A 52762-nucleotide genomic window follows, 5' to 3' on the forward strand; every position below is an offset into this window, starting at 1 on the left:
CAACGGCGGCATCGCCAACGTCCACGTCGTCGTCGCCGTGGTCGACCCCGAGCTCGGCTCCAAGGGGCACGCCTCGTTCATCGTGCCGCCGAACACCCCGGGCCTCTCCCAGGGACAGAAGTTCAAGAAGCACGGCATCCGTGCCTCGCACACCGCCGAGGTCGTCCTGGAGGACGTCCGGGTCCCCGGCCACTGCCTGCTCGGCGGAAAGGACAAGCTCGACCAGCGCCTGGCACGGGCCCGTGAGCGGGCCGCGTCCGGTGGCGAGCGGGTGAAGAACGCGGCGATGGCCACCTTCGAGGCGTCCCGTCCCGCGGTCGGCGCCATGGCCGTCGGCACCGCCCGCGCGGCGTACGAGGTCGCGCTGGACTATGCCAGGACCCGCACCCAGTTCGGCCGGCCGATCATCGACAACCAGGGCGTCGCCTTCCAGCTCGCCGACATGCGTACACAGATCGACGCGGCCCGGCTGCTGGTCTGGCGCGCCTCCTGGATGGCGACCACCGGCAAGGCGTTCACCTCGGCGGAGGGTTCCATGTCCAAGCTCTTCGCGAGCGAGACCGCGAAGAAGGTCACCGCCCAGGCCGTTCAGATCCTCGGGGGCAACGGCTTCACGCGTGAGTACCCGGTGGAGCGGATGCACCGGGACGCGGCGATCTACACGATCTTCGAGGGAACGAGCGAGATCCAGCGCCTGGTGATCGCCCGCACCCTCTCGGGCATGCAGATCCGCTAGGGCGTTTCCGCGGGGCCGGGCCGAGCACCGGGCACGCCCGGGCTGTGCGTACCCGGCATCGGATGGACCGTACGACGGGGCCGTCCGAAGGGCGCGGCCGGCCCCGTCGTGGAGCCGGTCAGCCGGGCAGCTGGGCCTCGATGGCCGCAATGAGCTCCGGGGCCTCCGGCTCGGTGCCCGGACGCAGCCGCGCGACCGGCTCACCCGCGGGCGAGATCAGGAACTTCTCGAAGTTCCACTGGACGTCGCCGGCCTCGCCGGCCTCGTCCGCGACTCCGGTCAGCCGGGCATACAGCGGGTGGCGGCTCTCGCCGTTCACCTCGGTCTTCTCCAGCAGCGGGAACGTCACGCCGTATGTCGTCGAGCAGAAGGTCTCGATCTCCTCCGCACTGCCCGGCTCCTGGCCCGCGAACTGGTTGCACGGCACGCCGAGCACAGTGAAGCCGCGGTCCGCGTATTCCTTCTGGAGCCGTTCCAGACCCGCGTACTGCGGGGTCAGCCCGCACTGCGACGCGACGTTCACCAACAGGACCGCCCTGCCTCGGTAGTCGGCCAGGGAGGTGGGCTCCCCGGCGAGGGTGCGCAGCGGGATGTCGTACAGCGTCATGAGGTTCTCCTTGGGAGGGGGACTTCCACAGCCATTGTCACGTCCGCGAGTTGACCGGAGCGTCCCCGTTCCGACCGGACGGCCTCCCGGTGGTGACGGAGCGTCGGTTTCAGGACATCGGTGGGGTGCAGGCGCAGTCCGGGATCGACCCGCACGGGGTCCGGCCCGTCGAACGGCAGAGCTGCTCGGCGGGACCGCCGCTCCCGGTGTCCGGTACCAGCAGCCCGACCCCGCGGTGGCGGACCGCTTGCCGGTGCCCGACCGGGACCCTGGGTACGCACGGATGTGCGGACCATCAACTTGGCCACTTCCGCACGGTGACCCGTGCCCGGTGGCGGAGCCCGGGCCGGATGAGCGGGTCCGCACGGTGTGCCGGAACTCCGCGTGCGGCCCGGTCCGTGGCGGCGAGACCGGGCGGACGGCCGGACCTGGTCGTTCTGCCGCACGGACCTCGGCATGCCACGCTGGTCCAGGGAGGTCCGGCGGGCCCGCTCGGGTCCACCGGGTTGCTCAACTGGATCAGGAGGTCGGCATGGCACATGCGACCAGTGGGCCGAGCGCGGAGCGTGACACCACCCCGAGCTCGCGGCATCCCTTCCGGTACGGCTGGATCGCCTTCGCGGCGGTCCTGATGATCTTCGGCGGAGCGATGGCGATCTTCGAAGGGATCGCCGCGATCGCCAAGGGTGACGTGTTCGTTGCGACGCGCAATTACCTCTTCCAGTTCAGCCTCACCGGCTGGGGCTGGATCCACCTCATCCTGGGCATCGTCATCGTCCTCGCCGGCTGTGCGCTGTTCACCGGGGCCGTATGGGCCCGTGTGATCGGCATCCTGCTCGCCGGACTGGGTGCACTGGCCCACTTCCTGTGGCTGCCCTTCTATCCGTTCTGGTCCCTCGTGCTCATCGCCATCAACATCTTCATCATGTGGGCGCTGTGCACGAGTCCGACGGAGGGGGAGAAGGTCTGAGGGGGCCTGTCCGTCACCCCTGGTCCGGTCGCGAGCCGGCACCCGACGCCCCGTCGGGTGCCGGAGGCGCGGCCGCGGGCGACGGAGCGAGCCGGAGCGTGAGCACGTAGGAGACCACGACCGAGACGATCACCAGCGGCATGACGGTGAGACCCTCGGACCCCAACAGCAGGGTGGCCAGCAGCACCGAGGTCATCGGAAGCTTCAGAATCGCCACACACATGGCACCGACGCCCATCGCGAAGCCCGCTGTCAGGCCCACCCCCGGCAGATGGGAGAGTGCGATCCCGCCCGCCGCGCCCACGAACATCGCGGGAAATACGGGGCCGCCCCGGAAACTGCTCAGGGACGCGCCGTAGGCCAGTGCCTTGCACAGGGCGAGCAACAGGAGCGCGGCGACCGAGTAGCCCGCGCTGCCGGAGAGCAGCGGGCCGAGCGCGCTCTGCCCGGAGTACAGCACCCCGGCGGCATCCCGGCCCGTGACCTGCGCGTACCCGAACGCCACCAGCCCGACGGCCACCCCGATGACGAGGGTGGCCGTCACCGTCCGCCGCTCGACCCGGTCCCGGAGGAACAGGGCGAGCCGCTGAACACCCGTACCGGCGAGGGCCGCCGCGAGCCCCAGCACGATCGCCCAGCCGAACTGCGCGAGGTCCGGTTGTTCGGCGCGGGGCACATCGTGCAGGGCCAGTGAGTACGTGCCCAGACCGGTCCAGGAGCCGAGACCTGTGAAGATGAGGGCCCCGACCCCGGCGGCGAGCAGGCCCGGCAGCAGCACCACTCCCAGCGTCATGCCGGCCAGCCCCGAGGCCTCCATCAGGAGAAAAGCACCCAGGAGCGGTGACCCCAGCAGGGCGCTGATGGCGGCGAAACTGCCCGCCGCGCCCACCATGGCACTCGCCTTGGCGCTGATGCCGGGCTTGACCAGCCGCACCGCGCACACCGCCAGACCACCACCGAGCGCGATGAGCGGCGCCTCCGGACCGAGCACCGCCCCGAGGCCCAGCGAGATGATTGCCGCGCAAACGATGCCGGGCAGCTCCGATGCCGCGGGCGCCCCCGTGTTCATATGACCGTCGGCGGGCCGGTGGCCGCCCTTCCCGGGGAGGTGGCGGACGGTCAGCCCGACCAGCAGTCCGGCCACCGCGAGCAACGGCACCGGCCACCAGGAGGGCGTTCCGGTGAAGCCCAGCGCCCTGGGCAGCTCGTCGTACGTCAGCGACTGGAGTGCGTGGACGAGGGCGAGGAAGCCGAACGCCAGCGCCGAGACCGGGATCCCGAGAATCGCCGCCACCAGGAGCAGCATGGCGTAGGAGCGGGTGCGGATCAGTGCGAGGGGGTCCGGTGACGCCGCGGTCGGTGCTGCGGCGGGCCTGGCCGGCATGATCGTTGTCTCCTCGGCGTCGGAACCCATGGGGAACACGCTGTGCCGCACGCGTCCACAAGGAGTTAGCACAGAGTGCGGAAACGGCCTCGACGCACCCGCGGTGTACCGGTGGTGATCTCTCTACGGCCATTCGCTTGGACCAGTGCGGCAGCCGGGGGAGGTGTCCCGGTGCGGGCTGGGCCGGTCCCGCACCGAAAAGCCGAAGAGAGAGGGCCTCGCCCGGTTGTGCCACGGCGTGGGCCCTCGCTGCTCTCCCGCGGGGCCGCCGGAGCGACCGCAGTCCGCCCCATGGCGCAAGAGGGTCCCGGTCCTCCCACGTCCGGGACCGAGATGCGTCGCGAGCCACCCGCTGATGCAATGGCCGAAGCCGTGGGCTCCGGCGGAACCGGGGCGGTCGAGATGCTGAGGAGCTGACGTGAGCGGCGAGAAGGACGAGATGGGACCGATCGACTACCTGGTGGTCGAATTCCCGGCGGGAAGCCGGATGACGGGAGAGGGACTGCCGCTGCTGGTCGACCTGGTCGACCGGGGCATCATCCGGATCCTGGACCTGATGTTCATCAGGAAGAACCAGGACGGCACGGTCCAGGGGGTGGAACTCTCCGAGCTCGTCGAGGACGGCGCAGAGACCCTGACCGTGTTCGAAGGGGCATCCTCGGGTCTGTTCGGCCAGGAGGACGTCGACGAGGCCGGCGCGGTCCTCGAACCCGGCAGCGCCGCCGGAATCCTCCTCTACGAGAACGTGTGGGCGGGACCGTTCGCGGCGGCGCTGCGCCGCTCCGGGGGCCGGCTCGTCGCCAACGGGCGTATCCCGATCCAGGAGGTTCTGGCCAGGCTCGACGCGGCCGACTCCAGGGTCTGAGCCGTCCTCGACCCCTCGGGCCGGGCGGCCCCGCGGAGCCTCGCCCGGGCCGGCTGTCCCGCAGAGCCAGTCAAAGGAGATGCACCATGCCAGGCCTTCTTCGCGGCGTCGCCCGTACAGCGGTGATCGCCGGAACCGCCACCTCGGTCTCCAACCGGGTCTCCCGGCGGCAGGCGGGCCGCTGGGCGCGGCAGGACGCCGTGCAGTCGCAGTCGCAGCAACCGCGGGCGACGGCCCAGGCCCGGACCACCCCCGAGCCGCTCCGACTCACCCAGGAGGACGAGATGAGCCAGAAGATCGCCCAGTTGAAGGAGCTCGGTGACCTCAGGAGCCAAGGGCTGCTCAGCGACAGCGAGTTCGCGGCGCAGAAGGCCAGGATCCTCGCCCCCTGAACCGGGAGGCGCGCACGTGCCGCCGGCCCCGCGTCCGGCCGTGGGATGCGGAGCGGACGGGCGGCTTGAGAGGATCGGGTCCGTGGACTCAACCGAACCCAACCCCGGCCCCGGCAACGCGCTCCTGCCCGAGGACGGCCCGGCCGGACGCACCGCCCGCCGACGACTGGTGCGCTGCCGCCTGTGCGGCCGCCCGCTCACCGGTACGGAGTCCCGCCGCACCGGCCTCGGCCCCGCCTGCGACGCCAAACTGCACCCGGCGCCGCCGGACATCCGCACCCGCCGCCACGAGGTCGAGCAGGACCCCCTCCCCGGCATCTGAGCCGGGACACGGCTACTGACCCAGGCGGCGGAACAGCCCCTCCTGGACCACGGACACCAGCAGATTCCCCGCGCGGTCGTAGATCCGGCCGCGCGCCAGTCCCCGTCCGCCCGTCGCGATCGGCGACTCCTGGTCGTAGAGGAACCACTCGTCCGCCCGGAACGGCCGGTGGAACCACATCGCGTGGTCCAGCGACGCCATGTCGAATCCGCGCGGACCCCACAGCGGTTCCACCGGGATGCGGACCGCGTCGAGCAGCGTCATGTCACTGGCGTACGTCAGGGCGCACGTGTGCACCAGCGGGTCGTCGCCCAGCGGGCCGACCGCCCGCATCCAGACCGCGCTGCGCGGCTCCGCGCCCTTGGCCTCCTCCTGCGTCCAGCGCAGCCGGTCCACGTACCGGATGTCGAAGGGCTGGCGACGGGCCATGCGCTCCAGCGCCTCCGGGAGCACCCCGAGGTGCTCGCGCACCTCGTCGGCGACGGTCGGCAGCTCCTCGGGGTCGGGAACCTCACGGGCCGGCGGCAGCTGGTGCTCGAAGCCCGCCTCCTCCGGCCGGTGGAAGGACGCCGTCAGACTGAAGATGGTCCGGCCCTGCTGGACGGCCGTGACCCTCCGGGTGGTGAACGACCGGCCGTCGCGGATGCGCTCGACGTCGTAGACGATCGGCACACCCGGGCGCCCCGGACGCAGGAAGTAGGCGTGCAGCGAATGGACCGGCCGTTCCCCGTCGGTGGTGCGGCCGGCAGCCACGAGGGCCTGCCCGGCGACCTGCCCGCCGAAGACCCGCTGAAGGGACTCGTGGGGGCTGCGCCCACGGAAGATGTTGACCTCGATCCGCTCCAGGTCGAGCAGGTCGACCAGGCGCTCGGCGGGATTCGTCATACGGTTCGTCTCCACTCTCGCAATGGCGCCGCCGCCACCACGGTTGCTTTCTTACAGCTGACCGACGGAGACGACGCGGACGACAGCCCGGCCCTCCTCGTCGGAGGCGGCCAGATCGACCTCGGCGCTGATGCCCCAGTCGTGATCGCCGTTCGGGTCGGCGAAGGTCTGCCGGACCCGCCACAGGCCGTGGGCGGCGTCCTCGTCGATCTTCAGCAGCTTCGGCCCGCGGGCGTCCGGACCGGTCCCCAGGTCGTCGTACTCGTCCCAGTAGGCGTCCATCGCGTCGCCCCACGCGTCCTCGTCCCAGCCCGCGTCGCCGTCCAGGTCGCCGAGCTCGCGGACCTTGTCCAGCGCGGCCAGCTCGACCCGGCGGAACATCGCGTTGCGCACCAGCACCCGGAAGGCGCGGGCGTTGGCCGTGACCGGCTTCACCTCGTCGGCCCGCTCCTGTGCCTCCTCGGCGGTCTCCACCTCCGGGTTGGCGAGCTGCTCCCACTCGTCGAGGAGGCTGGAGTCCACCTGCCGGACCATCTCGCCGAGCCAGGCGATCAGATCCTGGAGGTCCTCGGACTTGAGGTCGTCCGGGATCGTGTGTTCAAGGGCCTTGTACGCGCTCGCGAGATAGCGCAGCACGATCCCCTCGGTACGGGCCAGCTCGTAGGTGGAGGTGAACTCCGTGAACGTCATGGCGCGTTCGTACATGTCACGGATCACGGACTTCGGCGACACCGGGTGGTCGCCCACCCACGGGTGGCTCCTGCGATAGACGTCATAGGCGTGCCACAGCAGTTCGCTCAGCGGCTTGGGATACGTGACGTCCTGGAGCAGCTCCATCCGCTCCTCGTACTCGACGCCGTCCGCCTTCATCTGCCCGACCGCTTCCCCGCGCGCCTTGTTCTGCTGGGCGGCGAGGATCTGCCGAGGATCGTCCAGCGTCGACTCGACGACGGAGACCATGTCGAGCGCGTACGAGGGCGATTCGGGGTCCAGCAGGTCGAACGCGGCCAGCGCGAAGGTGGACAGCGGCTGATTGAGGGCGAAGTCCTGCTGGAGATCGACGGTGAGCCGGACGATACGGCCTTCCGCGTCCGGCTCGTCGAGCTGTTCCACGACACCGCCGTCCAGCAGCGAGCGGTAGATCGCGATGGCGCGGCGGATGTGGCGAAGCTGCGCCCTGCGCGGTTCGTGGTTGTCCTCCAGCAGCTGCCGCATCGCCTCGAAGGCATTGCCGGGCCGTGCGATCACCGAGAGCAGCATGGTGTGCGTGACCCGGAAGCGCGAGGTCAGCGGCTCCGGATCGGACTGGATCAGCTTGTCGAAGGTGGTCTCCGACCAGGCGACAAAGCCCTCGGGGGCCTTCTTGCGGACCACCTTGCGCTTCTTCTTCGGGTCGTCGCCCGCCTTCTTGACGGCCTTCTCGTTCTCGATGACGTGCTCGGGCGCCTGCGCCACGACGAAGCCCGCCGTGTCGAAACCGGCCCGGCCCGCGCGGCCGGCGATCTGGTGGAACTCACGGGCGCGCAGCGTGCGGACGCGGGTCCCGTCGTACTTGGTGAGCGCGGTGAACAGCACGGTGCGAATAGGCACGTTGACGCCGACACCGAGGGTGTCCGTGCCGCAGATCACCTTCAGCAGACCGGCCTGGGCGAGCTTCTCCACCAGGCGTCGGTACTTCGGCAGCATGCCCGCGTGGTGCACCCCGATGCCGTGCCGCACATAACGGGAGAGGTTCTGGCCGAACTTGGTGGTGAAGCGGAAGTTGCCGATCAGGTCGGCGATCTTCTCCTTCTCCTCCTTGGTGCACATGTTGATGCTCATCAGCGACTGCGCCCGCTCGACGGCCGCGGCCTGGGTGAAGTGCACGATGTAGACCGGCGACTGCCTGGTGTCCAGCAGCTCGGTCAGCGTCTCGGTGATCGGGGTCAGCCGGTACTCGTAGCTGAGCGGCACCGGCCGGGTCGCGGAGCGGATCACGGACGTGGGCCGGCCGGTGCGGCGGGTCAGGTCCTCCTCGAACATCCTGACGTCACCGAGCGTGGCCGACATCAGGACGAACTGGGCCTGCGGGAGCTCCAGCAGCGGGATCTGCCAGGCCCAGCCGCGATCCGGCTCGGCATAGAAATGGAACTCGTCCATCACGACCTGGCCGATGTCGGCGTACTTCCCGTCACGCAGCGCGATGGAGGCCAGCACCTCGGCGGTGCAGCAGATCACCGGGGCGTCGGCATTGACGGAGGCGTCGCCGGTGAGCATGCCGACGTTCTCCGTACCGAACAGCTTGCACAGGTCGAAGAACTTCTCCGAGACCAGCGCCTTGATCGGCGCGGTGTAGAAGGTGACCTTGTCCTGTGCCAGGGCGGTGAAGTGCGCACCTGCCGCGACCAGACTCTTTCCGGAACCGGTCGGTGTGGAAAGGATCACGTTCGCGCCGGAGACCACCTCGATCAGCGCCTCCTCCTGAGCCGGGTAGAGGGTGATGCCCCGCGTCTCGGTCCAGGACGAGAAAGCCTCGAAAAGGGCGTCGGGGTCGTCGGTCGGGGGCAGCTGATCGATAAGGGTCACGCCCCCCATCTTGCCTGTCCTCCACCCGTATGCGGGAACCGGACGGCCGCATGAAGATCACGGACGATACGCTGCCCTCTCAACTCGGCCGTGCCGCACCGGCAATGGCAGCAGGACAAATTTGGGGGCGGAAAGAACCATGATGGGACCGGCACACTCTCTGTCCGGGGCGGCGGCCTGGCTGGGGGTGGGGGCGGCGACGGCCGCCGCCGGCCACGCGATGCCGTGGCCCGTCCTCGTCGTCGGTGCGCTGATCACCGCCGGCGCCGCGCTCGCCCCTGATCTCGACCACAAGTCCGCGACCATCTCGCGTGCCTTCGGACCGGTCTCCCGGGGACTCTGCGAGATCGTCGACAAGCTCTCGCACAGCGTCTACAAGGCGACCCGGGGCTCCCGCGACCCGCGCCGCAACGGTGGTCACCGCACCCTGACGCACACCTGGCTGTGGGCGGTCCTGGTCGGTGCCGGGGCCTCCGCCACCGCGCTCGTCGGCGGCCGGTGGGGCGTCCTGGCGATTCTCTTCGTCCATCTGGTGCTCGCCGTGGAAGGGCTGCTGTGGCGCGCCGCCCGGATGTCCAGCGACGTCCTGGTGTGGCTGCTCGGCGCGACCAGTGCCTGGATACTGGCCGGTGTTCTGGACAAGCCGGGGAACGGCTCGGACTGGCTGTTCACCGCGCCCGGTCAGGAGTACCTGTGGCTGGGGTTGCCGATCGTCCTCGGCGCCCTCGTCCACGACATCGGCGACGCGCTGACCGTCTCCGGTTGCCCGATCCTGTGGCCCATCCCGGTGGGACGCAAGCGCTGGTACCCGATCGGTCCGCCGAAGGGCATGCGCTTCAGGGCCGGGAGCTGGGTCGAGCTGAAGGTGCTGATGCCGGCCTTCATGGTGCTCGGGGGAGTGGGCGGGGCCGCCGCGCTGAACGTCATCTGACCACCTGCCGCCGACCCCGTTCCGGATCCGGTCGCGGGCCGCTGTGGCCCGGCGGCCGGATCATGGGGACCGGCCGGCACCGGACCCCTCACACGATCAGGAGGGCCGCGCCGCGAAGCCCGGAGACGGTGGTCCCGGTGACCTCGGGCCGGTCGATCGAGCCGGGGGTCCGTCGAGGCATGGAACCCGCACAGGAGGAATGCCTGCCTGCTCAGCCGTGCCAGGACCGCCACAGCGCCGCATAGGCGCCGTCCGCCGCCACCAGGTCGTCATGGCTGCCCAGTTCACTGATCCGGCCGTTCTCCACCACCGCAATCACATCCGCGTCGTGCGCGGTGTGCAGCCGGTGGGCGATCGCCACGACCGTACGGCCGTCCAGGACCCGGGCCAGCGAACGCTCCAGATGCCGGGCGGCCCGTGGGTCCAGCAAGGACGTCGCCTCGTCCAGCACCAAGGTGTGCGGATCGGCCAGGACCAGCCGGGCCAGGGCGATCTGCTGCGCCTGGGCCGGAGTCAGGGCCAGACCACCGGAGCCGACCTCGCAGTCCAGTCCGTTGTCCAGCGCCCTCGCCCAGCCCTCCGCGTCGACAGCAGCGAGCGACGCCCACAGCTCGTCGTCCCCGGCCCCGGCGCGGGCCAGCAGCAGGTTGTCCCGCAGCGAGCCGACGAACACATGGTGCTCCTGATTGACCAGCGCCACATGCGTACGTACATCCTCCGCCTTCATCCGCGACAACTCCGCTCCGCCGAGGGTGACTTCACCCGTGCGCGGGGCATGGATCCCGGCCAGCAGGCGGCCCAGCGTGGACTTGCCGGCCCCGGACGGGCCGACCAGCGCGAGGCGGGTACCCGGTGCGACGTCCAACGACACCCGGTGCAGGACGTCGAGCCCGGCCCGGTAGCCGAAGCGCACCTCGTCCGCCCGGACGTCACGGCCGTCCGGGACGACCTCCGCGTCGCCCGCGTCCGGCTCGATGTCGCGCACACCGACCAGCCGGGCCAGCGACACCTGCGCCACCTGCAACTCGTCGTACCAGCGCAGGATCAGCCCGATCGGATCGACGATCATCTGCGCCAGCAGTGCCCCCGTCGTCAACTGCCCGACGGTCAGCCAGCCTTCGATGACGAACCAGCCGCCGAGCATCAGCACCGCACCGAGGACCGTCACGTAGGTGACATTGATGACGGGGAACAGCACGGAACGCAGGAAGAGTGTGTAGCGTTCCCACGCAGTCCACTCCCGGATCCGCCGGTCCGACAGCGCCACCCGGCGTGCACCGAGCCGGTGCGCCTCCACGGTCCGTCCGGCGTCCACGGTCTCCGCGAGCACCGCGGCTACCGCCGCGTATCCGGCGGCCTCCGAACGGTACGCGGACGGCGCCCGCCTGAAGTACCAGCGGCAGCCGAGGACGAGCACGGGCAGGGCGATCAGGACCGAGAGCGCCAGCGGCGGAGCCGTCACCGTGAGGGCGGTCAGGAGCAGTCCTGCCCACACCACGCCGATCGCGAGCTGCGGCACCGCCTCGCGCATCGCATTGGCCAGGCGGTCGATGTCGGTTGTGATCCTGGAGAGCAGATCGCCCGTCCCGGCCCGTTCCAGCACACCCGGCGGCAGCCCGACCGACCGCACGAGAAAGTCCTCGCGCAGATCGGCCAGCATCTCCTCGCCGAGCATCGCACTGCGCAGACGCATCATCCGGGTGAAGACGGTCTGTACGACCAGCGCGAGCGCGAACACTGCGGCGGTGCGCCCCAGATGCAGATCTGCGACGCCCTCGGAAAGGTCCTGGACCAGACCGCCCAGCAGGTACGGCCCGGCGATCGAGGCGATCACCGCGACGGCGTTGAACGCGATCAGGGCGGCGAACGGCCTGCGGTGGCGCCGCAACAGTGTCCGTACGTAGCGCCGTACGGTGCCGGGGCTGCCGACCGGCAGGGTCGTGACCGACTGCGGTGCGGCCGGGTCATACACCGGTTCTGCGACGCCGATCATGCCTGTTCCTCGATTCCCTCGGCCGTTCCGGCCCTGTCGGTCGTGTCCTGAGAGGCCGCGACCGCGATCCCGTCCTCCGTCTCCCGGGTCACGACCGCCCGGTAGCGGGGATTCGTGTGCAGGAGTTCCCGGTGTGCACCGACCGCCACGACGGTCCCGCGGTGCACCAGCGCCACCCGGTCCGCGAGGTCGAGCAGCAGGGGCGAGGAGGCGAACACCACGGTCGTGCGTCCCTGGCGCAGTGCCCTGATCCCGGCGGCGACCCGGGACTCCGTGTGCGAGTCGACGGCGGAGGTCGGCTCGTCGAGAACCAGCACCTCCGGGTCGGTCACCAACGAGCGGGCCAGCGCGAGCCGCTGACGCTGACCGCCCGAGAGCGACCGGCCCCGTTCGGTGATGCGGGTGGCCATCGGGTCGCCGTCCGTGGCGACGGACGCCTGCGCCAGCGACTCCAGCACGTCGTCGCAGTGCGCGGCGGACAGTGCGTCCTCGGCGGAGACACGGCCGGACGACGGAACACCGAGCAGCTCGCGCAGCGTTCCGGAGAGCAGCACCGGGTCCTTGTCCTGGACCAGTACGGCGGTCCGCGCCGACTCCAGCGGGAGTTCGTCCAGCGGCACGCCGCCGAGCAGGACGGACGGCATCGTTCGTGACGCCGTGGTGCCGGGCGCGGAAGCGTCCGGGCCGGTCGCCTGCGCGGACTGTGCCCCGTCCGCTTCGCTCTGCCCGTCCACGTCCGGCTGGGCGTGTCCGCCGAGCCGCTCGGCGAGCCTGCCCGCTGCGTCCGGATCGCCGCAGACCACCGCGGTGAACAGACTGGCCGGGGCCATCAGCCCGGTGGCCGGGTCGTACAGGTCGCCCGACGCGGCGGCGTCGACGGTCGACGGCTGAGCCGCCCGGTGCAGCGACAGCACCCGGACCGCGCGTTTGGCGGAGGGCCGCGAGAAGGAGTACGCCATCGCGATCTCCTCCACGCTGCGCAGCGGGTAGAGCATCAGCGACACCGCGCTGTACACCGTCACCAGCCGGCCGACCTCGATCCGTCCGTCACGGGCCAGCATCGCTCCGTACACGACCAACGCGATGAGCAGAACGCCCGGCAGCAGCACCTGGATCGCGGAGATCAGCGACCACATCCGGGCGCTGTGCACGGCGGCCCCGCGGACCTCCTGCGAGGCGCGGCGGTAGCGGTCGAGGAACAGCTCCTCGCCGCCGATCCCGCGCAGCACCCGGAGCCCGGCCACGGTGTCCGAGGCCAGCTCGGTGGCCTTGCCCGCCTTTTCGCGCTGGAGATCGGCGCGTCGGGTCGCCCGGGGGAGGAGCGGCAGCACAGCCAGCGCCAGCAGCGGCATGAAGAGCGTCACCAGGATGCCGAGCGACGGCTGATAGACGATCAGCCCCGCACAGATCAGTACCAGGGCGGCAGCGGCGGCGGCGAAGCGGGAGAGCGCCTCGACGAACCAGCCGATCTTCTCGACGTCGCCGGTGGACACCGCGACCACCTCGCCCGCGGCCACCCGGCGGGTCAGCGCGGCGCCGAGCTCGGCGGTCTTGCGGGCCAGGAGCTGCTGGACCCGCGCGGCGGCAGTGATCCAGTTGGTGACGGCGGTCCGGTGGAGCATGGTGTCGCCCAGCGCCATCAGGACCCCCAGGGCGGCGATCAGGCCGCCTGCCCAGGCGAGCCGGCTGCCGGAGCGGTCGACGACCGCCTGCACCGCCAGCCCGACGGCAAAGGGCAGTCCGGCCAGGGAACACTGGTGCAGCAGACCCCAGGAGAGGGACTTGAGCTGGCCGCGGATCTGGTTGCGGCCGAGCCAGAAGAGGAAGCGTGGGCCTGACCGGACATCGGGATCGCCGGGATCCGAGTAGGGGAGATCGCGAATCTGCATGACGTCCCATGGTTCGGTGGTTCGGTTTGTCGGGTGACTGACTCAAACCGTCCAAGGTTCGCCCGGGACGCCCGGCGGAGCAATCGGTTTTCTGAAGGAAAGGCCCGTATCGCGCCATGGTCGCGATGCGCGGGGAGGACGATCCTGCACAGCAAAGCCGGGTGGGCTCGGTCATGACCGAGCCCACCCGGCTTGTGAGGACATCGGCGGGAACGTCGGCGGACCCCGCGAAGTCCTGGCACCGGAGCGCCGAGGTGATCAGCTCACGTCTGCGCCCGGCCGCGTGGCCCGCTCCAGCTCCAGGAGCACCGAGTAGTACGACTGCCCCGTGGCCCGGTCCATACCGATCTCGCACATCCGGTTGGCCGAGAGGTATGCGTCGTACTCCCGCGCGTTCACCTCGGCGGCCTCCTTCGCCGTCGCGGAGGCGGTCAGTTCCTTGTGGAGCATGCCGCGGTCGCCCGCGAAGGCGCAGCATCCGGCGTCGTCGGGGATCACGACCTCCTCCGCGCAGGCCTCCGCGACAGCGCGCAACTGGTCCACGTCGTCCAGGTGCTGCATGGAGCACGTCGGATGCAGGACCGCGGAATCGATCTTGCGGAACACCGTCAGCTCGGGGAGCAGTTCGTCGGCCGCCCAGACCAGGGAGTCGACGATGGTCAGCTCCCGGTGCAACTCCCGGTTCTCGTCGGTGAGATACGGCACCACTTCATCGGCGATGCCCAGCGTGCACGACGAGGCGTCGACGACCAGCGGCAGCTTCCCGCCCGCCGTCCAGCCCCAGGCGGCCTCCACGATGCGATTGGCCATCACGGTGTTGCCCTCCTCGTACCCCTTGGAGTGCCAGATCGTCCCGCAGCAGGTCCCCGCGACGTCGTCCGGGATCCACACCGGCTTTCCGGCCCGGGCGGAGACGGCGACGACGGCCTGCTGGAGCGAGGGGCCGTGATGGCCCTCGGGGCCGCCGAAGATGCGGTTCACACAGGCGGGGTAGTAGACGGCGCTCGCCCCGGCGCGGGTGGTGTGGGGCAGCTTCCGGGCGGCGGCGCCGGGAATCTCGGGCAGCCACTCCGGCATCAGATCGGGACGCACGGCCTTGCGGGCGAGGCCGGTGATGGTCTCCAGCGGTCCGTCGCCGAGTCGGTCGCCGATCCGGCCGGCCGCGGCGACTGCGAGCCGTGCCGCCGCCTCCACCGCCTTGAAGTTCTTCGCGGTGAGCGCCGCGATCCGCTCCTCGCGCGGGGAGTGGCGCTGGTGACGGAAGTCCTTCATCAGGGCGCCGGTGTCGATCCCGACCGGGCAGGCCAGCTTGCACGTCGAGTCGCCCGCGCAGGTGTCGACGGCGTCGTAGCCGTACGCGTCCAGCAGCTGCGCCTCCACCGGTGACCCGCCCTGCTGCCGCATCATTTCCCGGCGCAGCACGATGCGCTGGCGGGGTGAGGTGGTCAGGTCGTGGCTGGGGCAGGTGGGTTCGCAGAAGCCGCACTCGATACAGGGGTCGGCGATCGACTCGACCCCGGGAATGGTCTTCAGCCCGCGCAGGTGGGCCTTGGGGTCGCGGTCGAGGACGATGCGGGGGGCGAGGACCGCGTCGGGGTCGATGATCTGCTTCGTGCGCCACATCAACTCGGTCGCCTTCGGGCCCCACTCCAGCTCCAGGAAGGGGGCGATGTTGCGCCCGGTGGCGTGCTCCGCCTTCAGGGAGCCGTCGAAACGCTCCACGGTCAGACGGCAGAAGTCGTCCATGAACGCCGCATAGCGGTCGACGTCGGACGGCTTCGCGGCATCGAAGGCCAGCAGGAAGTGCAGATTGCCGTGTGCCGCGTGGCCGGCGACGGCGGCGTCGAAGCCGTGCTCCGCCTGGAGCGTGAGCAGGGCCGCGCAGGCTTCGGCCAGCTGGGACGGGGGTACCGCGAAGTCCTCCGTGATCAGCGTCGTCCCGGAGGGACGGGAGCCGCCGACCGCGGTGACGAATGCCTTGCGGGCCTTCCAGTAGCCCGAGATGACCTTGGCGTCGCGGGTGAACGCGTTGCTCACCGAGGCCACCGGTGTGACCAGGTCGAGGTTCTCGATGACGGCTGCCGCCGCCCGCTCGTACGCTTCCTGGGCCGCCTCGTCCGGAGCCCGGAATTCCACCAGGAGGGCCGCGGTCTCCTTGGGCAGTTCGGCCCAGTCCTGGGGTACGCCCTGGACACTCACCGACGCGCGCAGCGTGTTGCCGTCCATCATTTCGACGGCGATCGCTCCGGCGTCGTTGAAGCGGGGCACGGCGGCGGCGGCCGCGGTCAGCGAGGGGAAGAACAGCAGGCCGGTGGAGACGCGCCGGTCCAGCGGCAGCGTGTCGAACACGACCTCGGAGATGAAGCCGAAGGTCCCCTCCGAGCCGACCATCAGTCCACGCAGGATCTGTACCGGCGTCGAGCCGTCCAGGAAGGCGTCGAGTCGGTAGCCGTTGGTGTTCTTGATCTCGTACTTGGCACGGATCCGGGCCGTGAGCTCGGCATCCGCCTCGATCTCCGCCTTCAGCGCCAGCAGTCCCTCGCACAGCTGCGGTTCGGCGCGGGCCAGGTCCTCGTCCGCTGCCGGGTCGGCCGTGTCGACGACCGTGCCGCTCGGCAGTACGAAGGTGAGGGAGGAAACGGTGCGGTAGGAATTGCGGGTCGTTCCCGCGGTCATCCCGGAGGCGTTGTTGGCGACGACTCCGCCGACCGTGCAGGCAATGGCGCTGGCCGGGTCGGGGCCCAGCAGGCGGCCGTGCCGGGCGAGGGTGGCGTTCGCCCGCAGGATCGTCGTGCCGGGCCGGATGCGGGCCTGCTCGCCGTTGCCCAGGACCTCGATGCCCGCCCAGTGGTGGCGCACGTCGACGAGGATGTCCTCGCCCTGGGCCTGGCCGTTCAGGCTGGTGCCTGCGGCCCGGAAGACGACCTCACGGCCTTTGGCGTGCGCGTAGGACATGATCGCCGATATGTCGTCGATGTCCTTGGGCACCACGACGACCTGGGGGACGAATCGGTAGGGACTGGCGTCGGAGGCGTACTTGACCAGGTCGGAGACCTTCCACAGCACCTTGTCCGGCCCGAGCAGCTCGATCAGCTCGCTGCGCAGCGGTTCGGGCGTTCCGTTGGCTTGCCGATCGGGAACCCGGTCCAGGGATGCAGTGCGCACCGTGTCAGGGCGGAGTGCTTCCGGCTTCGGTTCCAGCAGTGGCATCTCAAGCTCTCCTCAGCGGTTCAGTTGGTACAGCGGCGGCACATGCCCGGAGATCCGGGGATGCGGGCGTGTGCGCACGGGTTCAGCATGGGCGCTCCGGCATTCCATTGACGAGGGCGGACAGCAGCCCGCCGAGCACCTCCCGCTGTTCGGCGGTCAATGGAGCCAGGATCTCCTCTGCGGCGGCTCTGCGCGCGTCGCGCAGGGATCCGAGGGTGGCGAGGCCTTCTTCGGTGATCTCGATACGGACCACGCGGCGGCTGTCCGGATCGGGAGCACGACGCACCCGGCCGCTCGCCTCGAGGCCGTCGACCAGGCTGGTGACGGCTCGCGGCACGACATCCAGGCGCTGAGCGAGGTCGGCCATCCGGGGTGCGCCGTCGTAATGGGCGACGGTGCGGAGCAGCCGGAACTGCGCGGGTGTGATGCCGATCGGCTCCATCTGGCGGCTCTGGATCCGCTGGAGCCTGCGGGTCACCCGCAGCAACTGTTCGGCGAGCACGCCATCGGCGTCGGAGGAGTCCATGCTCGAACCATATCAGGACATTCTGCATTGTGAACATAGGTAACAGTGAGCTATGCTCTCAAAGGTCTCGATCCGTGAGCCCCGCTCGCGGGCCGAAGCGCCCGTTCCGCCGAGATGTCGCACGTTCGACGAAGGAGCCCATGAAACCCGACGAAATCAACTGGACCCCCCCGCCCCGGGACGGCAGCCGCCCGCCCGCCGAGCTGCGCCGCATCCTGCGCCTCTTCCGTCCCTACCGAGGTCGGCTGGCCCTGGTGGGACTGCTCGTCGGCGCTTCGTCACTGGTGGCGGTCGCCTCCCCGTTCCTGCTGCGCGAAATCCTGGACACCGCCATCCCTCAGGGGCGTACGGGACTGTTGTCGCTGCTCGCCCTCGGGATGATCCTCACCGCCGTGATGACCAGCGTCTTCGGTGTGCTGCAGACCCTGATCTCCACCACGGTCGGCCAACGCGTCATGCACGACCTGCGCACCGCGGTCTATGCCCAGCTCCAGCGGATGCCCCTGGCCTTCTTCACCCGGACCCGCACCGGCGAGGTGCAGTCCCGCATCGCCAACGACATCGGCGGCATGCAGGCGACCGTCACCTCCACGGCGACCTCGCTGGTCTCCAACCTCACCGCGGTCGTCGCCACGGTCGTCGCCATGCTGGCGCTCGACTGGCGGCTCACGCTCGTCTCGCTCCTGCTGCTTCCGGTCTTCGTCTGGATCAGCCGCCGGGTCGGCCGCGAGCGCAAGAAGATCACCACCCGGCGCCAGAAACAGATGGCCGCCATGGCGGCCACGGTCACCGAGTCGCTCTCCGTCAGCGGAATCCTGCTGGGCCGGACGATGGGCCGGTCCGACTCCCTCACCAAGGGCTTCGCCGAGGAGTCCGAGAAGCTGGTCGACCTCGAAGTGCGCTCGAGCATGGCCGGACGGTGGCGGATGTCGACGATCGGCATCGTCATGGCAGCCATGCCCGCCGTCATCTACTGGGCAGCGGGTCTGGCCCTGCAGTCCGGCGGCCCCGCCGTCTCCATCGGCACGCTCGTCGCCTTCGTCTCGCTCCAGCAGGGCCTCTTCCGGCCCGCTGTGAGCCTGCTCTCCACCGGGGTGCAGATGCAGACGTCCCTCGCGCTCTTCCAGCGGATCTTCGAGTACCTCGATCTCCATGTGGACATCACCGAACCCGAGAACCCCGTCCGTCTGGAGAAGGTCCGCGGCGAGATCCGCTTCGAGGATGTCGACTTCAGTTACGACGAGAAGAGCGGCCCGACCCTCAGCGGCATCGATCTGACCGTCCCGGCGGGAGGAAGTCTGGCGGTCGTCGGACCGACCGGATCCGGCAAGTCCACGCTCAGCTATCTGGTGCCCAGGCTCTATGACGTCACCGGCGGCAGGGTCACGCTCGACGGCGTCGACGTACGCGATCTGGACTTCGACACGCTGGCACGCGCCGTGGGTGTGGTCTCCCAGGAGACGTATCTCTTCCATGCTTCGGTCGCGGACAACCTGCGCTTCGCCAAGCCGGACGCGACCGACGCCGAGATCGAGGCGGCCGCTCGTGCGGCGCAGATCCACGATCACATCGCCTCCCTGCCCGATCGCTACGACACTCTGGTCGGCGAACGCGGCTACCGCTTCTCGGGCGGCGAGAAGCAGCGCCTCGCCATCGCCCGCACGATCCTGCGCGATCCGCCCGTCCTGGTGCTCGACGAGGCCACCAGCGCCCTCGACACCCGTACGGAGGCCGCGGTGCAGGGAGCGATCGACGCACTCTCCGCCGGACGCACCACCATCACCATCGCCCACCGGCTCTCCACGGTCCGTGACGCGGACCAGATCGTCGTCCTGGACGGCGGCCGAACCGTCGAGCGCGGCACCCATGATGAACTCATCCAGCAGGACGGCCGCTATGCAGCCCTGGTCCGGCGGGACAGCCAACTGGCCCCCGCGACTGTGTCGGACTGATCGACGGGACCGTCCCGCAGGCCACGCCGGGCGGCGTACACGCGGCGACGCCGCCGCTCCCGTGGGACGGGGGGCGACGGCGTCGGGCGAAGCAATGGTCAGACGGGTGAAGCGATGGTCAGACGAGCCAACCCACGAAGTGGACGATGCCGGCGAGCAGGCTGGTGATGACGTTCATTCGGTTTGTCTCCTCGTACACGGTGCAAAGTGGGACGGCGCAGTCGCGGTCTGCAGCCCGACGCTTGCGCCCTGAAATCATCAATCAGCACAGCGGTGTTGAGAAGCGATCAGTGAAACGATCACGCGTTCCAGCGAACACCCGATCCCGTGTTCGTGTGTTCTGATCACGAGCTCGCGGCCGACACCGGTTCACCGGTCCCCTCCACCTCGGCCGCATCCACCCCGGCCCTGTCCAACAGCCGTGTGATCGCACGCACTGCGGTCCGCCCGGCCCGGTTGGCGCCGATCGTGCTGGCGGACGGCCCGTACCCGACCAGGTGGACCCGTTCGTCCCTTACTGCCTGTGTGCCCTCGACCCGGATGCCGCCGCCCGGCTCGCGCAGCTTCAGCGGTGCGAGGTGATCGATGGCGGCGCGGAATCCGGTCGCCCAGAGGATGACATCCGCCTCGACGGTCCGGCCGTCCTCCCATGCGACCCCGGTCGCTGTGATCCGGTCGAACATCGGCAGCCGGTCGAGCACCCCTTCCGCGCGTGCCCGTCGGATCGCATCGGTGAGCGGCAGCCCGGTCACGCTCACGACACTCTGCGGCGGCAGCCCGTGCCGCACCCGCTCCGCCACCATCGCCACGGCGGCCCGGCCCTGGTCCGTGTCGAAGGGGCCTTCCCGGAAGACCGGCGGCCGGCGGGTGACCCAGTAGGTCCCTGCCGCCACTTCGGCGATCTCCATCAGGTGCTGCGTCCCCGAGGCGCCGCCGCCGACCACCACCACGCGCTGCCCGGCGAACTCGGCGGGCCCCGAATAGTTCGCGGTGTGCAGCTGCCGCCCCCGAAAGCTCTCCTGGCCCGGATAGCGCGGCCAGAACGGCCGGTCCCAGGTGCCGGTGGCGTTGATCAGGGCGCGGGTGGCGTACGCACCCTCGGACGTCTCGACGAGCAGCCGCCCGCCATGGCCCTCACGTACGGCGGCGACCTCGACCGGCCGATGGACCCGCAGGTCGAAGGTGCGCTCGTAGACGTCGAAGTACTTGCCGATCACCTCGGACGAGGGGCGGCTCTCATCGGCCCCGGTGAGTTCCATGCCCGGCAGCGCGTGCATGCCATGGACCTTGCCGTACGTCAGCGAGGGCCAGCGGAACTGCCAGGCGCCGCCGGGGCGCGGAGCGTGGTCGAGTACGACGAAGTCGCGGTCGGGTTCCAGACCGACGCGCCGCAGGTGGTAGGCGCCGGACAGTCCTGCCTGCCCGGCGCCCACGACGACGACATCGACGATGCGCGCTGCGGCCACTCCGAAGTTGTTCACACTTCTACCAACTTCTTCGTGGTCGGAGATCTTCCCCCGTTCCGTTGCGGCTCCGTCGCCCAGGCCGGCCGTCGGGGCCCGGCGCACCGCTTCATCCGGCGCACCGCGCCATCCGGCTCAGCGACCGCCGGCGATCAGCAAGGGGGCCCCGCCGGGAGCGGAGGCCGACCGTCCGTTCGCGACGGGCAGTCCTCCAGTCCGCACCGGTACGTCCGACAGCAGACCCCGTGCTGCCAGCTCGGGCCGCACGCCCTCACCGAACCAGTACGCCTCCTCCAGATGCGGATATCCGGACAGCACGAAGTGCTCCACACCCAACGCGTGGTACTCCTCGATCCGGTCGGCCACCTCGGTGTGGCTCCCGACCAGGGCAGTGCCCGCACCGCCCCGCACCAGACCGACACCGGCCCAGAGGTTCGGTGCGATCTCCAACCTGTCGCGCGAGCCACCGTGCAGCGCCAGCATGCGCTGTTGCCCGACCGACTCACTCCGTCCCAGAGCCTGCTGAGCTGCGGCGATCGTCTCGGAGTCGAGATCGCCCAGCAGCCGATCGGCCGTCGCCCACGCCTCCCGCGAGGAGTCACGGGAAATGGTGTGCAGCCGGATACCGAAGCGGACCGTACGGCCCTGCTCCTCGGCCAGCCCCCGGATCCAGTCGATCTTCTCCTTCACCGCGGCCGGTGGCTCGCCCCAGGTCAGATAGACATCGGCGTGCGCGGCGGCCACCGGTCCGGCCGCGGCAGAAGACCCACCGAAGAAGATGCCGGGCAGGGGATCCGGCGGCAGCGCGGTCAGCCCGCCCTCCACCCGGTAGTGCTCACCGTCGAAGTCGAAGGGCCGACCGCCCCACGCACCGCGTACCACCGAGAGGAACTCGGCGGTCCGCGCATAGCGCCGGTCGTGGTCCAGATGGTCACCGAAGCGACGCTGCTCCGTGGAGTCACCGCCCGTCACCACATTGAGCAGCAGCCGCCCCCGGGTGATCCGCTGGTACGTCGCGGCCATCTGCGCGGCGAGCACCGGCGAGATCACACCCGGCCGGAACGCCACCAGGAACTTCAGCCGCTCGGTGTGCTGAGCCAGGGCCGCGGTCGTCAGCCAGGCATCCTCGCACCAGGTCCCGGTCGGCGTCAGCACCGCCTCGAACCCCAGCTGCTCGGCGGCCTTGGCGATCTGTGCCAGATACTCGATGTCGGGCGCGCGCACCCCGCTCACCGGAGTGATCCGGTCCCGTTTGATCCCGCCATCGGTGTACGCGTGACGGTCGACGAGCGTACGGCCGTCACCGCCGGTGGGCAGGAACCAGTGCAGATGAACATTCATGAGGAGGCCTTTCCATAGGAACGGGGAGCTGCGGAGGACGGGGGAAGATCACGGTTGAACCGGGTGTCGACGTAGTCCTCGAAGGCGAAGTGCCGAGGAATGAGCTTCAGATGGGCGAACGTGTCGGCGATCGCCTGCTCGGAGGCGATCGCGGCAGGATCGACGGCGACGGGCACCCGGGTTCCGTAACTGCGTCTGACCGCATCCAGGGCCACTTCGTACGACAGCCCGGTCTCCTTCGCCCAGACCTTCGCCCAGGCCTCCGGGTGCTCGAAGACCCAGTCCTGCGCCTGCTGCAGACGGTGCAGCAGGTCACCGATGGCCTTGGACTTCCGGTCGTCCTTCAGCGCGGCAGGTGAGGCCACCTGGAAGCTGAGGCCGTTCACCACGCCTTCGCCGGTGGTCAGCACCCGGGCCCTCGTGCTGCGGAGCACCTGCGAGGTGTACGGATCCCAGATGGCCCAGGCGTCGACCCTGCCCCGGTTGAACGCGGCCAGCGCATCGGCGGGCTGAAGATAGGCGAGCTTCACGTCCGTGATGCGAAGTCCCGCCTTCTTCAACGCGGTGATCAGCTGGTAGTGGGCCGAACTGCCCTGTGCGACCGCGATCGTCCGCCCCTTGAGCTGTGCGGGACCGCGCAGCGGCGAGTCCTTCGGTACCACGATCGCCTCGCCGGCGGACGAGCCGTGGCTGGCTCCCACCACGGTGATCCTGGAGTCGGAACCCGCGGCGAAGACCGGTGGGGTGTTGCCGACTCCACCGATGTCCACGGCGCCGGCGCTGACCGCCTCCAACAGAGGCGGACCCGAGGTGAAGGTCGACCATCGGATCCGGTAGTCGAGGTCGTCCAGACGGCCGGAGGCGCGCAGGATCGCCTCGTAACCACCCTTCTGGTCACCGATGGTGAGGGTGGTCTCGCCTTTTCCGTCGGTGTGGTCCGTGGGGGCGGCGGACGTGGCTCCGCCGCAGGCGGCCAGCAGCATGGCGAGGGGGAGGAGCAGGGCGGACAGGGTACGGCTTCTCATGGCTTTCTCTCTCATCAGGTGTCCGGGAGGTTCGGGGTGCACCGGATCCCGATCGGCAGGAGTTCTCGGTGCGCGTCGGGAACCGGCGGGGTGCGGGGCGCCGTTCAGGCGGCTTCGGCGGGTGCGGGGGCACCTCGGACACCCAGCTCCGTCAGCAGCCGGGAGCGCAGCGCCGCGAACCCGGCGCTGCCCACGTCGCGCGGCCGCTCCAGGGCGACGGGCGTCTCGTAGGCGATCGCCCCGTCGCGCATCACCAGTGCACGGTCGGCCAGCAGCAGCGCCTCGTCCACATCGTGGGTGACGAGCAGCACGGCGCAGCCGCGCTGCTGCCAGAGCTCGGCCACCAGCTGCTGGGCCCTGATCCGGGTCAACGCGTCGAGCGCACCGAACGGTTCGTCGAGCAGCAGCAGATCGGGCTCACGCACCAGCGCCCGAGCCAGCGAGGCGCGCTGCGCCTCACCCCCGGAGAGGGTCCTGGGCCAGGCCCCGGACCGCTCCGCCAGCCCGACCTCGGCCAACGCGCGCTCCGCGACCGCTCGTTCGGGCTTTCCGGGCAGCCCCAGCAGTACATTGCGCCAGACCCGCTTCCACGGCATGAGCCGAGGTGCCTGAAAGGCGACAGCGCGCCGCTTCGGTACGAACACGGTGCCCTCGATCTCGCGGTCCAGCCCGGCCAGTATCCGTAGCAGGGTCGACTTCCCGCAGCCGCTCCGCCCGAGCAGAGCGGTGAACTCGCCGGCGCGCAGGGTGAGATCGAGCCCGGCGACAACGGCTCTGCCTCCGAAGGAACGGGTCAGCCCCTCGACCCGCACCGCGGCTCCGGTCCGGTCGTCCGGAGCGGGACGGGTCACTGTCCGGTGAAGGTCGGTCGCCATTGCAGGAGCAGCCTTTCGAGTGTGCGGACGATGGCGTCGGCGGTGAGGCCGAGGAAGGCGTAGACGACCAGGCAGACGACGATGACGTCGGTGCGGAAGAACTCGCGGGCCTGGTTCATCAGGAAGCCGATCCCGGCATCGGCGTTGACGGACTCGCCGAAGACGAGCGCCAGCCAGGCGGTGGCCAGTGAGTAACGCAGCCCCGTCATGGCCCCGGGGAGAGCGCCGGGCAGCACCACATGTCGAATCAGTCCCCACCGGCCGAGTCCCAACGACTCTCCGGCCTCGACGAGTTGGGGATCGACGCCGCGAATGCCCGCGTACACGTTGAGATACAGGTGAAAGGCCACACCGAGCGCGATGAGTGCCACTTTCGGGGCTTCACCGATCCCGAGCCAGATGATGAACAGAGGGATCAGTCCGACCCAGGGAACCGTGCGCAGCATCTGGACGCTCGCGTCCACCAGGTCCTCGCCCAGTCGCGAGAGCCCGGAGACCAGCGCAAGCGCCGTGCCGACGACGCCCCCGATCAGCAGCCCCGCAGCCACGCGCTGCAACGAGATCACCATCGCGGCGGGCAGCGTTCCGTCCGCTGTCAGATCGGCCCCGGCGCGGCCGATGGTGCCGGGTGAGGCGAGAACATCGGGGTGCAGCACCCCGGTGGCGCTGAGCAACTGCCACAGCAAGAGAAGCAGCAGTGGTCCGGTGGTGCGGCGGATCCAGCGGGGTACCGCCCGTAGACGCCCACCCCGGGTGGAGGCAGGGACGACCGGCTCCAGAGCGAGAGGTCGATCCGTGGGCGGTGCAGAGCGTGTATCGGAATCAAGTGATATATCCGGCGGAGGCAGGGCGTGACCGATGGCCATGAGGACTCCTCGGGCGGTCCATGGGCAGGAGGAAGGCGCACCTCTGCCACACGCGGAAGCGCCGTTGCCGTTACGGCCCAGCGGTTACGACGCGCGGTCGACGAGGTGGAGTGTGCCGAGGCGCATACGCATCGGCCCGTGCGGCGGCGAATAAGGGCGGGCAGAAGGCCCGATCACCGGCCGGAACAGAAGATGAGAGGCCGTCAGCAGCCGCGACGACACGCGGCGGAAGCCACCCGCAGCAGGTCGATGTGACCGCGCGAAGTGAGCAGAGCTGAAAGCAACATGGCGCCGAACGTAGCGATCCACGACAGGAGCGGTCAACGGTGTCTCGGCACGTGGACGCGCGGCCTCGGCGGATGAGCGAGAGGATGGACACATGCCGCATGCCTTCACCACCAGCGTCCTGCACATCACCACCGGATCGACCGAGACCGTCACCGATCTGACATGTGAGTGCGAACAGTTCCTCGCCCGGACCGCAGCCGGCGCAGATGGCCTGCTCAACATCTTCGTCCCGCATGCAACCGCCGGTATCGCCCTCCTCGAAACCGGCTCCGGCAGCGACGAGGACCTCCTGGCCGCCCTTCACACCCTGCTGCCCTGCGACGACCGCTGGCAGCACCGCCACGGAAGTCCCGGACACGGTCGTGACCACGTGCTGCCCGCCCTCGTCCCACCGCACGCGACACTGCCGGTGATCGAGGGCCGGCTGGAGCTGGGGACGTGGCAGTCGGTATGTCTGGTCGACACGAACATGTCCAAAGGCAACAGGCAGGTTCGTCTGAGTTTCCTCAGCTGACCAAGATCGCCCCCGAGGGCCGTGCCGCCGATTCTCCCTACCATGCGTGCGGGAACGGAGAGAATCTTGCACGGTACGGCCCCATATGCGATCGAACGTCCCTACGGCGGAGCGTCAGTACTCCGGCACCGCCGGCCGCACCGAGAACTGCCAGATCGGCGTCTTCGCCGCCTACGCCTCCGCTCGCGGCCGGGCCCTGGTCGACCGCGAGCTTTATCTTCCGAAGTCCTGGACCGAGGACCGGGAACGCTGCCGCACCGCGAGGGTCCCCGATGAGCGGGAGTTCGCCACCAAGGGCGAACTGGCCCGGCACATGGTGCTGCGGGCCGTAGCATCGCTGCTGCCCATCGCCTGGGTGACTGCGGATTCCGCCTGCGGTCAGGACAACCGATTCCGTCGGCTGTTGGAACAGCCGGGTGTCGGCTACGTGCCTGCCATCCCCAAGTCCCAGTTCAGCGTGGGCTGTTCGTGCATCGAGGTTCTGTTCGCGCAGGCCCCGGACGAAGCGTGGGAGAAGATCTCATGCGGCGACGGTGCGAAGGGGCCCCGCGTCTACCACCGGGCAGCGGTGCGGCTGCCGGCCGTCGCCGAGTTCGACTATCAGGGCGCGGTCCCCCACCGGATGCGGTGGGCACTGACCCGGCGCAGCATCAGCAAGCCCGACGAGATCGCCTACGACCTCGCCTACACGCCCCTTCAGGTCACTGTCCAGGAGTTGGTGCGGGTCGCCGGAGCGCGCTGGGCGATCGAGGAGTGCTTCCAGGCCGCGAAGAACGAATGCGGCCTGGACCAGTACGAAGTACGCCGCTACGTGGGCTGGTATCGGCACGTCACTCTGGCCATGCTTGCGCACGCCTTCCTGGCCGCCACAGCACGCCAGTCCTGGGAAAAGGGGGTGGAACAGGTGGGACGGCCGGGGCCATCGAGCTCACAGTGGCGGAGGTTCGGCGACTCCTGGCAGCTTGTCGTGCCCGGTCCCCGCACCTGAGTGGACACCGAGGACTACACCACGCGCTGAGCTGGTCGAACTGGCGTCGCCGACGCCAAGCAGTCGCCCGCCGCTGTCATTACCAGCGGCGCTGTCGCACGATCGAGGGGCGGTCTCCGTGAGACCGCCCCGCACGATCGGAGTCCCGCTACACTCCAGCCGCCCAGCGAAACTCGCAGGTCAGGCTGCAAAGTCCTGCTGGAGTGCTAGCCGTCGGCTTGGCGGGTGGGCCGATCCCGTTCTCTCCTATCGGCTGAGGCGACGGGAAGGGCACCGTTCATCGGGCGCATTCTCCTGTCGCGGCCGTACAGGAGGCGAAAGCATCCGCGCTCGCGGTGCGGGGGCCAAGGACAGGCTGACCACTGCGGACAGAGTGCTGGCCACCGTGCTCTACCTGTGCAAACTCGGCACCCGAGACCGGCTCGCCCGGCTCTTCGGGGTCAACGGCAGCACCCTCACCAGGGCCGTTCACCAAGTCCAGCCCCTCCTCGCCGAGCACGGCCGCACCATTCCACCCTCGACAGCCAGGTTCCGGACACCTGCTGACGTCACCGCGTTCCTCGCAAACAGCAGCCCCACGGAGATCAAACCAGCATGTTGATTCTCTGCGAGCCCTTAGCGTGTGGAGTGTCGGCCGTCGGACCGATTTTAAGGAGAATCAGGCCGTGGAAGTCGAGATCCCCTTGCAGATACGAGCCGCCGCCTCCGAATTCGGGGCAGGGGTCCCCTATGCCCTGAAGGTCCTGGCTGGTCAGTTGGCCGACGACCCGGACACGGGGCAGCCGAGCGGCGAGCCGGACGTTCTCGCCGTGACTGTCGACGGCGACCTCTTCGAGGACTGTCCCACTCTGACCGTCGGCTACGTCTGCGAGGCGGACCGGATCAGGGTGCAGTATGTGAACGCGGTTCCCGCCGCCGCCCCCACCAGCCACACCCGGGACCGGCCGCCCCAGGCCGCCAACGAGGTCATGGCGCGGGAGGTAGAAGATGCCTGGCGGCGCGTCGCTGGCTGGCTCCAGGACCACGCCCCCGACTCCTTCAATGCGCTGCGCGCCGGCGCGAACGACACCACCGTCGCAGCTCTGGGGCATGACCTTGGCATTCAGATTCCCGCCGACCTACGCGCCCTGTGGTCACTCGCTGCAGGGGACGACGGAGTCGACGGGGCGGGATGCCTGCCCGGAAACCAGGCATTGATGCCCTTGGACACAGTCGCCACCTTCTACGGGCAGCAGATGGACTCACAAACACACCAGGACTCCCTCAACTCGCACCGCCCCGAGCCGGACCGGATCACCGTGTGGAAGTCCACCTGGATTCCGGTGCTCTCCTACGGAGTGACCGACCGGACATCGGGTCTGTACCTGGACGCTGCGACGGGATACCTAGGTCGCTGGTCCCGTTACAACGAGGACTCCGGCGACGAAATCGACACGCTGGCCACCTACTTGGAAGACGTTGCAGACATGCTCGAAACCCCGGCTCTGTCCACGCGTGACAAGCCCGGTCTTGTCGATGGGGTGCTGGTGTGGGGTAGCCGACTCGATCCCGCGCAGGAGGAGTCGTGGCGACCTCTCGCCTGAGCGATTGAACGCTATGCCGAGGGCTGGAAGCTCGGGATCGCAGGAACCGAGGCTCCCGAGGCGGCCGGCCCAACGGATTCGACAGCGAAAGCTACAAGGAACGCAACACCGTCGAACGGGCCATCAACCGCCTCAAGGGCTTCCGCTCTGTCGCCACCCGCTACGAGAAACGCGCCTACATCTACCTCGGCACCGTCACCCTCGCGGCCCTCCTGATCTGGCTCCGAACATGATCCGAGAAACAATGCCTAGCACACAGCGAGGCGAATCCATCGGCGTTGAAGTTGTGGATCACGTCTCGGACCCGGTCATCACTGGTGAACGGCACTTCGGCGATCTTCGCCACCGGTGTGCCCTGCGCGGACAGCAGGACCATCTGGGCCCGCCGCCAGGTCACCACCGATCCGGTGCCCCTGCGGTGATCCCTATCAGCCGTCTGCCCTCGTCATCGTCGATCTCGCGTACCTGTACTCGTTCCGCAACCCAGCCAGGATGACGGCCACGCGCCGCCCGGCACAGCAATCAGGCGACGCGTCACGTCACAACAGGGCAAACGTTGCCTGCTACGGCACTGGGCCGTGTATCGGAAGTGGATCTCGAACGGTGCTGCGAAGGTTCAAATCGCGGTGAGAGAGCCAAAGCAGTGCAGTCATTGACGGCGACCAGGACCGGATCGACGCAGCCAAGCCGCAGTAGCACAGCAGAAGCAGCAGTGGCCCGTGGTGTCGGTCGGCACCGCGGGCCTACGTGCGTACGCCGATCAGCAGTCCCAGATCAGCCTGCCGCCCTGAACACGTCCAGTTGCGCCCTGCACCCCCGCAGAAATCTGCTCCATGAGGACGACCGTCTCGCTGAACAGAACGGTCAGTGACTCGTGAACTCCGAAGGATGGCGCATCCCCATCGCCGAATGAACCGATCTGACCGCTACGCACATCCAGAAACTTGCCATAACAAGCGTCGTCGTCCGAGATGATCGGAATCCACTGTTCATGCCAGAAGGGAAACTCCGGATCGTCGGACGGGTCGTCGCGCTCGATCTCCATCTTGAAGTGGTACGTCCGCTCCATGGCCGCGAGTCCCAGCAAATCGCGGTTGCCGGGCACGACCCCCTCCGTGACCCCCTCCGGGCCACTGTCGGCCCCGGATGCCTGAAGCCACGTCCGAAGCTCGACCGGGAAAACGACGCACATGCGCTCCTCAGCCGCAGCGATCGCTGCCGGCGGAGCGGGAGCAAGGATCGATGACGCAGTCGTCGGTGCATTCGTCTCCAGCCAGTGCACCAATCGCTGCCACGCCAACTGCACGTCCCCCATGGTCATGCCTTTCTCTGAGCGTCTACCTCACGGCGCACCTTACGGCCCGGCAGCAAAGCGCCCCAGAAGCGCAACGTCGTGCGCGAGGACGGCTTCGGCTGTGTGTTCTGCCATCCTGTATTTGAGCCCCACACGTTCAACGAGCACCCCGGGAAGGTGTTCCGCGTCCGCGATCTGTACGAGCACCTCGGCCTGCCCACCGACGAGCCCTCGATCGACGTCACCCGCTCCCGTCTGGGACGTCTCGTCCGCCAAGGACTCCTCGAACAACCCGGACGCGGCCGCTATCAGGGGCGGACTTAACGCCCTCCCAGGAGCGCCAGTTCAGGCCGAGCCGGTCAAGCCGGGCCTCGCTCCGGCGGCCCGCCAACGACCGTGAGCAGGTCCACGACGAAGATCAGCGTCGAGCCTGCCGGGATCGACGGAGACGGCGACTGCTTGCCGTAACCGAGACGTGGGGGAACGATGATCTCGCGCCGGCCGCCGACCTTCATTCCCCTCACTCCCCGGTCCCAGCCCTTGATGACCCTGCCACCGCCCACGGCGAACTTGAACGGCCGGTCCCGCTCCCAGGAGGAGTCGAACTCCCTTCCGGACGCGAACGTGACCCCTACATAGTGAACCTGGACGACCCTGCCCGGCTGCGCCTCGGGTCCGTCCCCCACCACGAGGTCCCGGATCGTCAGCTCGGTGGGCGCGTCCCCCTCCGGAACCTCAATTCCGGGCTTGGTCAGTTTGCTCATCACGGTCCCATCGCTCGCCGCCGGAATCCCCCGCACGGGCCGGCCGGACACATGGACATTCCATGCGGCAGACGATCACGCTACCGGCAATGCCTATGCTCCGAGGTGCACCCCGTGCCACGGAACACGGCTCTCGCATCCGAGGGATGTACCAGAGTGGGAGCCGGCCTCACCCCCGTCGGAGCCAGGGACGGTGACCGAGCCTCGGAGGTGGGTCAAGGACCGATCGGTGCACGCCCCGGAGTGGCCGCGTAAGCACCTGCCGACCGGATGCCACAGCCGCCCGAGAGGCCCACGCCACTCTTGTGGAGGCTTCCCGGGTGACCAAGGCCCACGACATCTGCGCCTCCGAGCCATGGGTAAAAGGGTTCACCGTCCCCGTGACGCGTGAAGATCGCACCGGAGAGTGCCGACCGCACAGCCTTGCCCGGGCATTGAGCTGCCACACCCACGTTACGGAGAGCTCTTCCGGGTGCTCAAGCCCCCTCATCGGCGGTCCGTCGATGCCTCCTCTGGGATCTGACGCTCCTTTTGATGCTCCGGGTGTCCTAAAGGATGTCCATCCGGGTTGGTAACTGCTGCTGACCTGCTGTTATGTCGGTCCCTTGGCAGGGTGACGCATTTTCGACGACACATCGGGTGGAGGGAGCGACCAGGTAGCGTGGCAGTTGTCCTCACGGAGGTTGGCGGATACGAACGTCGACCATGCCGACCGTCAGGTGCGGCTGAGCTTCCTCCGGTGGGCGTCGCTCTTCATCGCAGCCGTGCGGAGTGCGAGCCGGTTGTGTCTGGTGGAACCCTCCATCGTCCGTCCTGTTTCACCACTTCCACCACGCGGAGGACGGCGTCGACCGCTTCCGGAGCGACATGGGTCAGCATCGGCAAGACGCGGTACCAGGTGTCGGTTTCGAGGGCTTTGTGGATCACTTTCTCCAAGATGTCACCCACCAGGGGGTGGTCAGTCGGCGCGGGGCAGAGCGTGCGCGCGAGTGTGCACAGGACCATCAGCGCCCAGTCATCGGTCTCCGCCGTCACGTCCAGGAGTATCGGCGTTCCGGCCAGGTGGCTGGCCACCGTGGCCAGGGCCGGTCCGCGGGCCCCGGAATCCGAGATGCCTGCGATCGTCGCGTACGCCAGCTCCGGGTTGCCGAGCGCGGCCTGGAGCACGGCGAGGGTGGCGAACATCAGGGGCTGCGCCCCAAGGCGGGCGCGAGCGGAGTTCTCCAGGACGGCAAGCCGGGCCTCAACCGGGAGGCCGGCGGCGTGATCTGCCAGGACGCCGAGCGCGTCGACTGTGAACGCGTCGTACGCGGCGGCTCCCGGGAAGCCAGAGATCGTCGAGGCGAGGACGGTCTGCGGTTCCAGCACCGCCTCCACGACCAGAGCAGTTCGCCGGTACCAGCCTCCGATGCGTCCGAGTGGCCTTCGGCCGTCCGCGGGCGCCGCCCATTCCCGTGCCTGCGCGGAATCTCCAGCCTGGGCGAAGGCTTGAGCGACCAGGCTCCGTGCCGCGGGGACCTGGACGCCATACACGCGCAGTGCGGTCTCCGCCGCCTTCTCCGCGTAACGGAGAGCCGAGCCGGGACGTTGCGGAGAGCCCACGGCGGCCGAGGCCCACGCACGTACGGTGAACAAAGGGTCTCGCGTCCCGGTCGCCAGGAGGCCACGCTCGCCGAGGTGGCCGAGCCAGTCGGCGGGCGCCTCGGGAGCGGTAGTCCGTTTCGTGAAACGGTCGACCAGGAGCCGTAGTTCAGGCCCGGCTCCTCGTTCGGACAGGCGTCGCGCCTCGTCACGCAGCTCGTCGTAATCGTTCGGCTCGTCAGCTCGGGAATGAAGATCCCGGGGGACGTCCGCGTGGTCGGGGGAGGGTGAGTCATGCTCCGGTTCGGACGTACCGACCTCTGTGGAGAGCGGTCCCAGACGTTGCTGACACACATGGGTCCGCGCGGGATCGGCCTTGGCCACCGCCGCCCAGATCTCCCTCGCGAAGGTGAGATGCCCCTCAGGGGAGTTCGCCTGGTACTCCGCCTCGAGCAGCAGTTCGTCCAGCAACGCGTCCGCGAAATGCGGCTCGGTATCGAGGAGCAAGGATGCAGCCTCGGCGGTCGTGGCCGCCAGCTCCCGTCGGCAGAAGTCGACCGACCTCAGCAACCGAGCCGCGTCCTGGGACAGTCCGGCCGAGGCGAGGGCCACGGCGACCTTCACCACCACCGCCTCGGCGCGGCCGACGGCGCGATCGCCCGCCGGGTTCTGGTAGCGGGCTCGCTCCGCCCACTCGGCGGCCTCCCTTGCAAGCCGCTGCGCGTCTTTGATCGGCTGCGGTTCTGCCGCAAGCAGGGTGGGGACCGCCTCGATGAGTCGGAGGGCCTTGGAGGCCGGATCCGCGGCGGACAGTGCGAGCGAGCGAGTCCGTGCGACGTCACCGACCGAAGCCAGCGCCTGCAGTACCTCCGGTGGGACATGTGTACCACCGCTGCTCAAAAGGGATCGGGAGGCTGCAGCCGACGCCAGGACGGCAGGCGTCGGGCGTGTTCTGGTGACCTGTTCGAGTGAGGCGATTGCCAGATCGGCCCGGCCCAGATCTGCGAGGCGCAGCAGCCGGCGATGGTCGAGTGTGAAGTCGACGTATCGGTCGAGATCGCCACGGGAGCGGACCAGCTCGGGATAGTGCTGGAGCAAGAACGCGGGGGAGGTTTCGGGCCAATTATTGGCACGGTAATCGTCGGCCCAGGTGTCCATACGTGCGGCCAGGTCTGCGAGGCGGCGCTTTCCCAACCGGGTTCGCGCTGTGCTGTGCAGTGTCGTGTGGGCCAGGGTGAATGTGTCCGGGGCGAGATCCTCCGGACCGAGCACGCGCCCGGCCACGCTGCGCAGCTGCACCTCCAGATCGTAGGGGAGAGGTTCGATGCGGTTTCCAGAACTGATGAGTTCGGCCAGGTCCTCGTATCCGAGCCCGCCACGCGTGGCGAGGGTGAGGAACCCGAGGGCTTCGCGGCCCGGGCCTTGGGAGTCCTCGAACAGCCGCTTGAGCTCTTGGAAGGCCGTGTCCCGCAGCACGATGGCCTCGGGAGAGGGCCGGAACGCCGGGATCTGCTCCGCCTTGCGCAGGGGGTGTCCTGAATAGACGTCGCTGGGCAGCGGTGGGTACGGGCGCATGCTGATCAGTACGGTGAGCCCCGGGATCAGACGCTGTGGAAGCAGGGAGGCGATGCTGCCCATCGAGCCTCCCGCCCCGGTGTCCTCGTCCAGGCCGTCGAGGACCAGGAGCAGCTTCCGGCCCCGGGCGACGCTCTTCTCCGCCGCCTGCTCGCACAGCGACGCGAGGGTGGTCGGCGCGTCCTGGCCGTGGCCCGCCTTCCTCCCGGCGAGCTGGGCCAGTTGTCGCGTCACGGTCCGCTTGAAATCGTCGGAGTTCTGCGCCTCGGTGCCCTGCCGCACGAAGAAGGCGATGACATCTGTGTCCTCCGGCACGTGTGACATGACCCAGGCGGCGAGGAACGCGGTTTTTCCCGCCCAGGGCGGCGCCACGAGGGTCAGGTACCCCGGAGTCACGGACCTCGCCCGCAGCAGGAATGAGAGTCGCTCGAGATCTGCGTCGCGGCCGGCGAGGTCGGGAGGGCACCAGTCCCGGGCCGTATGGCGGAAGCGGAAGGGAGCGGCGGCTCTGGAGCCGGGATTCCTGGGTGGCCGCCCACCTGTCCTGCGCTCTCTCTCGGCCTGGGCTTCTGCGAAGGCCCTGCGCCATGGCTTCTGAGGGATCGGGCGGCGATCGAGCTTCGACTCCAAGAACTCCACCAAAGCCAGGAACTCCGCCAGGTTGCTGGGTGCCGTGTGTCCCTGAAGCCAGGATCCGAGTTTCGTCTTCCAGGACCCGAGCTCCTTTTCGTCCCGGATCCCCAGGGACAGCCCGATCTGCGCGTAGGAGACCTCTGTAGGACGGGCCTTCTTCGCCTCGTCATACAGCCCTCTCAGGAGGCCGGACAGGGCGCGCAGGGCCGGCCTGCCCATCGCCTTGTCCATGGAGCCCCCACACGCCGTTACTCACCTGACGGAATCTTTTCCGGTCGTGACCAGGCTCGCATCGTCTTCCCGGGCTGTCAGGAAAGTCGCATGAAACCCACCGGACGAAGGACAACGGGTCCACCGCCGCCCGACCCCCGACCGGGCGGCCTTTCCAGGAAGGAACCCGTCGTGTACGCACTTCTCACCAACGCCACTGCACTGGCTGCCGCCACCGGTCTCGCCTACACCGGGACGCTGCTCGGCGTCGCCTTCGTCTCCGTCGTGTCGCGTGATCCCGACCGGCGCAAGGATGCCCGGGCGACCCTGATGATCCTCGTCCGGCGTCGTCCGCAGCGCTGATGCTTGTCCGTGCCGCCCGACCAAGAAGCAGCAGTTGGCATAAGTGGCAACCAAGACAGGCTAGTTGGAGTTCCTTCGGCGCTTTTCAAATCTTCGCCAGGTGTGCCAGACTTCAGCCCTCGACGGCGTCGGGCGTACCTCTCGACGCTCTGCTGACTGGGATGTCACTGGGATGTCCCCAGTCCGCAGAGCGCAGGAGGAGAACGATGGACGAACGCTCATGGCGCTGGACAGAGCCGCTGCTGAAGATGGGAGGGTGGTGGAGGGAGCATCGGAACGCCTTGGCGTTGATGCTGATCGAGATCGCTGTCGCCACCGTCGTCGCTCGGCTCGTAGCGGGTATATGAGGTCTCTCCCGGAGGGAACCCGGGAGAGACCGCTACAGGCCACGGCCGGGACATCCAGTTGCTCAGAGGCGGCTCGTCCCGGTCGTGGCAGTCAACGGGTAACCGCCAGGACGATAACAGGAAGCCGTCGACCTGGGGATCCCTGCCTCGCGCTCGCGAGGATTGTCCGCAAGAGGCGCTCGTCGGTGATGCCGGCCGCACCTCCTCCCCGCGGTGCGGGGATCAGGCATTGATGTCCACCTGCCGCTCTCCGTTTCGACGATGGGCGATTCGTACGACAACGAGGTCACGCACCATGCAACCGACCGATTCGGGCCATCCCTCAGGCGGACCGCCGATGGAAGTCCGTTGGGACCCGCGCATGCATCACTGCGCCCGCGCACTGGCGCTGGACGGCACGGTGGTTGCACTGAACCTGGTGGACCTGTTTCTCCAAACCGAGTCGCTGCGCGACATCGATGGGGCCACTCCTGGCGAAAAGGTTGCCCTCACCGAGTTCCTGCTGGCGCTGTGCTACGCCTCCGGGACGTATCCGACCTCGCCCGACGAGTGGGACCGGTGGGTGGAGGAGAAGGCGTCTCTGGAGGGGGTCGCGACCTGGCTGACCCGTCAGTCGGACGAAGACTGGAACCTCTTCCATCCGACGCGGCCCTTGGGGCAGAACGCCCTCCTGGCGCCGTTCCTCGAGGAGTACGGGGCCGGAACAGCCCAGTTAGTCATCGAACGTTCCGGTGATTACAGTCAGTTCGCCGATCACCACCACCTTGAGTACGAGGTTCCCCTGCCCGCGGCCGAAGCGTTCAGGGCCATGCTGACCCAGCACAGTTTCGGTCTGTCCGGCAGAGCCCGGATCTCCGGCAAGGCGACTCTCGGCCCGGCCATCACCAACCTGGCCACCGGCCGTCTGGGCGGCCGTGTCAGGGTTCTTGCGCTGGGGAAGACCCTGGGGCACACACTGCGTCTCAACCTCACTCCCACCACCGATGAGCCGCGCGTGCTCAATCTCACCTGGACGGAGGGGCCGATCCAGCGGCGGAACTTCACGGCGAAGCCACCGCCGCGGCCGGTGATGGGCTTTGCTGATCTGCATAGCTCGCTGGGCAGATCGGTGCTGATGCGGCCGAAGGCCGGACTCGATGGAGACCGGGCTGCCGTGGACCGGGTGCTGATCGGTGCAGGCGAACTGCTCGATCTCGATTCCGCTCTGCACCTTCAGGATGCCGTCATGTCGGAGACGCGGACGGGTGTGAGCAAGCCCCTGTGGCCTTCGCTCACGCGGGACCTCTGGCGTGAGGCCCATGCTCTCTACGCCGCGGTGGAGAAGAGGTCCGGCGGTCTCTACACCCGGCTGGCCCGCCTACCGAAGGAGCAGAGGTGCGACAGTCGCACCTTCGCACTGTTCGCCGTCGGCCTGCTCGCCAATAAGACCGCCGCGACCTGCTGGGTGACCAGTGTGGCGCCTTTCGCACCGGGACGGGCGCCCGAGCTCTACCTGGCGTCGGAACGGGGGTCCGCCGTGGCCGAGCACATCGCCCGCAGCCTGGACAGTGCCGCGTTCGCTGCCTGGGAGGTTGCGTATCCGAACCCCAAGCCCGCAGAGAAGAAGGCTCAGATCGCCTGCTTCGATGCGCGGGGGGAACAGTGGAAGGCGACCGAGCATCCCTTCCACACCCTGCTCGAAGACGTCGCGGACGGAGCCGACGTCGCGGAGTGTATGCCTGGTTACGTCGAGTGGCTTGTGGAGATGGCCCGGGGTTTCCTCGACAAGCGCCTGGATTCGCTACCGCCGAACGGGCAGGGCCTGCAGGCACGAGCGGTGGCCCGGGTGCGCTTCGAGAAGGAACTCGTCAGCTCGCGGGCGCCGGCGGAGTTCGCCACCCTCGTGGACGGAGAAACATGACCGACGAGCTGTCACCGAATCCTTCGCCGACGGGACCCGAGTTGCTCACCGATTGGCTCGTTTCGCTGGTGCGCGACCGGCGCTACGGCGACCTCGCGGACCTGAGACGTCCGGCGGCGTCCACCAGCACGCTCATCCGGGCCGGCTGGTTCGCGCCGCCCGACGCTGACCGGGAGATCTACGAGTACGTGGCTTTCCTCTTCGCCGTGTACCACCGGGGCGTGCACAGACCGACACGAGGCTACGGCAGCCTCGGGTCGGCGGCCCGGCGGATCGGCGGCCCGGCGGGGCGAGGGCCGGACGATCCGGGCGCCGTCCGGCTCTTCGACCGGATCGTTTCCAGCAGGAGGGTTTCCCACCGGCATCTCCAGCATGCTGTCGCCCGCTTGCGGGCGGGTGAGCAGCAACCACCGTCCTGGACCGGACTGGTCGAGGACCTCGGGCGGTGGAACGATCGTACGGCGCGCATCGCCTACCGCTGGGCGGTCGATTTCCACGAGCCGCAGAGCCACAGGAACAAGACCTCGCAGAAGGGCAGCAACACGTGACCGAAGGCACCACCGTGCGGAGCCAGTTCCTCTCCCTGCATCTCCTCGAGACGCTGGCTGCGGTCCTGCCCGTGCGGAACGAGAATGGCTTGCCGAAGACCATCGTCTACGGCGGGGTCGAACGGCACATGATCACCAGTCAGGCCCGGCGGCGTGCCGAGCGGATGCACGCCCGGAGGCGGGCCAACACCGGGATTGGACCGTTGGCGGGCCGGACGACAGGGCTGCGGACGCGGGAGTGGGCCCTCATCACGGCGCGGGCGCTGGAGACGGCCCATGGCTGGGAGCGGGCCGAGGCGGTGACCATGGCACGGGCCGTGCTGGAAGCCACCGGGCTGAAGTTCGGTGATCCTGCCAAGAAGACCGTCGCCAACCTCACCAAGGTGCTTTTGTTCGCTCCGGAGGACGCCGGTGAGCGGATCGCCGCGTACGTCGGGGAGCATGCAGCGGAGCTGACCAGCTGGCGTGACGCGTACCTTGTCGCGCAGCAGGTGGTGACGAAGCCGAAACGGGGGACGCGCAAGACGTCCGACGACGCCGAAGCGGCTGCCGGAGCGGAGGGCGGAGGCGTGGACGGCAAGCAGCTGCCTCCTCTGTCGAAGGAGGCCCGGACCGTGGTGCTCACCGCGCTGGCTCCGCGTGACGCCATCGACATCGCGCTCTACGGAAGGTTTCTCGCGGAGATCGCCGAATCTCCCAACGTTGACGGTGCTGTGCAGAGTGCACACGCATTCACCATTCATGAAGCGGAACGAGTCGATGACTTCTATGCCGCAGCTGATGACGCCAAACTGGAGCGCAAGCGGAACGCACTGGACTTCCTGGATGCCGCGGACGACGGCGGCGCGGGCATGACGGGATACCAGTCGCTGATCTCCGGCACCTTCTACCGGCACACCGTCCTGGACCGGCACCAGCTGAGGGCCAACCTGCGCGCGGCGGGCATGACCGAGGAGAAGGCGGACGAGGCCGCGATCGCTGCCGAGCACGAGCTTGTCAACGCGTTCGTCGAGGCTTTCCCTGAGGCGAAGAAGAACTCCACAGCCTCCACCGGGTCGCTGCCCGCCCTGATTCTGGCGTTCGAGGGTGATCGCCCGTACAACTATGCGGCTGCCTTCCAGAGGCCTGTGATCGAGGACCCCGGCTACAACGACAGCGAGGGTCCGGCCGGGCTCGCCGGCGTGCGGCGGTTGCTCCGGCACCACGCCTTCGTCAGCAGGCGGAGGACAGACATCCGCGCGGCGCGGATGCTCACGTACGACGCCGAGATCGACACCCTCCTCGACGAGTCCGGCGTACCGGACGCCATCCGGGTGGACTCGATCGAGGGTCTGGTCCCGTGAGCCACGTCCTGCTCCTCAGGTTGGCGGCACCCCTGCAGTCCTGGGGAGTGGCCTCACATTTCGCGCCGCGCCGCGAGTCGCACGGACGCCCCACGAAGTCGGCCGTCATCGGGATGTGCGCCGCGGCGCTCGGGCTGCCGAGGGAGACGCAGGCAGAGGAAGCCGAAGCCTCGCAGGAGGGACGGGGTGCGGGACGCACCCTCTTCGGGGAGCTCGTCCGTACCGTCTTCGCCGTGCGTGCTGACCATCCGGGCATGCCCGTCCGGGACTACCAAACGGTTGGCGCCGGGCGGTATCCGCTGCGCCCCCGCGACGTCATCACCGACCATCGGCGGGCCGCCGCCGTGTCGGCCTCCCTCGACGAGGCTACGGGGGACTGGTTCGGCGACCACAGGCTGAGCGGCTGGTACGGCGCCCCCAAGAAGATCGCTGCCGATCCCGTCTCCGGCGCGCTGGTCTCGGGCGAGCTGCATCGCTCCGCCCTCATCACCGAGCGGTGGTACCTCGCGGACGCCACCTTCCTCGTGGCGCTCCAGCACGAGGACCAGCAGTTCCTGCAATCCGTGGGAGCGGCGTTGGAGCGTCCCCGTCGGCTGCTATGGCTGGGCCGCAAGTCCTGCCCGCCGTCCGGCACTCTGCACCTCGGAGTCGTCCCGGGGGACGCGGAGACGGCCTTCCGAACCCGGGCGCTCCTGCCGGGGCCGGAGGACGCCTCGGATGGAGGGCGTCGGCTGTGGGCGTGGTTCCAGGTCCCGCCCACGAAGCACGGGGCCATCCCGGTGCGGGACCAGCCGGTCGGGTTCCACGCGCTGGGACCCGAGCACACCACCCGCTGGGAGGTCCGTCGGCGGATCACCCTCGACCCGAACCCCATCGAATGGGAAGAGATCATCCCGTGAGCGATTCCCCGCGGAGCCGCGCCGCCACGGCGACGGCCCGATTCGTCGCGACCCACTCCGTCCTGACGCTGGACGCCCGTCATCCGTACGTGGCCAAGTCTCTGATCGACGCCCAGGAGATGCACCGCACTGTCATGAGCGGATTCCGGGGGTGGGTGGCGGACGGCGATCCCGAGGCGCGTGCCCAGGTGGGTGTGCTGTCGACCTGGACCGTCGACCTCAAGGCGGCGGCCCTCGTGCTGGTCGTCCAGTCGAAGGTCATGGCGGACTGGGCGCCCGTTCCGAAGGCGGCTCTCCGGGATGCCCCACACCACATCACCGTCGATCGGACGTTTCGGACCGGCGACGTCGTGGGCTTCCGGGCGGTGGTCAACCCCACCTACAGCCGACCGCGGACCGGGTCCGGCGGGGCACCGGTGCGGGGCAAGCGAGTGGCGCACACGACTCAGGCCGGCATGCAGAAGTGGTGCGCGCATCACTTCGGACATGCAGAGACTCCGGGAAGAGCCGGGGTGATCGCGGGTCCAGATGCTCTGTTCGTGCGTCCGCTGCCGACGGTCTCCAGCACCGGCCCGGACAAGGCCGTGCGGATCGCGCGGGCCGAAGTACAGGGCACGCTCACTGTGACTGACCCCGCCAGGTTCGTCGCAGCGCTTTCCGACGGCGTGGGCCGCGGGCGCGCCTACAGCTGTGGGCTCGTGCTGACGCGCTGACCCGAAGGCTCGGCGCACCGCCGGGGTTGTCCTAACAGGGGTTGGCGGACACGAACGTCGACAACGCCGACCGTAACGTCCGGTTGAGCTTCTTCGGGCAGCAAGCCGCTTCGGTGTCACTGCAGAGGGGGAGCCCGGCAGCGCCAACTGAGTCGGGCAGTCAGGTGCTGGTTGGTTGCGTATCACCTGCCATCAGCTTCTTCGACTGCTGGTGGTACGCAGGCAACGCAGTGCCGACCTGCGTACGCAGCGGCTATGGACAGCTTGTCGGAGTGGTTGGCCCGGATGTGGTCCTGATCTTGCTGTAGTCCCGATCTTGCTGTGGTCCAGGACGATCCGTGCCCCGTTCATTCTGCTTCTTCTCCCCGGAGACGCATGCGCACCGTCCTGGCCGGTTCGCCTGCGGGTGACGGACCTGGGTCTCGGTGCCGTCGATCCGCGCCTGACGTCTTCGGCCCCGGCCGGGGATGAGCGGGCGCCGAATGGGGTTGGTGAAGGTGATTCCGACCGCGTGCTCGGTGGGCAGGCGCCGACCCCTGGTAGTGGGCGCCGCCGGTTGCACCGACCGGGCGACTTCGCATCCTGCCGCCCCGCTTTCGGCAGGTCGGAGGCCGGTCTCTCATCCGTGAGAGGGGGGCCTTCTGTGCGTCCGGGGCCGCTGCAGCCGAGCCGCGAGCTCCCCCGGCAGGACGTCCCGGTTTGCCGGAGTGAGCTGGACGACCTCGATGTCGGCGCGCCGCTTGAGGGCGTCGGTGAACGGATCGCGGTGCGTGTGGACCGTGGCGATGACGTCGACCTCTGCGACGAACAGCGCATCGATCGCGTGCCGGAACGCCGTGCACGCCAGTTCCATCTGCCCCAGCTCGTCGATGAGCACCAGCCGCCCCGTAGCCTCCTCGGTTGCTGTCGGCCCGAGGGACGGCAGCGCCAGTCGTTCCATCACGCCCAGGTCGACGCCGTATTTCCCTATCCGTGGCGGACCGGGCAGGTCGACATGGGCGAGAACCTCCCTCCGGCCTGCCAGAGTCTCCAAGGCGAATCCGACGCGGGCGCCGGATTGCCGGATCTCCTCGGTGGTGAAGCCGGTGGCCGCGTGGGTGGGCAGCAGCGCGGCCAGCCGACGGATGGCGGTCGTCTTGCCCGCGCCAGGGCGGCTCTCGAGCAGGATTCTTGTCGGCACACTGCCATCTTCAGCCCCGCTTCCGGCGGCGGCCCGGGCGTGCTCGGCCGAACGGGGGGTTTGGGGGCCGAATCGGTGCCGGGGCCCCCGCGTTGCGGGTATGGCGGCGCGCATGAGCGGAATTGAACTCAGCAGCACCGCGTTCGACGACAAAACGGTGATTCCCCGTCGGTACAGCGGGGAGGGTGAGAACATCTCACCGCCCCTGACCTGGTCGGGGGTGCCCCACGAGGCCACGGAGCTGGTGCTCCTGTGCGAGGACCCTGACGCACCGGGGACGACTTTCCTGCACTGGCTGGTGACCGGTATCGATCCAGGGACCACCGGGGCGGTGGAGGGCCAGAAGCCCCTGGGGGGCCTGCCGTGGCCCAACGGCTTCGGCCGCGTGGGCTGGGGAGGGCCGATGCCTCCACCGGGGCACGGGCCGCACCGCTACTTCTTCCGCCTGTACGCCCTGTCCGAGCCGCTGCCGCTGCACGACCACCCGGGCGCCGAGGACGTGCACCGCGCCCTGAAGGGCAGGGAGATGGCCTCCGGCACCCTGGTCGGGACCTATCAGCGCTGAGCGCGTCGCCGCTGATCGTATCCATGGGCGTCGTACAGCCGGACGAACCCCGGGCCGCGGTGACCGTCCTGTCTGGCCACCGGGCCGGCGACCAGCCGCTCGTCCCTGCCGCGGGGCCGCTCCAGCCCGGAGTCGGCACGTTTTCCGCGCGTGGAACGATCCGGAGCGGTCGTGCGCAAGGGCCGACCCGGGATCCGAGAGGCGCGGCGCGCCGGCGTCAGGACGGGGTACCCGGGTCGGAGTAGCGCAGCAGGGCGCCCACGCCCTCGTCCAGCCTCAGCTCGCTCTCGGGTACGACGACCAGCTCGGCATGGGTGCCGACGAGGGCCCGGACGAGGGCCTCGTCGGCGCGTTCCTCGCGTGCGTCCCGCACGCCGAAGGACATCAGCTCCGCCTCGTTCAGGGCGAGCTGAGTGGGCTGGGAGCCCGCCCAGAGCCGCAGCGAAGACCCTCGCGGCCGGTTCAGCAGCAGTGCCGCGACCTGGCCGCGCTGGAGCGCGGCGACGGTGGCGGCCAGGCCCTCCGTCATGGGGCCGTCCAGGGCACGCCGGCCGATGAAGATGTCCACGAGTTCCCGGTCGTGCGCGGCCATGCGGTCGCGGAAGACGCCGTCGAGCTGCGGCTCCAACAGGGCGCGTCCGGTGTCGGTGGGGGTCCGGCCGCGCACGCGTACGACCTTGTCCCGCAGGGTGTGCGGCAGGCGGCGGACCAGTACGTTGCACGCCCACTCGTCCCCGCCCACGACGACGGCGTCGGCATGGGCGCGCCGAGCCCGTTCGTCCAGCCGGTGGCCGAGCCGGAGGGAGGTGCGGTGCCAGGTCGCCACCGCGACCCTGCAGTGCAGACGCTCACCGGGAGTGACGATGGATGTGGGCCAGGTGCCGGTCTCCGCCTCCAGGGTTACCCAGCCGTGTGTCTCGGCGGTCGGAAGGCCGCTGTAGTGGACGGCCACGGCCAGGTACGGGATCTCCGGAACGTGCTGGGTGATCAGGGGCATCGTGTCCGGCAAGGTGCTGTAGCGCGCGGAGTCGTGCTCCGGCGGCCTGGGCAGCTCCCCGTCCAGGACGAGCGTGCCGTGGGCGGCAAAGATTGCCTGACCGTGGACCCCCGGCACTTCGGCGTCGGCGCCGACCGCCTCCTCCAGTACGTTCAGCAGCGCCCTGTCGGAGCCCTGACGGGAAAGACTCGCGCGCAGCCGCTGCCAGCGCAGCGCGATGGCCCGCTCGGGATGCTCGACGTCTCGGGAGGTGTCCAGGTACACGGAGGCGAACGGGCCCGGCTCCGCGTAGAGGGGATCAAGGAAAGACAACCTCATCGCCACTCCTCGTCGATGGCCTCTTCTCCTTCGATGATGCGCGCCCCAGAGGGGGCGATGGAGTTGCGCAGAGCGGTAGGGAGCGCGAGGGGGGCAGGCGCCGGCCGACAGCAGCCGGGCCGTGCCGGGCGTCTCTCCGGACCGTGGCGGCGGTGCCGCCGGTGACACGGTCACGCTCAGGCATCACTTCGTGCGAGGGCTGTAACAGACCGGGATTCGGGGGTGGTCGGCTGATGGGCAGTAACCAGAATGGCTGTGTAGAGCTTGTGGCATCGACCGGTCCTGGGGGCTGGTCTCGGGGGAGTAGGAACACAGCATGCATTCGAAGACAGCCGGAGTCGGATCGGTACGTCAGGGCCTGCGCGGCCCCCTCTTGGGGGCTGCAGCGGTTGCGGCCATGCTGGCGGTTACCGCCTGCCAGCCCTCCGAGGGCGAGGGCAACGCTTCGCCCTCGGTCTCCGCGTCAACGGGGGAGAGCACGTCGAAGAGCCCGGAGCCGGCGGGTGACTCCGGCACCGCCACCGCAACCGGCAGTGGCGGCTCGACCGGTGACACGACCGGGGACAGCGGTGAAACCGGCGGAGGCAACGGCACCAACTACCAGGACTGCAAGGCCACCGACCTCAACCCCGCGGTCGAGCTGCAGGATCCGGCAGGGGAGACCCCCCGTCACTTCCTGCTGACCGTCATCAACGGCACCAGGAAGCCCTGTGTTCTCAACGAGGCGCCGCTGGTGCGGCTCGGGGCTGGTAACGATGCCTCCACCGTCCAGACGCTCGGAGAGCCGGACACCGAGCCCGTCGTTGTCGAAGGAGGCGGCAAGGCCTACGCAGGCCTGTACGTCTTCGGCAACGACGAGGGCGGCGAGGCAGAGTACGACAAGGCCGACCGGTTCACCGCCACTCTGGTCGCCGGTGAGGGCACCGAACTCAACGGCACGCTCATCTTCGACCTGCCCCACGGCCTCTCCTCCGTCTCCTACGACGACGCGGCGCGGGTGAACGGTTGGGCCGGCACCGAGGGCCTGGCGATGCGTCCGATCAACCTGCTCTGACCGCAGGACGCCTGACCATGTGCCGACCGGTGCATGGTCAGACGTCGTCGGCTGCGACGAGGAGGTACGAAGAGGCTCCGGCCTTGCAGGAGTTGATGAACGCGCCCTCGATTCCCGTGACCAGCGAAGTCATGGCGCGCAGCTCCCAGTGGCGCAGGGTGCCGGGGTGAGGTCGACGACGGCCGTCGGCACGAGATGGCTGCCGGCCATGGAGTGCAGGTGCTCTCGGTGCGAGTGGATGTCGCACGTGAAGCGCGCGTTGATCTGCGAGATCCACTTCGAGGGCCGGCTGTACCGCGGGCTCCAGCAGCCGGTGAGGCGACGTGGTCCTGCAAGTCGCGTTCCTCGCAAGGCTGTTGGTGGAACCGGGCCTGCACCGACTCAAGCCGGTGGAGCTCGGCGCTCACCTGTTCTCGCGTGTGCTGCGCTCGGTGTGGCCAAGTGCGGCATGGTCCGTATCGCCGATGCCGTAGTGGTGATGGTAGAGGCTGTCGACAGCGCAGGGACCCGAAGTCGTGCATGAGGTCATCGTGGACCCTGACCGGCGTCGGTGGGCGTTCTGGGGGAGATGCCCTCATGTTCGACGATCACGACGGGCAGGATCAGGGGCCGGCCGGAACATCCGTGTGATCACGCCGCCCCAGTCCACAACGACGACCAGCGTACGGAGCGGCCCCGTGACCGACCGCACAAGTCCCAGGCGCTACCGGACTGCTGTCAATACCTGAGGAGCCGTCAATTCCCTTGTTCCCCACTTGTTGACGGCGTCACGTCCTCCTTCTACGTTGACCTAGCGCTCGCTAAGTAGGCGAGCGGCCCGCAGGCACGGGGCGGACACCGCACTGAGGAGAGGCCATGCGCAGGAGCAGCTGGATTCTGACCGGATCGGCCGTGGTCCTGGTGGCTGCCTCGGCCGTCACGCGGTTCACGGTCTACCCCGCCGTGCACCAGGTGCCGGACGGCACCAAGACGACGTTCCGCTTCGAGGGCACCGCCACACTGCTGAACTCGAAAGCCCTGGGGGCCGGTGATCTCACGAAGGCGTTCATGACGGACCTGCCGGTGACTCTGGACCGGCGCGTCGAGGTGCGGGACACCAACGGCCGGACCGCCGTCGTCGCGGACGGCGTCGTACTGAGCGGGCGCGACGGCACGAAACTGAACTCCTCCGAGAGCATCTGGGCGGTGGATCGCCGCGACCTGACGGAACGCCCGGCCCCCGCGGGTTCCGGTGCCGCGAAGCACGAGGGACTGGTCATCTCCTGGCCCTTGGAGCCCGAGCGGCGTGACTACCGTTTCTGGGACACCGGCATACAGAAGGCGGTCCCCGCCCGGTACGACAAGACGGAGACCGTGTCCGGCCGCGAGGCGTACGTCTACGTCGTCAAGGCCGACGGAACGCTCACCGACCCCGCCACAGCGAAGGCCCTGCCCCCCGCCCTGCCCCGGCAGGTCGTGGCGGGCCTCGCCGCCGCCCTGCCCGCGGACCGGCGCCCGGATGCGGCCGTGCTGGCCGCACTGCCGGAGACCGTGCCGCTCACCTACACCTCCACCACCGAGCGGCGCGCCTGGGTCGACGCGGACACCGGCCTGTCCCTGGACGGCGCCCTGCACCAGACCGTCCTCGCCCGGACGCAGGGTGAGAACGGACCGGTGACGCTGTTCCCCGTGACCGACGTCGACGTCCGGGGAGCGGAGGCGTCGGTGGAGAAGCAGGCCGACGAAGCCGCCACCACCGCGCGCCTGCTGTGGCTGATGAGCACCGGCGGCCCGCTCGGCCTGCTCGTACTGGGCCTGATGCTGGCGTTCCTCGCCGTCCGGAGCGCCCGCCGCCGGACCGCTGATGGCGGCGGCCGATAGGGCTCGCAGGTGGTGCCGTAGGTCTGTCAGAGATGCCTGATGCGTTGTCCGTTGGTCGCGAAGCCCGAGGACGCGAGGGCATCGCCCAGCACCCTGGTTCGCGAGAGGCGAGCCTCGCTGTGCGCAGTGGGGTGCGATGTCGGGCCGGTTTGTGGCCCAGAGCGCGTCGCGGTTCTGCGGTGGTCGGAAAATCTTTCGGAATGCGTTCGAAGAGCGCTCTATAGTCGTGGGGCCCTGGGGCTGATCGTGCGCATGTTAACTGCCGGGCTCCGTGTGGCACCTGCGCGAGCCGAAGGCCGCGAGCCGCCTCCGCGCAGGACTCGACAACCGAAACAGGGGGACCCAACCGCATGAACACGCATTCCGGTCGGCGCGCCAGAACCACTGCCACGGTCACGGGACTGGCGGCCGTGCTGCTCGCCGCCACCCCGGGCATCGCCACGGCTGTCGGGGAGAACCTTCCTCCGCTTCAGCCGAGCACCGACACCCTCACCGTCGACTCGAGCAAGGCCTGCTCCGACGAGCCCGTCTACGTGCCCCGCGCACCCGAACTCCGGGCCACCGTCGAGGACACGACGGAGGACAACGAGGCGTGGGAGACCAACGGGGCCGGCGCCGAGTTCGAGGCCTGGTGGACCGACGCTGACGGAGCCCAGCAGCGCCGCACCTACACCTCCGGTGTTGTGAAGTCCCCCATCGTCCGGCTGTGGCGGACCCCCTCCGACCTCCCGGCCGACACCGTCGTCTCCTGGCACGTCCGGGCCGTCGACGAAGAGGGCGCGACCTCCGCCTGGAGCGACGAAACCCCGGGCTTCACCTGCCGGTTCATCATCGACACGGTCAGCCCCGAGCCGCCGACGGTTGTCTCGGAGCAGTACCCGGACGACAACAGCGGCTGGCACGACGGCGTCGGTGTCTACGGCAGCTTCACGTTCGACTCCCCGTCCCAGGATGTCGTCGAGTACATCTACTCCTTCCTCGGCTCCGCACCCGAGCGAGTGCGGCCCGAGGAGCCGGGCGGACCGGTCACCATCCGGTGGATGCCGGAGGAGGATGGGCCCGACGCCGTGCAGGTCCGCGCCGTCGACCGGGCCGGGCGGTACAGCACCCTGACGACTCACGACATACGCGTCGCCGCCGGCCGCACGCCCGTCGCCCACTGGACGCTCGCCGATCCCGCAGGAGCCGACAACGCCGCCGCCGAGGCAGGCCCCGTGGCCCGCGCCGCGGACGGCGTCCTCTTCGGTGCCCCCGCTCCCTCCCGCACCGACCTCACCTCCTCCGTCACCCTCAACGGCCGGGGCAACAGCTACCTCACTCCGGACGCCCCCGCGACGGACACCACCCACACCTTCGCCCTCTCCGCCTGGGCCCGCCCCGCCGCCACCGGCACCCCGATGACGGTGGCGAGCCAGGACGCCGCCGACGGCGCCTCCGCCTTCACCCTCGGCCTGCGCCCGACCGCGGACGGGCCGGCCACCTGGGCCTTCCGCTACGGCGCCACCACCCTCACCGGCGGCACAGCCTCCGTCGGGGGATGGGCTCACCTGACCGGCCTGTACGACGCCGAGGACAACACCCTGCGCCTCTACGTCAACGGCAAGGAGGTCGCCTCCGAGACCGGCGTCGCCCTGGTGGCTGCACCTGGCGCCTTCCAGATCGGCCGCGCCCGCGGCGACGCCGGTGCGCGCTGGCGGGGCGAGATCGGCGATGTCCGCGTCTGGGACCGGGTCGTGTCCCGCAAGGAGATCGAGAGGCTGGGTTCCCGACCTGCCGAACTGGTCGCCTCCTGGGACATCGAGCGGACCGATGACGGTGTGATCCCCGACCGACAGGACGGCGACCAGCCGCTTACCCTGCACGGTGGCGCCGGGTTCTACACCCCCGACTACGAAGCCTGCCTCGAAGATCCCGAGTGTTCCGAGTTCCCGGCGGGCGCACTCGACGGCAACGACCACCTGGCCCTGGACGGTGTGGACGACTACGCCGCCACCAGCGGCCCCGTCGTCGACACCGCCGACAGCTTCAGCGTCGGCCTGCGGGTCCGTTTCGCCGACGCCACCCCCGACCGGCCGATGACTGTCCTGTCCCAGGGCGATGCCGACAGTGACGCCTACAAGGTTCGCTACGACCCGGCCGCGTCCGAATGGCAGCTGATCGTCACCCACGGCAGTGAACCGGGCGCGGCGGAGAGCGTCGTCGCCGGGCCCGGCGCTCCCACCACCTACTCCGACGAAGTGGTCTTCGTGTACGACGATTCCGAGGGACACATCACCCTGTACGTCAAGGGCGAGGCCGTGGCCACCTCGGAGTTCAACGCCTCCTGGGCCGCCCCCGGCCCGCTCCAGATCGGCCGCGGCCACACCGCGGGCGGCGGCTGGGGCGAGTACTTCCACGGCGGGGCGGACACCGTCCGCGTCTTCAACGGGGCCCTCACCGCATCCCAGGTGAAATCGTTCGCCTACCTCGACTGAGGTCCGCAGGGGCACCCTCGGGCAGTGGGCGGGACGTACTACGGGGAGGAGCCGCGGCGGCGCGGCCCCTCCCCGCTCCGGACCATGGCGGCCGAACCTCTTTTCACCGGCGCCCTGTTGGATGCCCGGGAGACGGAGACGAGGCCCTGTCACGCGCTCGCTCCAGGGCGCCCGGCTCAGCGCAGCGACGCGGTCGGCGGGCGTTCGCGCAGGGCGCCGTAGGCGAGGAAGTACGCCGGCAGGCGGTTCAGCCATCGTGAGGTCGTGAGGAGCTCGCCCAGCCGCTGGGCGCGCTTCGCGTCACCGAACGCCGGGCGGCCCGACAGGACCGGTTCGATGACGTTCCTGTGCGCGAACCGCTGCAGGGCCTGAGTCGCGACGGTGGTCGGGCGGCGGCGGCGCTGGACACGGCGCACGTTGCGCAGGCCGACCCTGCCGGCGCGCAGCGGTCCGACGAGATGGCGGGCGGCGGCCACCGCATCCTCGACGGCGAGGTTGATGCCGATGCCGAACACCGGTGACATCGCGTGTGCCGCGTCGCCGATGCACAGCAGCCCCGGACGGTGCCAGCGCCGCAGACGGTCGAGCCGCACGTCGAGAAGTTTCACCTCGTCCCACGAGCCGAGCGTGTGCACCCGGTTCGCGAGCCAGGGGACGGCGGCCGTGAATTCCGCCATGAACCGGTCGAGGCCGGCGGCACGACGGCGGCCGTCGGTTCCCTTCGGGATGAGTGCGGCGCACTGCCAGTAGTCCCCCCGGTCGATCATGGCGCTGACGAACCGGTCGCCCACGCCTCCCACGAGCCCGTGCGGATCGGCCTCCCGCCGCGGGAGCCGGAACCACCAGGCGTCCATGGGGCAGGCGAACTCCCGCAGTCCCAGCTCCGGCAACGACCTGGCCAGCGACCCCCGGCCGTCGCAGGCCACCGTGAGGGTGGCGTGCAACTCGCCGGTGCGACCGTCGGACGTGCGGTACCGGACCCCGGTGACCCTTCCCCGGACTCCCGGCTTCGTCCGGCCTGGGCGGACCTCCGTGCCCTCCGTCAGAAAGGCGGTCGCCTCGGTGTTCATCCGCAGGGAGAAGGACGGCTCCCGGCCTGCCTCGTCCGCGAGGAGGTTCAGCAGATCCCACTGCGGCACCATCGCAATGTAGTTGTACGTGCCGTGCAGCGCGCCGATGTTCCCGACGGTGACCAGCGCCCGGTCCGGGCCGAGCGGCAGCTGGACCGTCGACACCCGTCGCTGCGGCAGCCGGCCGAACCGGGCGGCCAGTCCCAGGTCGTCCAGGAGCGCCAGGGTCGACGGATGGACGGTGTCACCGCGGAAGTCGCGCAGGAAGTCGCCGTGCTTCTCCAGTACCGTGACCGCCACCCCGGCCCTGGCCAGCAACAGCGCGAGCACCATTCCGGCCGGGCCGCCACCCACGACGCAACACGTCGTCCGCTCCATGGCAACCGCTCCTTCCGATGACGTGACGCAGGTCTGCGATATGTCGATAGGTAACCTCAGGCGCCACCGCCGTTGCCTGCCGCGGCACTAGTGAAAGAACCGCGGCAGCCACTTCGCACGGTAGTCGGGGTGGCCGGCGTGTTCCGCCGCCATCTGCCGGACGGCGAAACCGAGACCGACCGCGCGGCCCGACGAGAAGTCGTGCTCGGGGCGGTCGGTGTCCTGGTCGGCGATCTCCTCGTACTCGTTGAGAAGGACCCTGTCGGTCTCGATACGGCGGCGTGTGCGTGCGGGGTCCTGGAAGGCGATGTGTTGGTCGAAGCCGTGATCCCGCAAGGTGAACGCGATGGCGCCGGACCTGTCGTGGACCTCGCCGGGCACGCCCGTCGGGCATCGCCAGCTGTCCCCGCCCGCGGCCTGCGCGAGCTGCTCCTCCTCGGCGAGCCGCGCGCGGACGAATGCGATCATGTCGGAGTTGTCTGTCATCGGGCTTCGAATCTCTCATCGTCAGGGCTGCGTGCCGGACAGGTCACCTGCTGTCCGTGACCGTTCCTTCCGTTCACCGAGGTTCACCGAGGATGCCGGACGACGATACCGAGTCGGAGGTCCGGCACCCGGGGGGACACCACGCATAAAGGTGCCCGTCCCGGCGTTCCGGCACCCGTGATCGTCGTCACTCGTACGGGACCGGAGGCAGCAGGGCCGGCCAGGCCGCCGAGTGATCACCGCCCCGTACCATCGCTGACGGAAACCCAACCCGCTTCATGACGTCGTCCGAACCGCCGACCTGCGCATACGCGCTGCCTCCCGCTCCACGCACGGAGCGGCACGGACCGGCGGGAACGGACCGGAGAGGAGAGCCGCCCATGCCTGCCGTGCGCGGAACATCCGTGGACATCCCCACCCAGGACGGCACTGCCGATGCCTACCTGGCCCATCCCGACGACGGACAGCCGCACCCGGGCGTCCTGTTCTACATGGACGCCTTCGGACTCCGTCCTCACCTGAAGGAGATGGTGGACCGCCTCGCCGGAGCGGGCTACACCGTCCTCGCCCCCAACATCTTCTACCGTCAGGGGCGAGCGCCGGTCGTCGAGCTGCCCGAATTCATCGACCCGGCCCAGCGCCCGGAGATCTTCGAGCGTCTCGGCCCGGTCATGCAGGCACTGACGCCCGATCTGGCGATGCGGGACGCCGACGCCTACCTGACCTGGCTCGCCGCCCACCCCCTGACCACCGACGGACCGTTCGGCACCACGGGGTACTGCATGGGCGCCGGTCTCGCACTGCGCACCGCCGGTACCTACCCGGAGCGGATCGCGGCCATGGCCGGTTTCCACGGCGGCCGGCTGGCCACGGAATCCGCCGACAGCCCGCACCTGCTCGCCGACCGGATCACCGCGGAACTGTACTTCGGCCACGCCGACCAGGACCCCGCGCTGCCGCCCGAGCAGATCGACCGCCTCGACCGCGCCCTCACCGCAGCGGGTGTGCGCCACCGCAGTGAGGTCTACGCCGGGGCGCGCCACGGTTTCACCCAGTCCGACACCGCGTCCTACCAGAGCGCAGCGGCCGAGCGCCACTGGAAGGCACTGACGGAGCTCCTGGACCGCACCCTCTGACCGGACCGCGTTCGGATCGCGGTCACCGGGCCACGGACATACGGTCGGCGCAGCAGCGCATACGCCCCCCACAGGCACCGCACGCGGCCTGCGAGCCGGGCCGAAGCCGTCGACGACCGGATGAGAACGCAGGACACGAGAGGATGCCGCGATGTCGGTCGAGAACACCCCCACTGTCTCCCTCGGACCCGACAGCGGCCTGGACCAGGTCTTCGAGCTGGCTCAGCAGTTGCGCGTGGACTCCGTCCGCGCCAGCACCGCCGCCGGTTCCGGCCACCCGACCTCCAGCCTCTCCGCCGCGGACCTCATGGCCGTCCTCATGACCCGCCACCTGCGCTACGACTGGCAGGACCCGAAGAACCCGGCCAACGACCACCTGGTCTTCTCCAAGGGGCACGCCTCCCCCCTGCTGTACGCGATGTTCCTCGCCGCCGGCGCCATCGACGAAGAGGAACTGATGACCACCTACCGCCGCAACGGTGCCCGATTGCAGGGCCACCCCACTCCGGTCCTGCCCTGGGTGGACGCGGCCACCGGCTCACTGGGCCAGGGCATCGCCTACGGTGTCGGGATCGCGCTCGCCGGACGCGACCTGGAGCACCAGCCGTACCGCGTGTGGGTGCTGTGCGGCGACAGCGAGATGACCGAGGGGTCGGTCTGGGAGGCCCTGGACAAGGCGGGCCGTCACCGGCTGGCCAACTTCGCGGCGATCATCGACGTCAACCGTCTCGGCCAGAGCGGCCCCACGGAACTGGGCTGGGACACCGGCGCCTACGCCCGCCGTGCCGAAGCCTTCGGCTGCCGCGCCCTCGTCGTGGGGGGGCGGGCCCCCCCGGGGGCGGGCCCCGGCCCCCCGCCCCCCCGCCGCCCGGCGGGGCCCCCCCCCCCCCAAGCCGCAAAACCG

General features: G+C 69.5%; 45 protein-coding genes and 4 pseudogenes (1 of these 49 running past the window's edge). 26 read left to right on the forward strand and 23 right to left on the reverse strand.

Annotated elements, in window-relative coordinates:
- Window positions 1-736: the 3' portion of an acyl-CoA dehydrogenase family protein gene (locus tag AB0L71_RS22220; RefSeq protein ID WP_365245595.1), read on the forward strand. 491 nt of this gene lie to the left of the window's left edge; the window shows 736 of its 1227 coding nt (coding positions 492-1227); its start codon lies off the left edge, out of view; its stop codon occupies window positions 734-736.
- Window positions 737-854: 118 nt separating this feature from the next.
- Here the strand turns inward: AB0L71_RS22220 and AB0L71_RS22225 are convergent, their stop codons facing one another.
- Complete coding sequence (locus tag AB0L71_RS22225) at window positions 855-1343, reverse strand: glutathione peroxidase (protein WP_365245597.1); 489 nt, start codon at window positions 1341-1343, stop codon at window positions 855-857.
- 532 nt (window positions 1344-1875) lie between these two features.
- Here AB0L71_RS22225 and AB0L71_RS22230 point away from each other — a divergent pair.
- Window positions 1876-2313, forward strand: a complete 438-nt coding sequence (locus AB0L71_RS22230; RefSeq protein ID WP_365245600.1) for a hypothetical protein — start codon at window positions 1876-1878, stop codon at window positions 2311-2313.
- Window positions 2314-2326: 13 nt separating this feature from the next.
- Here the strand turns inward: AB0L71_RS22230 and AB0L71_RS22235 are convergent, their stop codons facing one another.
- Window positions 2327-3697: a chloride channel protein gene (locus AB0L71_RS22235; RefSeq protein WP_365245736.1), complete on the reverse strand. Its 1371-nt coding sequence runs from the start codon at window positions 3695-3697 to the stop codon at window positions 2327-2329.
- Window positions 3698-4115: 418 nt separating this feature from the next.
- Here AB0L71_RS22235 and AB0L71_RS22240 point away from each other — a divergent pair, with 418 nt between their 5' ends.
- From AB0L71_RS22240 to AB0L71_RS22250, 3 genes are all read left to right on the forward strand, one after another.
- The gene (locus AB0L71_RS22240; RefSeq protein ID WP_365245603.1) at window positions 4116-4562 is read left to right on the forward strand and encodes a DUF6325 family protein; all 447 of its coding nucleotides are present in this window, start codon (window positions 4116-4118) and stop codon (window positions 4560-4562) included.
- Between the two features lie 86 nt (window positions 4563-4648).
- Window positions 4649-4954, forward strand: coding sequence for an SHOCT domain-containing protein (locus AB0L71_RS22245; protein ID WP_365245606.1), 306 nt, complete (start codon window positions 4649-4651; stop codon window positions 4952-4954).
- Between the two features lie 124 nt (window positions 4955-5078).
- A complete protein-coding gene (locus AB0L71_RS22250) occupies window positions 5079-5276 on the forward strand; it encodes a DUF6011 domain-containing protein (protein WP_365245739.1) in 198 nt (65 codons plus the stop codon).
- 12 nt (window positions 5277-5288) lie between these two features.
- Here AB0L71_RS22250 and AB0L71_RS22255 read toward each other — a convergent pair whose 3' ends face one another.
- A complete protein-coding gene (locus tag AB0L71_RS22255; protein WP_365245608.1) occupies window positions 5289-6161 on the reverse strand; it encodes an acyl-CoA thioesterase II in 873 nt (290 codons plus the stop codon).
- Between the two features lie 51 nt (window positions 6162-6212).
- On the reverse strand, window positions 6213-8726 hold the full coding sequence (locus tag AB0L71_RS22260) for a DUF3516 domain-containing protein (protein ID WP_365245611.1): 2514 nt from the start codon (window positions 8724-8726) through the stop codon (window positions 6213-6215).
- 139 nt (window positions 8727-8865) lie between these two features.
- Between AB0L71_RS22260 and AB0L71_RS22265 the strand changes: the two genes are divergently transcribed.
- On the forward strand, window positions 8866-9657 hold the full coding sequence (locus AB0L71_RS22265) for a metal-dependent hydrolase (RefSeq protein WP_365245614.1): 792 nt from the start codon (window positions 8866-8868) through the stop codon (window positions 9655-9657).
- Between the two features lie 211 nt (window positions 9658-9868).
- Here AB0L71_RS22265 and AB0L71_RS22270 read toward each other — a convergent pair whose 3' ends face one another.
- From AB0L71_RS22270 to AB0L71_RS22285, 4 genes are all read right to left on the reverse strand, one after another.
- Entirely contained in the window at window positions 9869-11650 is a 1782-nt protein-coding gene (locus AB0L71_RS22270; protein WP_365245616.1) for an ABC transporter ATP-binding protein, read from the reverse strand.
- Window positions 11647-13539, reverse strand: a complete 1893-nt coding sequence (locus tag AB0L71_RS22275) for an ABC transporter ATP-binding protein (RefSeq protein ID WP_365245619.1) — start codon at window positions 13537-13539, stop codon at window positions 11647-11649. The genes AB0L71_RS22270 and AB0L71_RS22275 overlap by 4 nt, the downstream gene beginning before the upstream one ends.
- A 258-nt stretch (window positions 13540-13797) precedes the next feature.
- Complete coding sequence (locus tag AB0L71_RS22280) at window positions 13798-16749, reverse strand: FAD-binding and (Fe-S)-binding domain-containing protein (RefSeq protein ID WP_365245622.1); 2952 nt, start codon at window positions 16747-16749, stop codon at window positions 13798-13800.
- 82 nt (window positions 16750-16831) lie between these two features.
- Window positions 16832-17275, reverse strand: coding sequence for a MarR family transcriptional regulator (locus AB0L71_RS22285; RefSeq protein WP_365245625.1), 444 nt, complete (start codon window positions 17273-17275; stop codon window positions 16832-16834).
- A 140-nt stretch (window positions 17276-17415) separates the two neighbouring features.
- On the opposite strand from AB0L71_RS22285, the gene AB0L71_RS22290 reads away from it, so the two are divergent.
- The gene (locus AB0L71_RS22290) at window positions 17416-19227 is read left to right on the forward strand and encodes an ABC transporter ATP-binding protein (protein ID WP_365245628.1); all 1812 of its coding nucleotides are present in this window, start codon (window positions 17416-17418) and stop codon (window positions 19225-19227) included.
- Window positions 19228-19571: 344 nt separating this feature from the next.
- Here AB0L71_RS22290 and AB0L71_RS22295 read toward each other — a convergent pair whose 3' ends face one another.
- From AB0L71_RS22295 to AB0L71_RS22320, 6 genes are all read right to left on the reverse strand, one after another.
- Complete coding sequence (locus AB0L71_RS22295) at window positions 19572-20708, reverse strand: NAD(P)-binding domain-containing protein (protein ID WP_365245631.1); 1137 nt, start codon at window positions 20706-20708, stop codon at window positions 19572-19574.
- Between the two features lie 117 nt (window positions 20709-20825).
- Window positions 20826-22031, reverse strand: a complete 1206-nt coding sequence (locus tag AB0L71_RS22300; protein WP_365245634.1) for an LLM class flavin-dependent oxidoreductase — start codon at window positions 22029-22031, stop codon at window positions 20826-20828.
- Window positions 22028-23056, reverse strand: a complete 1029-nt coding sequence (locus AB0L71_RS22305; protein WP_365245637.1) for an ABC transporter substrate-binding protein — start codon at window positions 23054-23056, stop codon at window positions 22028-22030. The genes AB0L71_RS22300 and AB0L71_RS22305 overlap by 4 nt, the downstream gene beginning before the upstream one ends.
- Before the next feature lie 104 nt (window positions 23057-23160).
- Window positions 23161-23931 (reverse strand): ABC transporter ATP-binding protein, encoded by a 771-nt coding sequence (locus AB0L71_RS22310; RefSeq protein WP_365245640.1) that lies wholly within the window; start codon window positions 23929-23931, stop codon window positions 23161-23163.
- Window positions 23904-24797 (reverse strand): ABC transporter permease, encoded by an 894-nt coding sequence (locus AB0L71_RS22315; protein ID WP_365245643.1) that lies wholly within the window; start codon window positions 24795-24797, stop codon window positions 23904-23906. Before AB0L71_RS22315 ends, AB0L71_RS22310 begins: the two co-directional genes overlap by 28 nt.
- Window positions 24798-25000: 203 nt before the next feature.
- A complete protein-coding gene (locus AB0L71_RS22320; RefSeq protein ID WP_365245742.1) occupies window positions 25001-25084 on the reverse strand; it encodes a putative leader peptide in 84 nt (27 codons plus the stop codon).
- A 92-nt stretch (window positions 25085-25176) separates the two neighbouring features.
- On the opposite strand from AB0L71_RS22320, the gene AB0L71_RS22325 reads away from it, so the two are divergent.
- The 5 genes and pseudogenes from AB0L71_RS22325 to AB0L71_RS22345 form a co-directional block, all read left to right on the forward strand.
- Window positions 25177-25599 carry a YjbQ family protein gene (locus AB0L71_RS22325; RefSeq protein WP_365245646.1) on the forward strand — a complete coding sequence of 141 codons (423 nt, stop codon included), beginning with the start codon at window positions 25177-25179 and terminating at the stop codon, window positions 25597-25599.
- Window positions 25600-25684: 85 nt separating this feature from the next.
- Window positions 25685-26587: an IS701 family transposase gene (locus AB0L71_RS22330; RefSeq protein ID WP_365245649.1), complete on the forward strand. Its 903-nt coding sequence runs from the start codon at window positions 25685-25687 to the stop codon at window positions 26585-26587.
- A gap of 310 nt (window positions 26588-26897) precedes the next feature.
- A pseudogene (locus AB0L71_RS22335) lies at window positions 26898-27188 on the forward strand (transposase family protein); the annotation flags it as partial.
- A gap of 64 nt (window positions 27189-27252) precedes the next feature.
- Window positions 27253-28170, forward strand: coding sequence for a hypothetical protein (locus AB0L71_RS22340; RefSeq protein ID WP_365245652.1), 918 nt, complete (start codon window positions 27253-27255; stop codon window positions 28168-28170).
- Window positions 28171-28208: 38 nt separating this feature from the next.
- A pseudogene (locus tag AB0L71_RS22345) lies at window positions 28209-28403 on the forward strand (transposase); the annotation flags it as partial.
- An 11-nt stretch (window positions 28404-28414) separates the two neighbouring features.
- On the opposite strand, the pseudogene AB0L71_RS22350 reads toward AB0L71_RS22345, so the two are convergent.
- A pseudogene (locus AB0L71_RS22350) lies at window positions 28415-28689 on the reverse strand (helix-turn-helix domain-containing protein); the annotation flags it as partial.
- Between the two features lie 241 nt (window positions 28690-28930).
- Window positions 28931-29491, reverse strand: coding sequence for an SMI1/KNR4 family protein (locus AB0L71_RS22355; RefSeq protein ID WP_365245655.1), 561 nt, complete (start codon window positions 29489-29491; stop codon window positions 28931-28933).
- 72 nt (window positions 29492-29563) lie between these two features.
- Here AB0L71_RS22355 and AB0L71_RS22360 point away from each other — a divergent pair, with 72 nt between their 5' ends.
- Window positions 29564-29788 (forward strand): type IV toxin-antitoxin system AbiEi family antitoxin domain-containing protein, encoded by a 225-nt coding sequence (locus tag AB0L71_RS22360; protein WP_365245658.1) that lies wholly within the window; start codon window positions 29564-29566, stop codon window positions 29786-29788.
- A gap of 35 nt (window positions 29789-29823) precedes the next feature.
- Here the strand turns inward: AB0L71_RS22360 and AB0L71_RS22365 are convergent, their stop codons facing one another.
- Window positions 29824-30228 carry an FKBP-type peptidyl-prolyl cis-trans isomerase gene (locus tag AB0L71_RS22365; RefSeq protein ID WP_365245661.1) on the reverse strand — a complete coding sequence of 135 codons (405 nt, stop codon included), beginning with the start codon at window positions 30226-30228 and terminating at the stop codon, window positions 29824-29826.
- 753 nt (window positions 30229-30981) lie between these two features.
- Window positions 30982-34248 carry a hypothetical protein gene (locus AB0L71_RS22370; protein WP_365245664.1) on the reverse strand — a complete coding sequence of 1089 codons (3267 nt, stop codon included), beginning with the start codon at window positions 34246-34248 and terminating at the stop codon, window positions 30982-30984.
- Between the two features lie 171 nt (window positions 34249-34419).
- On the opposite strand from AB0L71_RS22370, the gene AB0L71_RS22375 reads away from it, so the two are divergent.
- The 7 genes from AB0L71_RS22375 to AB0L71_RS22405 all read left to right on the forward strand — a co-directional run bounded on the left by AB0L71_RS22375 (window position 34420) and on the right by AB0L71_RS22405 (window position 40340).
- A complete protein-coding gene (locus tag AB0L71_RS22375) occupies window positions 34420-34590 on the forward strand; it encodes a hypothetical protein (protein WP_365245667.1) in 171 nt (56 codons plus the stop codon).
- A 206-nt stretch (window positions 34591-34796) separates the two neighbouring features.
- Window positions 34797-34937 (forward strand): hypothetical protein, encoded by a 141-nt coding sequence (locus AB0L71_RS22380; RefSeq protein WP_365245670.1) that lies wholly within the window; start codon window positions 34797-34799, stop codon window positions 34935-34937.
- A gap of 232 nt (window positions 34938-35169) precedes the next feature.
- On the forward strand, window positions 35170-36837 hold the full coding sequence (locus AB0L71_RS22385; RefSeq protein ID WP_365245673.1) for a type I-E CRISPR-associated protein Cse1/CasA: 1668 nt from the start codon (window positions 35170-35172) through the stop codon (window positions 36835-36837).
- Window positions 36834-37385, forward strand: a complete 552-nt coding sequence (gene casB / locus AB0L71_RS22390) for a type I-E CRISPR-associated protein Cse2/CasB (protein WP_365245676.1) — start codon at window positions 36834-36836, stop codon at window positions 37383-37385. Before AB0L71_RS22385 ends, casB begins: the two co-directional genes overlap by 4 nt.
- Window positions 37382-38728: a type I-E CRISPR-associated protein Cas7/Cse4/CasC gene (locus AB0L71_RS22395; RefSeq protein ID WP_365245679.1), complete on the forward strand. Its 1347-nt coding sequence runs from the start codon at window positions 37382-37384 to the stop codon at window positions 38726-38728. The genes casB and AB0L71_RS22395 overlap by 4 nt, the downstream gene beginning before the upstream one ends.
- Window positions 38725-39627 (forward strand): CRISPR-associated protein Cas5, encoded by a 903-nt coding sequence (gene cas5 / locus AB0L71_RS22400; RefSeq protein ID WP_365245682.1) that lies wholly within the window; start codon window positions 38725-38727, stop codon window positions 39625-39627. The genes AB0L71_RS22395 and cas5 overlap by 4 nt, the downstream gene beginning before the upstream one ends.
- Window positions 39624-40340: a type I-E CRISPR-associated protein Cas6/Cse3/CasE gene (locus AB0L71_RS22405; RefSeq protein WP_365245685.1), complete on the forward strand. Its 717-nt coding sequence runs from the start codon at window positions 39624-39626 to the stop codon at window positions 40338-40340. Before cas5 ends, AB0L71_RS22405 begins: the two co-directional genes overlap by 4 nt.
- 619 nt (window positions 40341-40959) lie before the next feature.
- Here AB0L71_RS22405 and AB0L71_RS22410 read toward each other — a convergent pair.
- On the reverse strand, window positions 40960-41520 hold the full coding sequence (locus AB0L71_RS22410) for a nucleoside-triphosphatase (protein ID WP_365245688.1): 561 nt from the start codon (window positions 41518-41520) through the stop codon (window positions 40960-40962).
- Between the two features lie 112 nt (window positions 41521-41632).
- Between AB0L71_RS22410 and AB0L71_RS22415 the strand changes: the two genes are divergently transcribed.
- Window positions 41633-42085, forward strand: a complete 453-nt coding sequence (locus AB0L71_RS22415) for a YbhB/YbcL family Raf kinase inhibitor-like protein (protein WP_365245691.1) — start codon at window positions 41633-41635, stop codon at window positions 42083-42085.
- Window positions 42086-42302: 217 nt separating this feature from the next.
- Here AB0L71_RS22415 and AB0L71_RS22420 read toward each other — a convergent pair whose 3' ends face one another.
- A complete protein-coding gene (locus AB0L71_RS22420; RefSeq protein ID WP_365245694.1) occupies window positions 42303-43400 on the reverse strand; it encodes a hypothetical protein in 1098 nt (365 codons plus the stop codon).
- A gap of 397 nt (window positions 43401-43797) precedes the next feature.
- On the opposite strand from AB0L71_RS22420, the gene AB0L71_RS22425 reads away from it, so the two are divergent.
- The gene (locus tag AB0L71_RS22425) at window positions 43798-44454 is read left to right on the forward strand and encodes a DUF4232 domain-containing protein (RefSeq protein WP_365245697.1); all 657 of its coding nucleotides are present in this window, start codon (window positions 43798-43800) and stop codon (window positions 44452-44454) included.
- 37 nt (window positions 44455-44491) lie between these two features.
- On the opposite strand, the pseudogene AB0L71_RS22430 reads toward AB0L71_RS22425, so the two are convergent.
- A pseudogene (locus AB0L71_RS22430) lies at window positions 44492-44950 on the reverse strand (hypothetical protein); the annotation flags it as partial.
- Window positions 44951-45309: 359 nt separating this feature from the next.
- On the opposite strand from AB0L71_RS22430, the gene AB0L71_RS22435 reads away from it, so the two are divergent.
- Both AB0L71_RS22435 and AB0L71_RS22440 read left to right on the forward strand, forming a co-directional pair.
- The gene (locus tag AB0L71_RS22435) at window positions 45310-46314 is read left to right on the forward strand and encodes a porin PorA family protein (protein WP_365245700.1); all 1005 of its coding nucleotides are present in this window, start codon (window positions 45310-45312) and stop codon (window positions 46312-46314) included.
- A 350-nt stretch (window positions 46315-46664) separates the two neighbouring features.
- Window positions 46665-48788: a LamG domain-containing protein gene (locus AB0L71_RS22440; RefSeq protein WP_365245703.1), complete on the forward strand. Its 2124-nt coding sequence runs from the start codon at window positions 46665-46667 to the stop codon at window positions 48786-48788.
- A 176-nt stretch (window positions 48789-48964) separates the two neighbouring features.
- Here the strand turns inward: AB0L71_RS22440 and AB0L71_RS22445 are convergent, their stop codons facing one another.
- Both AB0L71_RS22445 and AB0L71_RS22450 read right to left on the reverse strand, forming a co-directional pair.
- Window positions 48965-50236 carry an FAD-dependent oxidoreductase gene (locus AB0L71_RS22445; RefSeq protein WP_365245706.1) on the reverse strand — a complete coding sequence of 424 codons (1272 nt, stop codon included), beginning with the start codon at window positions 50234-50236 and terminating at the stop codon, window positions 48965-48967.
- 87 nt (window positions 50237-50323) lie between these two features.
- A complete protein-coding gene (locus tag AB0L71_RS22450) occupies window positions 50324-50722 on the reverse strand; it encodes a DUF6221 family protein (protein WP_365245709.1) in 399 nt (132 codons plus the stop codon).
- Between the two features lie 380 nt (window positions 50723-51102).
- Between AB0L71_RS22450 and AB0L71_RS22455 the strand changes: the two genes are divergently transcribed.
- The gene (locus AB0L71_RS22455; protein ID WP_365245712.1) at window positions 51103-51858 is read left to right on the forward strand and encodes a dienelactone hydrolase family protein; all 756 of its coding nucleotides are present in this window, start codon (window positions 51103-51105) and stop codon (window positions 51856-51858) included.
- Between the two features lie 151 nt (window positions 51859-52009).
- The coding region (locus AB0L71_RS22460) for a 1-deoxy-D-xylulose-5-phosphate synthase N-terminal domain-containing protein (protein WP_365245715.1) at window positions 52010-52762 on the forward strand (753 nt) is incomplete at its 3' end.

Source organism: Streptomyces sp. NPDC052052 (assembly GCF_040680455.1).
Lineage (GTDB): Bacteria > Actinomycetota > Actinomycetes > Streptomycetales > Streptomycetaceae > Streptomyces.

Coding starts and splice junctions, on each gene's coding strand:
- AB0L71_RS22225 (WP_365245597.1), bottom strand. CDS start 1,343: ATGACGCTGTACGACATCCCGCTGCGCACCCTCGCCGGGGAGCCCACC.
- AB0L71_RS22230 (WP_365245600.1), top strand. CDS start 1,876: ATGGCACATGCGACCAGTGGGCCGAGCGCGGAGCGTGACACCACCCCG.
- AB0L71_RS22235 (WP_365245736.1), bottom strand. CDS start 3,697: ATGCCGGCCAGGCCCGCCGCAGCACCGACCGCGGCGTCACCGGACCCC.
- AB0L71_RS22245 (WP_365245606.1), top strand. CDS start 4,649: ATGCCAGGCCTTCTTCGCGGCGTCGCCCGTACAGCGGTGATCGCCGGA.
- AB0L71_RS22255 (WP_365245608.1), bottom strand. CDS start 6,161: ATGACGAATCCCGCCGAGCGCCTGGTCGACCTGCTCGACCTGGAGCGG.
- AB0L71_RS22265 (WP_365245614.1), top strand. CDS start 8,866: ATGATGGGACCGGCACACTCTCTGTCCGGGGCGGCGGCCTGGCTGGGG.
- AB0L71_RS22270 (WP_365245616.1), bottom strand. CDS start 11,650: ATGATCGGCGTCGCAGAACCGGTGTATGACCCGGCCGCACCGCAGTCG.
- AB0L71_RS22275 (WP_365245619.1), bottom strand. CDS start 13,539: ATGCAGATTCGCGATCTCCCCTACTCGGATCCCGGCGATCCCGATGTC.
- AB0L71_RS22280 (WP_365245622.1), bottom strand. CDS start 16,749: ATGCCACTGCTGGAACCGAAGCCGGAAGCACTCCGCCCTGACACGGTG.
- AB0L71_RS22285 (WP_365245625.1), bottom strand. CDS start 17,275: ATGGACTCCTCCGACGCCGATGGCGTGCTCGCCGAACAGTTGCTGCGG.
- AB0L71_RS22290 (WP_365245628.1), top strand. CDS start 17,416: ATGAAACCCGACGAAATCAACTGGACCCCCCCGCCCCGGGACGGCAGC.
- AB0L71_RS22300 (WP_365245634.1), bottom strand. CDS start 22,031: ATGAATGTTCATCTGCACTGGTTCCTGCCCACCGGCGGTGACGGCCGT.
- AB0L71_RS22305 (WP_365245637.1), bottom strand. CDS start 23,056: ATGAGAAGCCGTACCCTGTCCGCCCTGCTCCTCCCCCTCGCCATGCTG.
- AB0L71_RS22310 (WP_365245640.1), bottom strand. CDS start 23,931: ATGGCGACCGACCTTCACCGGACAGTGACCCGTCCCGCTCCGGACGAC.
- AB0L71_RS22315 (WP_365245643.1), bottom strand. CDS start 24,797: ATGGCCATCGGTCACGCCCTGCCTCCGCCGGATATATCACTTGATTCC.
- AB0L71_RS22320 (WP_365245742.1), bottom strand. CDS start 25,084: ATGTTGCTTTCAGCTCTGCTCACTTCGCGCGGTCACATCGACCTGCTG.
- AB0L71_RS22325 (WP_365245646.1), top strand. CDS start 25,177: ATGCCGCATGCCTTCACCACCAGCGTCCTGCACATCACCACCGGATCG.
- AB0L71_RS22330 (WP_365245649.1), top strand. CDS start 25,685: ATGCGATCGAACGTCCCTACGGCGGAGCGTCAGTACTCCGGCACCGCC.
- AB0L71_RS22355 (WP_365245655.1), bottom strand. CDS start 29,491: ATGACCATGGGGGACGTGCAGTTGGCGTGGCAGCGATTGGTGCACTGG.
- AB0L71_RS22365 (WP_365245661.1), bottom strand. CDS start 30,228: ATGAGCAAACTGACCAAGCCCGGAATTGAGGTTCCGGAGGGGGACGCG.
- AB0L71_RS22370 (WP_365245664.1), bottom strand. CDS start 34,248: ATGGACAAGGCGATGGGCAGGCCGGCCCTGCGCGCCCTGTCCGGCCTC.
- AB0L71_RS22380 (WP_365245670.1), top strand. CDS start 34,797: ATGGACGAACGCTCATGGCGCTGGACAGAGCCGCTGCTGAAGATGGGA.
- AB0L71_RS22385 (WP_365245673.1), top strand. CDS start 35,170: ATGTCCACCTGCCGCTCTCCGTTTCGACGATGGGCGATTCGTACGACA.
- casB (WP_365245676.1), top strand. CDS start 36,834: ATGACCGACGAGCTGTCACCGAATCCTTCGCCGACGGGACCCGAGTTG.
- AB0L71_RS22415 (WP_365245691.1), top strand. CDS start 41,633: ATGAGCGGAATTGAACTCAGCAGCACCGCGTTCGACGACAAAACGGTG.
- AB0L71_RS22420 (WP_365245694.1), bottom strand. CDS start 43,400: ATGAGGTTGTCTTTCCTTGATCCCCTCTACGCGGAGCCGGGCCCGTTC.
- AB0L71_RS22425 (WP_365245697.1), top strand. CDS start 43,798: ATGCTGGCGGTTACCGCCTGCCAGCCCTCCGAGGGCGAGGGCAACGCT.
- AB0L71_RS22435 (WP_365245700.1), top strand. CDS start 45,310: ATGCGCAGGAGCAGCTGGATTCTGACCGGATCGGCCGTGGTCCTGGTG.
- AB0L71_RS22440 (WP_365245703.1), top strand. CDS start 46,665: ATGAACACGCATTCCGGTCGGCGCGCCAGAACCACTGCCACGGTCACG.
- AB0L71_RS22445 (WP_365245706.1), bottom strand. CDS start 50,236: ATGGAGCGGACGACGTGTTGCGTCGTGGGTGGCGGCCCGGCCGGAATG.
- AB0L71_RS22450 (WP_365245709.1), bottom strand. CDS start 50,722: ATGACAGACAACTCCGACATGATCGCATTCGTCCGCGCGCGGCTCGCC.
- AB0L71_RS22455 (WP_365245712.1), top strand. CDS start 51,103: ATGCCTGCCGTGCGCGGAACATCCGTGGACATCCCCACCCAGGACGGC.